50 protein-coding genes and 1 pseudogene are annotated in these 57,253 nt (G+C 63.3%); 16 read left to right on the top strand and 35 right to left on the bottom strand.

Going from position 1 to position 57,253, the window contains the following annotated elements; genetic code table 11:
- The 4 genes from CIC12_RS15780 to CIC12_RS15765 form a co-directional block, all read right to left on the bottom strand.
- The coding region (locus CIC12_RS15780) for a serine hydrolase domain-containing protein (protein WP_168665012.1) at window positions 1-733 on the bottom strand (733 nt) is incomplete at its 3' end.
- 109 nt (window positions 734-842) lie between these two features.
- Complete coding sequence (locus CIC12_RS15775) at window positions 843-1,046, bottom strand: hypothetical protein (protein ID WP_168665011.1); 204 nt, start codon at window positions 1,044-1,046, stop codon at window positions 843-845.
- Window positions 1,047-1,577: 531 nt separating this feature from the next.
- Window positions 1,578-1,838: a hypothetical protein gene (locus CIC12_RS15770; RefSeq protein ID WP_168665010.1), complete on the bottom strand. Its 261-nt coding sequence runs from the start codon at window positions 1,836-1,838 to the stop codon at window positions 1,578-1,580.
- A gap of 86 nt (window positions 1,839-1,924) precedes the next feature.
- Window positions 1,925-3,388 carry a sigma-54 interaction domain-containing protein gene (locus CIC12_RS15765; RefSeq protein ID WP_168665009.1) on the bottom strand — a complete coding sequence of 488 codons (1,464 nt, stop codon included), beginning with the start codon at window positions 3,386-3,388 and terminating at the stop codon, window positions 1,925-1,927.
- A 312-nt stretch (window positions 3,389-3,700) separates the two neighbouring features.
- Here CIC12_RS15765 and CIC12_RS15760 point away from each other — a divergent pair, with 312 nt between their 5' ends.
- From CIC12_RS15760 to CIC12_RS15720, 9 genes are all read left to right on the top strand, one after another.
- A complete protein-coding gene (locus CIC12_RS15760) occupies window positions 3,701-5,101 on the top strand; it encodes a GntP family permease (protein WP_168665008.1) in 1,401 nt (466 codons plus the stop codon).
- A gap of 126 nt (window positions 5,102-5,227) precedes the next feature.
- The gene (locus CIC12_RS15755) at window positions 5,228-5,629 is read left to right on the top strand and encodes a RidA family protein (protein WP_168665007.1); all 402 of its coding nucleotides are present in this window, start codon (window positions 5,228-5,230) and stop codon (window positions 5,627-5,629) included.
- Window positions 5,630-5,990: 361 nt separating this feature from the next.
- Window positions 5,991-7,673, top strand: coding sequence for a methyl-accepting chemotaxis protein (locus tag CIC12_RS15750; protein WP_168665006.1), 1,683 nt, complete (start codon window positions 5,991-5,993; stop codon window positions 7,671-7,673).
- Between the two features lie 375 nt (window positions 7,674-8,048).
- Entirely contained in the window at window positions 8,049-8,576 is a 528-nt protein-coding gene (locus tag CIC12_RS15745) for a DinB family protein (protein WP_168665015.1), read from the top strand.
- 283 nt (window positions 8,577-8,859) lie between these two features.
- Window positions 8,860-9,111 (top strand): hypothetical protein, encoded by a 252-nt coding sequence (locus CIC12_RS15740; RefSeq protein WP_121320058.1) that lies wholly within the window; start codon window positions 8,860-8,862, stop codon window positions 9,109-9,111.
- Between the two features lie 349 nt (window positions 9,112-9,460).
- Complete coding sequence (locus CIC12_RS15735) at window positions 9,461-10,453, top strand: DedA family protein/thiosulfate sulfurtransferase GlpE (RefSeq protein WP_168665005.1); 993 nt, start codon at window positions 9,461-9,463, stop codon at window positions 10,451-10,453.
- 64 nt (window positions 10,454-10,517) lie between these two features.
- Window positions 10,518-12,248, top strand: coding sequence for an FAD-dependent oxidoreductase (locus CIC12_RS15730; RefSeq protein ID WP_168665004.1), 1,731 nt, complete (start codon window positions 10,518-10,520; stop codon window positions 12,246-12,248).
- 169 nt (window positions 12,249-12,417) lie between these two features.
- Window positions 12,418-12,693 (top strand): hypothetical protein, encoded by a 276-nt coding sequence (locus CIC12_RS15725; protein ID WP_168665003.1) that lies wholly within the window; start codon window positions 12,418-12,420, stop codon window positions 12,691-12,693.
- Between the two features lie 128 nt (window positions 12,694-12,821).
- Window positions 12,822-14,045 (top strand): DNA glycosylase AlkZ-like family protein, encoded by a 1,224-nt coding sequence (locus CIC12_RS15720; protein WP_168665002.1) that lies wholly within the window; start codon window positions 12,822-12,824, stop codon window positions 14,043-14,045.
- 24 nt (window positions 14,046-14,069) lie between these two features.
- On the opposite strand, the gene CIC12_RS15715 is transcribed toward CIC12_RS15720, so the two are convergent.
- From CIC12_RS15715 to CIC12_RS15685, 7 genes are all read right to left on the bottom strand, one after another.
- Complete coding sequence (locus CIC12_RS15715) at window positions 14,070-14,666, bottom strand: LysE family translocator (RefSeq protein WP_168665001.1); 597 nt, start codon at window positions 14,664-14,666, stop codon at window positions 14,070-14,072.
- 128 nt (window positions 14,667-14,794) lie between these two features.
- Window positions 14,795-15,052 (bottom strand): hypothetical protein, encoded by a 258-nt coding sequence (locus tag CIC12_RS15710; protein ID WP_121320049.1) that lies wholly within the window; start codon window positions 15,050-15,052, stop codon window positions 14,795-14,797.
- 124 nt (window positions 15,053-15,176) lie between these two features.
- Entirely contained in the window at window positions 15,177-17,360 is a 2,184-nt protein-coding gene (locus tag CIC12_RS15705; RefSeq protein ID WP_168665000.1) for a hypothetical protein, read from the bottom strand.
- Window positions 17,361-17,770: 410 nt separating this feature from the next.
- Complete coding sequence (locus CIC12_RS15700; protein ID WP_168664999.1) at window positions 17,771-18,955, bottom strand: osmoprotectant ABC transporter ATP-binding protein OsmV; 1,185 nt, start codon at window positions 18,953-18,955, stop codon at window positions 17,771-17,773.
- Window positions 18,952-19,605 (bottom strand): ABC transporter permease, encoded by a 654-nt coding sequence (locus CIC12_RS15695; RefSeq protein ID WP_168664998.1) that lies wholly within the window; start codon window positions 19,603-19,605, stop codon window positions 18,952-18,954. The genes CIC12_RS15700 and CIC12_RS15695 overlap by 4 nt, the downstream gene beginning before the upstream one ends.
- Window positions 19,606-19,618: 13 nt before the next feature.
- Window positions 19,619-20,530 carry a glycine betaine ABC transporter substrate-binding protein gene (locus tag CIC12_RS15690; protein ID WP_168664997.1) on the bottom strand — a complete coding sequence of 304 codons (912 nt, stop codon included), beginning with the start codon at window positions 20,528-20,530 and terminating at the stop codon, window positions 19,619-19,621.
- Entirely contained in the window at window positions 20,527-21,243 is a 717-nt protein-coding gene (locus CIC12_RS15685; RefSeq protein ID WP_168664996.1) for an ABC transporter permease, read from the bottom strand. The genes CIC12_RS15690 and CIC12_RS15685 overlap by 4 nt, the downstream gene beginning before the upstream one ends.
- Before the next feature lie 578 nt (window positions 21,244-21,821).
- On the opposite strand from CIC12_RS15685, the pseudogene CIC12_RS33160 reads away from it, so the two are divergent.
- Window positions 21,822-21,920 (top strand): annotated as a pseudogene (locus CIC12_RS33160) (AraC family transcriptional regulator); the annotation flags it as partial.
- A gap of 14 nt (window positions 21,921-21,934) precedes the next feature.
- On the opposite strand, the gene CIC12_RS15680 reads toward CIC12_RS33160, so the two are convergent.
- The 4 genes from CIC12_RS15680 to CIC12_RS15665 all read right to left on the bottom strand — a co-directional run bounded on the left by CIC12_RS15680 (window position 21,935) and on the right by CIC12_RS15665 (window position 28,542).
- A complete protein-coding gene (locus CIC12_RS15680; RefSeq protein ID WP_168664995.1) occupies window positions 21,935-24,955 on the bottom strand; it encodes an FAD-binding and (Fe-S)-binding domain-containing protein in 3,021 nt (1,006 codons plus the stop codon).
- Window positions 24,956-25,005: 50 nt separating this feature from the next.
- Window positions 25,006-25,755, bottom strand: coding sequence for a 2-keto-4-pentenoate hydratase (locus CIC12_RS15675; RefSeq protein WP_168664994.1), 750 nt, complete (start codon window positions 25,753-25,755; stop codon window positions 25,006-25,008).
- 39 nt (window positions 25,756-25,794) lie between these two features.
- Window positions 25,795-27,081, bottom strand: coding sequence for an MFS transporter (locus CIC12_RS15670; RefSeq protein ID WP_168664993.1), 1,287 nt, complete (start codon window positions 27,079-27,081; stop codon window positions 25,795-25,797).
- A gap of 240 nt (window positions 27,082-27,321) precedes the next feature.
- The gene (locus CIC12_RS15665; RefSeq protein ID WP_168664992.1) at window positions 27,322-28,542 is read right to left on the bottom strand and encodes a pyridoxal-phosphate-dependent aminotransferase family protein; all 1,221 of its coding nucleotides are present in this window, start codon (window positions 28,540-28,542) and stop codon (window positions 27,322-27,324) included.
- Between the two features lie 161 nt (window positions 28,543-28,703).
- Here CIC12_RS15665 and CIC12_RS15660 point away from each other — a divergent pair, with 161 nt between their 5' ends.
- Window positions 28,704-29,429 carry a GntR family transcriptional regulator gene (locus CIC12_RS15660; protein WP_168664991.1) on the top strand — a complete coding sequence of 242 codons (726 nt, stop codon included), beginning with the start codon at window positions 28,704-28,706 and terminating at the stop codon, window positions 29,427-29,429.
- Between the two features lie 394 nt (window positions 29,430-29,823).
- Here CIC12_RS15660 and CIC12_RS15655 read toward each other — a convergent pair whose 3' ends face one another.
- From CIC12_RS15655 to CIC12_RS15610, 11 genes are all read right to left on the bottom strand, one after another.
- Window positions 29,824-30,099 carry a hypothetical protein gene (locus CIC12_RS15655; RefSeq protein ID WP_168664990.1) on the bottom strand — a complete coding sequence of 92 codons (276 nt, stop codon included), beginning with the start codon at window positions 30,097-30,099 and terminating at the stop codon, window positions 29,824-29,826.
- 174 nt (window positions 30,100-30,273) lie between these two features.
- Window positions 30,274-30,549 (bottom strand): hypothetical protein, encoded by a 276-nt coding sequence (locus CIC12_RS15650; RefSeq protein ID WP_168664989.1) that lies wholly within the window; start codon window positions 30,547-30,549, stop codon window positions 30,274-30,276.
- Between the two features lie 478 nt (window positions 30,550-31,027).
- Window positions 31,028-31,288, bottom strand: coding sequence for a hypothetical protein (locus CIC12_RS15645; protein WP_168664988.1), 261 nt, complete (start codon window positions 31,286-31,288; stop codon window positions 31,028-31,030).
- Window positions 31,289-31,571: 283 nt separating this feature from the next.
- Window positions 31,572-31,763, bottom strand: coding sequence for a DUF6531 domain-containing protein (locus tag CIC12_RS33875; protein WP_446728016.1), 192 nt, complete (start codon window positions 31,761-31,763; stop codon window positions 31,572-31,574).
- 538 nt (window positions 31,764-32,301) lie between these two features.
- Window positions 32,302-33,633, bottom strand: coding sequence for an MFS transporter (locus tag CIC12_RS15640; RefSeq protein WP_168664987.1), 1,332 nt, complete (start codon window positions 33,631-33,633; stop codon window positions 32,302-32,304).
- A gap of 77 nt (window positions 33,634-33,710) precedes the next feature.
- Window positions 33,711-34,664: a hydroxymethylglutaryl-CoA lyase gene (locus tag CIC12_RS15635; RefSeq protein ID WP_168664986.1), complete on the bottom strand. Its 954-nt coding sequence runs from the start codon at window positions 34,662-34,664 to the stop codon at window positions 33,711-33,713.
- Window positions 34,661-35,854: a CaiB/BaiF CoA transferase family protein gene (locus tag CIC12_RS15630; RefSeq protein ID WP_168664985.1), complete on the bottom strand. Its 1,194-nt coding sequence runs from the start codon at window positions 35,852-35,854 to the stop codon at window positions 34,661-34,663. The genes CIC12_RS15635 and CIC12_RS15630 overlap by 4 nt, the downstream gene beginning before the upstream one ends.
- A gap of 134 nt (window positions 35,855-35,988) precedes the next feature.
- On the bottom strand, window positions 35,989-36,966 hold the full coding sequence (locus CIC12_RS15625; protein WP_168664984.1) for a LysR family transcriptional regulator: 978 nt from the start codon (window positions 36,964-36,966) through the stop codon (window positions 35,989-35,991).
- A 21-nt stretch (window positions 36,967-36,987) separates the two neighbouring features.
- Window positions 36,988-37,296 (bottom strand): type II toxin-antitoxin system RelE/ParE family toxin, encoded by a 309-nt coding sequence (locus CIC12_RS15620; RefSeq protein ID WP_168664983.1) that lies wholly within the window; start codon window positions 37,294-37,296, stop codon window positions 36,988-36,990.
- Complete coding sequence (locus tag CIC12_RS15615; RefSeq protein WP_238812648.1) at window positions 37,293-37,610, bottom strand: YlcI/YnfO family protein; 318 nt, start codon at window positions 37,608-37,610, stop codon at window positions 37,293-37,295. Before CIC12_RS15615 ends, CIC12_RS15620 begins: the two co-directional genes overlap by 4 nt.
- Window positions 37,611-37,674: 64 nt before the next feature.
- Window positions 37,675-38,313 carry an HD domain-containing protein gene (locus tag CIC12_RS15610; protein ID WP_168664982.1) on the bottom strand — a complete coding sequence of 213 codons (639 nt, stop codon included), beginning with the start codon at window positions 38,311-38,313 and terminating at the stop codon, window positions 37,675-37,677.
- Between the two features lie 241 nt (window positions 38,314-38,554).
- Between CIC12_RS15610 and CIC12_RS15605 the strand changes: the two genes are divergently transcribed.
- From CIC12_RS15605 to CIC12_RS15595, 3 genes are all read left to right on the top strand, one after another.
- Window positions 38,555-39,517, top strand: coding sequence for a GlxA family transcriptional regulator (locus CIC12_RS15605; protein ID WP_168664981.1), 963 nt, complete (start codon window positions 38,555-38,557; stop codon window positions 39,515-39,517).
- A gap of 357 nt (window positions 39,518-39,874) precedes the next feature.
- Window positions 39,875-40,579 carry a phosphatase PAP2 family protein gene (locus CIC12_RS15600; protein ID WP_168664980.1) on the top strand — a complete coding sequence of 235 codons (705 nt, stop codon included), beginning with the start codon at window positions 39,875-39,877 and terminating at the stop codon, window positions 40,577-40,579.
- A 241-nt stretch (window positions 40,580-40,820) separates the two neighbouring features.
- Window positions 40,821-41,579: an SDR family oxidoreductase gene (locus CIC12_RS15595; RefSeq protein ID WP_168664979.1), complete on the top strand. Its 759-nt coding sequence runs from the start codon at window positions 40,821-40,823 to the stop codon at window positions 41,577-41,579.
- A 707-nt stretch (window positions 41,580-42,286) separates the two neighbouring features.
- Here CIC12_RS15595 and CIC12_RS15590 read toward each other — a convergent pair.
- The 9 genes from CIC12_RS15590 to CIC12_RS15550 all read right to left on the bottom strand — a co-directional run bounded on the left by CIC12_RS15590 (window position 42,287) and on the right by CIC12_RS15550 (window position 54,791).
- Complete coding sequence (locus CIC12_RS15590; protein WP_168664978.1) at window positions 42,287-43,144, bottom strand: class II glutamine amidotransferase; 858 nt, start codon at window positions 43,142-43,144, stop codon at window positions 42,287-42,289.
- A gap of 246 nt (window positions 43,145-43,390) precedes the next feature.
- Window positions 43,391-43,756 (bottom strand): response regulator, encoded by a 366-nt coding sequence (locus tag CIC12_RS15585; RefSeq protein ID WP_042326613.1) that lies wholly within the window; start codon window positions 43,754-43,756, stop codon window positions 43,391-43,393.
- Window positions 43,757-43,776: 20 nt separating this feature from the next.
- Window positions 43,777-44,748 (bottom strand): chemotaxis protein CheX, encoded by a 972-nt coding sequence (locus CIC12_RS15580; RefSeq protein WP_168664977.1) that lies wholly within the window; start codon window positions 44,746-44,748, stop codon window positions 43,777-43,779.
- A 37-nt stretch (window positions 44,749-44,785) separates the two neighbouring features.
- Window positions 44,786-45,325 carry a hypothetical protein gene (locus tag CIC12_RS15575; protein ID WP_168664976.1) on the bottom strand — a complete coding sequence of 180 codons (540 nt, stop codon included), beginning with the start codon at window positions 45,323-45,325 and terminating at the stop codon, window positions 44,786-44,788.
- Window positions 45,322-46,071: a methyl-accepting chemotaxis protein gene (locus CIC12_RS33640; RefSeq protein ID WP_274597558.1), complete on the bottom strand. Its 750-nt coding sequence runs from the start codon at window positions 46,069-46,071 to the stop codon at window positions 45,322-45,324. Before CIC12_RS33640 ends, CIC12_RS15575 begins: the two co-directional genes overlap by 4 nt.
- A gap of 26 nt (window positions 46,072-46,097) precedes the next feature.
- On the bottom strand, window positions 46,098-48,488 hold the full coding sequence (locus CIC12_RS15565; protein WP_168664975.1) for an ATP-binding protein: 2,391 nt from the start codon (window positions 48,486-48,488) through the stop codon (window positions 46,098-46,100).
- A gap of 383 nt (window positions 48,489-48,871) precedes the next feature.
- The gene (locus tag CIC12_RS15560) at window positions 48,872-50,353 is read right to left on the bottom strand and encodes an efflux transporter outer membrane subunit (RefSeq protein ID WP_168664974.1); all 1,482 of its coding nucleotides are present in this window, start codon (window positions 50,351-50,353) and stop codon (window positions 48,872-48,874) included.
- Window positions 50,350-53,556 carry an efflux RND transporter permease subunit gene (locus CIC12_RS15555; protein WP_168664973.1) on the bottom strand — a complete coding sequence of 1,069 codons (3,207 nt, stop codon included), beginning with the start codon at window positions 53,554-53,556 and terminating at the stop codon, window positions 50,350-50,352. The genes CIC12_RS15560 and CIC12_RS15555 overlap by 4 nt, the downstream gene beginning before the upstream one ends.
- 14 nt (window positions 53,557-53,570) lie before the next feature.
- Window positions 53,571-54,791: an efflux RND transporter periplasmic adaptor subunit gene (locus CIC12_RS15550; protein ID WP_168664972.1), complete on the bottom strand. Its 1,221-nt coding sequence runs from the start codon at window positions 54,789-54,791 to the stop codon at window positions 53,571-53,573.
- 346 nt (window positions 54,792-55,137) lie between these two features.
- Here CIC12_RS15550 and CIC12_RS15545 point away from each other — a divergent pair, with 346 nt between their 5' ends.
- Together CIC12_RS15545 and CIC12_RS15540 are read left to right on the top strand one after the other, a co-directional pair.
- Complete coding sequence (locus CIC12_RS15545) at window positions 55,138-55,875, top strand: response regulator (protein ID WP_168664971.1); 738 nt, start codon at window positions 55,138-55,140, stop codon at window positions 55,873-55,875.
- Window positions 55,859-57,106 (top strand): ATP-binding protein, encoded by a 1,248-nt coding sequence (locus CIC12_RS15540; RefSeq protein WP_168664970.1) that lies wholly within the window; start codon window positions 55,859-55,861, stop codon window positions 57,104-57,106. The genes CIC12_RS15545 and CIC12_RS15540 overlap by 17 nt, the downstream gene beginning before the upstream one ends.
- Window positions 57,107-57,253: the final 147 nt, after the last annotated feature.

The raw sequence follows: 57,253 nt of genomic DNA, 5'->3' as shown, positions 1-57,253 counted from the left end.
CGCGCCGCCGCGTACCCGGCTCGACGCCATAGGCGGCGGCCAGCCGCGTCAGTTGCGAGCCGGGCACCCAGAACGCGGTATCGCGCATGCCGAGCGGTTCGAAAATGCGGGTGCGAAAAAACTCGCCGAGCCGCATGCCGCTCACGCGTTCGATCAGCACGCCGAGCACGTCGGTCGCGAGGCCGTAGTGCCAGCGCGAGCCCGGCTGGAACATCAGCGGCAATGCGGCGATGCGGGCAAGCCAGGCACCGCTGTCCGCCTGAGCCTCGAAGCCGTTGAACGCGGCCGCGTACGCTTGCGCCAACGGCCCGGTCGCGGTGAAGTGGTACGCGAAGCCGGCGCGATGCGTCAGCAGATCGAGCACGGTGAGCGGCGCTCTGACCGGATCGGTTTCGTCGAGCGGCCCAGCGGGGTCGCGCAGCACGCGCGGCGCGGCCAGTTCGGGTAGCCACAGCGAAATCGGCGTGTCGAGTGCGAGCCGGTCTTCTTCGATCAGCATCAGAATGGCGGCGCTGGTGACCGGCTTGGTCATGGAGGCGATGCGAAACAGCGTGTCGCGTTCCATCGGCAGGCGCGCGGCTTCGTCCCGCCAACCGAGCGGCTCGAAATAACCGATCTCGCCGCGCCGCCACACCATCGACACCACGCCCGCCACCTCGCCGCGTTCTACATAACCTTGCAGCGCATTGGTCAAGGCCGTCAGACGGGTCGCGGAAAGTCCTGCTGGGTGCATGCTGGTCCTGGACGAATGGCGCGAAGTGTCGAGCCATGGCGTGCCGTTGTCCCCGCAGAAAACGTGACGGGCTTCAATGGGATACGCCGGCTATTCACTGCCGCGGGTATTAGGCTTTTTGCCGACCTTCCAATGCCGAAAGCGCATCGTTAAGCCGTTTGATTCGGCTCGCTTGCGCCGGCACACGGACCGCGTCGGAAACAGAATCGATCCGGTTGCGCCAATAGGACAGCGGGATCCGATCTTGCGCCGAAATATGCGAAATAACGTGTTCCAGATGTTCGATATCTTTTTCGAGTTGGTGATGATTCATTGCTTCCCCGTTTTCTATTCAATTAGTCTTAAAGCATGAATGCAAGCAGATTACGTGCCGCGCGGTGTCAAGCGAGCGAGCCTTGTTGTAAAACGGAAAATCCTTCCTGACGGTCTGCCGCGTCAAAAATTCGGAAAATTATGCTTCTTGGTTAAACCCCGAACCAATAAGAAAAGAATACTGCTCGCAAACCTGATGTTCCGTTAGGTTCCGCACCGACCCTTTGCAATAATCCTAATCGGACATTAATTCATATTCCGCGTTGGCGTGACGGAAACAATTCCCGAAGAGGACCGTGTTCGGCCGCTAAAACGCGTTACGCATAATAACCGCTGAACGGATTCATATTAAACACCGCTGTTTATGACGAGCATGTGCATTTTGCGATGAACGTGGCGCGAAGTAAGGAATGCTTCCGGCAGGTTCGAAGCGCGTGATGCCCGCGCGCATTGCCGAACTGCGAACCGAGGTCAGGGAATGCGGATCAGGCCAGACTCGCCGACTATGCGCCCAGCGTTGTGCGAATGCGCGTTACCTGGCGCGGCAGGCGTAGATCAGATTGAGCGTGCCGCTCGCGGTGGACTGGCGGACCACATCGAACGCGCCGCCGCAACTTGCGCTGGCTTGCTGCGAGCACGAATCGGAGCCGGCCGGGCATTGCACCAGCGTGGTGGCGCGACCATCCGGTAGAAACAACGGCGCGCTGCTGCTGCAACCGCTCAGCACGGCCATGCCGCCGACCGCCAGCGTGGCGTAGGCGCGACACGCGAAGGAGGAGAGATTGCGTTTCATTTGAAACCCCGGTCACGTCTTGTTTTTCGATCCCGCGATTGTGCCACGCGGCAATTGCGCTGCGTCATCCGGCGGCACGGGACTTTTCAAACTTCGATGCCGTATGACGCGATCTTTTTATAGAGCGTCGCGCGGCCCATCCCTATCTGGTTCGCGGTGTCGATTACGCGGCCGCCATTGGCGCGTAAGGCGTCGCTCAGGAAGCGCTTTTCGAATGCGGCCATCGCGTCGCTCCAGGAGACCAGCGCCTGCGGCTGCGTCGGCGCGCCCGCGCGGACAACCGCGTCGGGCTCGTTGTAACGCTGCTTCCCGGACGGGGCCGAGCCGACGAACGGCGCCAGTGTCCGTGCGTCGATCCGCTCGCTGTCGGATAGCATCACGGCCCGCTCCAGCGTGTTGCGCAATTCGCGCACGTTGCCTGGCCAGCCATACGAACACAGCACGCGCAACGCATCGTCCTGCAATTCGAAGTGGCTGCCGCCGCGTGTCTGCGTCGACAGGTCCTCGAGCATCGCGTAAGCCAGCGCTTCGATGTCGGACGCCCGCTCGCGCAAGGGCGGCGCATGGATAGTCAGCACGTTCAGCCGATAAAACAGGTCCGCGCGAAAGCGTCCCGACGCGACCAGCGCGGGCAAATCGGCCGAGGTGGCGGCGATGATGCGCACGTCGGCGCGCACGATCCGGTTCGAGCCGAGCGGCTCGCATTCCTTGTCCTGCAGCACCCGCAGCAGCTTGCCCTGCAGCGGCAACGGCATATCGCCGATTTCGTCGAGGAACAGCGTGCCGCCGTTCGCGAGCTCGAATTTGCCGACACGCCCCTTGCGGTCCACGCCGGTGTACGCGCCGGGCGCGGCGCCGAAAAATTCGACTTCGAGCAGGGTGTCGGGGATCGCCGCGACGTTGACCGTGACGAGCGGCTGATTCGCGCGCGCCGAGCCGCCGTGAATGGCATGCGCGAGCAGTTCCTTGCCGGTGCCGGTTTCGCCGAGCAGCAGCACCGGTGATTCGAGCTGCGCGGCGCGGCGCGCCTGGCGCTTGACTTCGAGACACGCCGCGCTCGTGCCGACGAAACTGCCGAACGAATAGCGCGCGCGACGCGCCTGTGCGAGCGACTGGCGCGTCGCGATCAGTTCTTCCTGGACGCGCGAGTAGTGCGAAAAGAGCGGCGTGAGCGCCTTCAACTCGTCGAAGAGCGCGAAGCCGACTGCACCGACCGTCGCGCCGGCGTCGTCCTTGAGCGGCAAGCGCGTCACGACGAGCGGTTCGCGGTCCGTCTCCATGATGTCGAGCAGGATCGGCTTGCCCGTGTGGACGACCTCGCGCATCAGGCTGTTGGGGATCACTGCTTCGCAATCACGGCCGATCGCCTGCTGCGGGTCCGAGAAACCGAAGCGCGCCGCATAACGCTTGTTGATCCAGACGACGCGCGCGTCGGCGTCGACGATGAAGGTGCCCTCGCTGAAATTTTCGAACGTGCGAAAGAGCGACTCCATCGCCCGGCGCAGGACGTCGCCGTAGATCGCAGGCAGGCCCGCCCAGTCATTCATCATGTTGTCGTTGTCTCCGGGTATCGTTCAATTGTCGATGTCTCGATTTTGAGACAATCCTATCTCATCGACGAGATGGCCGGTATGCCCGTTTTATAAGGGTTTAACCTCAGTTCGCCTGATCTTCGGTTGATTTACGTCCCGTTTTGTAGACGTTTGGGTACAATCGGCGCGCCATGCTTCCCGCATCGGCCTGCGCAAACCGACGCATCGGCCGGGGCCGTTGGCGTGGCACGGAACCTGCATTTCGCGGGCGCCGTGCCGACGCACCGTCAGGATGGCTTATAGGTAGAACAACCAAGCTTTGGAGACTCAATGTCCTTCGTTATCGTCCTCGCCGCGCTGGCGTTTCTGATGTTTGCCGCGTATCGCGGCTACAGCGTCATTCTGTTCGCCCCAATCGCCGCACTTGCCGCCGTTCTGGCGACCGAGCCCGCCGCCGTCGCGCCGGTTTTCACCGGCATCTTCATGGACAAGATGGTCGGCTTCGTGAAGCTGTACTTCCCGGTGTTCCTGCTTGGCGCCGTGTTCGGTAAGGTCATCGAACTGTCTGGGTTCTCGGAGTCGATCGTCGCGGCGGCGATCCGCTATATCGGCCGCTCGCGCGCCAATGCGGTAATCGTCGCGGTGTGCGCGCTGCTCACGTACGGCGGCGTCTCGCTGTTCGTGGTGGTGTTCGCCGTCTATCCGTTCGCAGCGGAGCTGTACCGCCAGAGCAATATTCCGAAGCGTCTGATGCCCGGCGCCATCGCACTCGGCGCGTTCTCGTTCACGATGGATTCGCTGCCGGGCACGCCGCAGATCCAGAACATCATCCCGACCACCTTCTTCAAGACCACCTCGTGGGCCGCGCCCACGCTCGGCGTGATCGGCTCGCTGTTCATCATCGTGGTCGGCCTCACGTATCTGGAATGGCGCCGCCGCGCCGCGATGGCGACCGGTGAAGGTTATGGCACGGAACTCGTCAACGAGCCGGAGCGCGTCGAATCGAAGGAACTGCCGCATCCGTTGCTGGCGGTCGCGCCGCTCGTGGTGGTGGGCGTGGCGAACTTCCTGCTGACCCGCTGGATTCCCACCTGGTACGGCCCGACCTTCACGATCACGCCGGAGGTCCTGCCGGGCCTTCATGCGCCGGTCGAAACCACGGTCAAGAGCCTGGTCGGCATCTGGGCGGTTCAGGGCGCGCTGCTGCTGGGCATCGTGATGGTCGTGGCGACGGCGTTCGGCCGCGTCAGTTCGCGCTTCGCCGTCGGCACCAAGGCCGCGGTGGCGGGCGCGTTGCTGGCGTCGTTGAACACGGCGTCGGAATACGGCTTCGGCGGCGTGATCGCGGCGTTGCCCGGCTTCATCGTGGTGAGCGACGCCTTGAAGAGCATCCCCAATCCGCTCGTCAACGCCGCGGTTTCGGTGAGCACGCTCGCGGGTATCACGGGCTCGGCGTCGGGCGGCATGAGCATCGCGCTCGCGGCCATGTCCGACGTGTTCATCAAGGGCGCGGAAGCCGCGCATATTCCGCTGGAAGTGCTGCACCGCGTGGTCGCGATGGCAAGCGGCGGCATGGACACGCTGCCGCACAACGGCGCGGTGATCACGCTGCTGGCGGTCACGGGACTCACGCACCGCCAGTCGTATCGCGACATCTTCGCGGTCACGGTGATCAAGACGCTGGCCGTGTTCTTCGTCATCGCGGTTTACTACGCCACCGGACTGGTTTGATGTGATGCGCGGCGCGGCGGGTGCCTGAGCCCTTGCGCTCAGCGATCCACGCGGCGCGCCACGGGGAGTTTTGGTCGGTTAGCGTAGCGTTTCGACAATCATCGATACGCCACATCGACCCTTCCCATGACCTCGAGCCCCACCTTCTGGATGATCCCGCAGGCCCCGACGCCCGTCGGGCCTTTCTCCCACGCCACCGAAACCGACGGCTGGGTGTTCGTCACCGGCCAGATGCCGACCTCGCCCACCGACGACGATGCGCCCTTGCCGGACGGCGTCGTCGCGCAAACGCGCCGCGTGATGGACAATCTCGTGCTGGTGCTGCAAGGCCTCGACCTCGGCTTGCAGCACGTGGTCGCCGCGCGCATCTTTCTGACCGAATTCAAACGCGATTACGCGTCGATGAACGCGATCTACCGCGCCTACTTTCCCGCCGACGCGCTGCCAGCCCGGACCTGCATCGGCGTCACCGCGCTCGCGCGCGATGCGCTGGTCGAGATCGACTTCATCGCGAAACGGCCGGGCTGAGCCCGATTCGCCGCGGCCGGGAATGTCATGCAGGCGGTCGCGGGCAACCGCGCCCGGCGACACCCGCTTCGCGTCCTACCGCGAAGCAGCGCTCGCGCGCCGGCCGGCCTTCAGCGCTGATCGTCCGCGCCCGCGCTGAAGGCCGGCTGCGAAACGCGCGCCAATCCCCGCCACGCCCCTTGCGCCGCCAATTTCGACAGCCACTTCACCCCTATCGAAGTAACCCTGTATTAACGGCTACATGCTCGATAAACCTGAGTGGATTAGTGGGAGACCCTCAAGCTCACGGGGTTAATTGCCGTTACTCCTTGCACTCATGTAAGCACCGCGCTCACGCGCGTCAGCATCAGCAAGGAAAGCCATGCGCAACAATCAGCCTGTCACTGGGCACGAGTACGAATTTCCGTCGTCCCACATGCTTGTCTCGGCGACCGACCTGGGCGGCCGCATCCAGTACTGCAATCCGGCCTTCATCGCCGTGTCCGGCTTTACGCGCGACGAGCTGATCGGCCAGCCGCACAATCTGATCCGCCATCCGGACATGCCGCGCGAAGCCTTCGCCGACATGTGGACGACGATCCGCGAAGGCCGTCCGTGGACCGCTCTCGTCAAGAACCGCCGGAAGAACGGCGATCACTACTGGGTGCGCGCCAACGTCACGCCGGTGGTCGAAAACGGCGCGGTGGTCGGCTACCTCAGCGTGCGCGTGAAGCCCGAGCGTGAAGCGGTGCGCGCCGCCGAAACCTTGTATGCACGCATGCGTTCGGGAGAAACACGCGGCGTGGCGTTACGCCGGGGCGTGGTGGTGCGCACCGGGCTCGCCGGGCGTTTGCAGGCGCTGATGCGTCTGCCGGTTGCGACCCGCGCGGCTGCCGGCTACGCGCTCACGCCGCTGGCGTTGCTGCTGACCGGTCTCGTCGCATGGCAGGGCACACCGCCCGCGCCCTTCTGGATCGCGTTCGGCGTCGCGACGGCGATCAGCGTCCTGTCCTGGCGCGTGCTGGCACGCCAGCTCGCCGCGCCGATCGACGACATGTCGGGCTTCGCGACCCGTCTTGCCGCAGGCGACCTGACCGCCGATCTGCAAATCGCGCGTCATGACGATCTCGGCGACGTGCTGCAGGCGTTGAACCAGCTAAAGGCCAACCTCGCGGCGATCGTCTACGATGTGCGCGCGCAGATTACCGGCATGCTCGACAACGCGCGCGAAATTTCCAGCGGCAACGTCGATCTCGCGCGCCGCACCGAGTTGCAGGCGGCGTCGCTCGAAGAAACCGCCGCCACCATGGACGAGCTGACCACCACCGTGCAAGCCAACGCCGACGCCAGTGGACGCGCGCTCGATCTGGCGCGCGACGCCCAGGCGGCGGCGGCCGAAGGCGGCAGGATCGCAGGTCAGGTCGAGCAGACCATGGCCGGCATCACCGATGCGTCGCGGCGCATCGCGGACATCACCGGCGTGATCGACGGCATCGCGTTCCAGACCAACATCCTCGCGCTGAACGCCGCCGTCGAAGCTGCGCGCGCGGGCGACGCGGGCCGCTCGTTCGCGGTCGTCGCGGGTGAAGTGCGGATGCTCGCGCAACGCTGTGCGGCGTCGTCGAAGGAAATCAAGTCAGTGGTCGAAGCGAGCGCGAGCGAAGTGGCCGCGGGCACGGAGCTGGTCGCACGCACCACCTCGCAGATGCGCGCGATCGACGAGGCAGTGGGCCGCGTGTCGTCGATCATCGTCGAAGTGGCCAACGCGAGCAGCGAACAGGCCGAGGGGATTCGCCAGGTCAATCAGGCAGTTTCGCATCTGGACGGCGCCACCCAGCAGAACGCCGCGCTCGTCGAGCAGGCGGCGGCGACCGCGCAACGTCTCGCGGAACAGGCCGACGTGCTCGATGAAGCGGTGCGGCTGTTCACGGTCGCCGAGGCCGCGCCCGCGCCGGGTGCGGCGGGCGGAACGCGCCGCGTGGTGCCCGGCGTCACGCGCCACGCCATGCCTGGCGCTCACGCAAACGCGCGCGACATCGAGCGCGAAGAAGCGACATTGGTCTGATAGATCGGCGTTACTCCCACCTCGACAGCCTACTATTGGCGCATGAGGATGACATCGTCAGCACCCATCGTTGCAAGGGCAGGCTGACCCGAGTAACAACGGCGTTTAATGGCCCGCCCCATTCCGGACGGGCTATTTTTTTTGCGCGGGTGGGTCGCCGGGACGCGTTGAAGCGTCTGCGATACGCTGTTGCCCGCCCGACGCGGCAACGCGGCGACTGAACAGTGAGGGAATACGGGAACCGCCGGGGACTTGCCGCGCGCCGATGCTCCGCTCACACTGGAGTTCGCCTTGGGACTTTTTCCGCCAGGGGAGACCGACGTGACTCCTTCCGACCCGACCCACGCCACTGCGCTCGCCGCGCATTTTGCCGCGATGGCGCGCAATAACGCGTGGTCGAATCTGCGCCTTTACCGCGCCTGCCTCGGCTTGACCGACGAAGCGTTTGCCGAGCGCAGGGTGAGCTTCTTTCCGTCGCTGCAACTCACGCTGAATCACATCCTGCTGGTGGACCGGTATTACTTCGACGCCCTGATCAACGGCGGCGAAGGGCTCGCCATTTTCGACAACGAATTGCCCTATCCGCGCGCAGCCGACTTGTCCGATGCACAAGCGCGGAGCGATCAGCGCCTGCTCGTCTTCTGCGAGTCGCTCGTCGACGGCGATCTGCAACGCGACGTGCGGATCGACCGCGGCCCATCGGTGGGCATCCAGCATGAAATCATCGGGGGCGTGCTGGCGCACCTGTTTGTTCATCAGATCCATCATCGCGGGCAAGTTCATGCGATGCTGAGCGGCACTTCGGTCGCACCGCCGCAACTCGACGAGTTTTTTCTCGCTGGCGACGCCCCGCTGCGCGCGGGCGAGCTGGACGAACTGGAGCGGCTTCGCGGGCCCCGCTAGCTCGCCGGTTTTAACCAGGTCGTGCGTCAGCAGCATGACAGTCAGGGACAACGGTCGCACCGCCGCGGGGCACGAAAAATGCATCCGTCGTAGCGGTGAGTCGCGTTAAACTGAACACTACGCTTGGCTGTCACGGCATGCGCTGTCCGGCGAACCGCGCCAGGCAACACGCTGCGGCATCCCGGCTAGCAGGTAGGCACGCAAGCGTGACCATCGCGCGACAGACGGCGCGCCACCCTGCCCGTACAATGGCTCGATCAACAACGGATTAAGGACAACCTCGATGCGCATCACCGGGTCCTCCGGGTCAATGGCCCTGCTCACCGAATACGACGACGCAACGGCTCGCGAACTCCGCTCGCTGCGCCTCGAATCGACAGAAGACGGCAAAGGCATTCTTCTGGTCGAGGTCGACGAGCGCAAACCGGGCATACACCGCGAAGTGCGCTACGAAATCACGCCGGCCGAGCTGATTGCCGCGATCCGCGCGCATGGCGCCGAATTGCCGGGCGAACAGCACAACCATCGTCAATGAATTGATCTGCGCGGCATGGCGCTCGCTCGCGCGTGCCGCGTGTTGTCCGTGGAAGCCGGTTCACCAACCGGAGTGAATACGGGAGTGCCGGGGGTCGAGACTCCCCACGTTCGGTGACACTGACTCGCGCCTTGGCATGCCGCGCGAGTCTCGCTCTTTTCTCATTGTTCCGCTCGTGCCGCTAATCCGCGCGCCCGGCCATCGGCGCGCCGCCCGGACGCAATTCACACGCGGATATCGGGCATATTTTCAAGCCGTTTGCACGTCTTCAAAATGCGTCCATAATCTTTGCATTCTCCTTTGCTTTCCTTTCCTGCGCCGCGCCCGCAAGGGCCGCGGATGTAAGTCGATGCTACATGATCTCGTCGAGCAATACGGGCCGGCGCTCGTCTTCGCCAACGTGCTGGCCGCCTCTCTTGGGCTGCCGGTGCCGGCAATGCCGTCGCTCGTGCTGTTCGGCGCAATGGCTGCGATGCATCCGGGCTCGGTGGGCACGCAATTGCTGCCGGTTCTGATTCTGTCGATATTCGCTACGCTGATCGGCGACAGCGCGTGGTATCTCGCCGGCCGCGTCTACGGCGGCAATACGCTGAAAACCATTTGCCGGCTGTCGCTGTCGCGTGATACTTGCGTAAAGAAGACCGAGCGCTTTTTCGGCCGCTGGGGCGTGCGCGTGCTGGCCGTGGCCAAGTTCGTGCCGGGCCTGTCGATCGTGTCGATTCCGATGGCCGGCGCAATGGGCACGCGCTACCGCACCTTTCTCACATACGACAGCATCGGCGCCGCGTTGTGGTCCGGCACGGGGCTGATCGTCGGCGCGCTGTTCGCGCGGCAGATCGACATGCTGTTCGTGGTCGCCGGGCGGCTCGGCCGCACGGCGGCACTCGTGGCCGTCGCGCTGCTGATGGCGTACGCGGCTTACCGGTGGATCCGGCGGCGCCAGCTGATTTCGAAGCTCGCGGCCGCGCGCATCGAAGTCGACGAACTCGCGAAACTGTTCGCGGCGGGCAAGATGCCGGTGCTGTTCGACATCCGTTCGCACGAAAAGCGCAAGCTCGACCCATTCATCATTCCGGGCTCGAAATTCGCGGATGAGCGGCAACTCGACGAGATCGTCGCAACCTATCCGCACGATCAGAAACTGGTGATCTACTGTTCCTGCCCGAACGAAATATCCGCGGCATGGATGGCGAAGCAACTCAACGAGGCCGGCTTCTCGGATGTGCTGCCGCTGCGCGGCGGCATGGAAGCCTGGCGCGATTCGGGCAAACCGGTCGAAGCGCTGCGCGACATGCCGCCACCCGAAGTGGCGATCGACGAGATCGAGCCGAAGGCCGTCTAGCCCGGCTCGACAGCGCCGCCGCGCTCCCGTTCGCTCTATCAATAAACACCGAAGGAGCGGTTCAATGCTTTCGATTCAGGACGTTCCGGCTCAAGACGTTGAAGGACAACAAGCGGTAGTCGCCGACGCGCCGTTTTCGTCGCTCTCGACGCGCATGCACCAGATGTTCCCCCAACTCACCTGCGCGGAAATCGACCGCCTGCGCCGGTTCGGCGAGATCGGCCACTGGGGGGCCGGCGAACTGATGTTCGAGACCGGCCACACCGGCCCCGGCATGTTCGTGCTGCTCGAAGGACGCGTGAAGGTCTATCAGCGCGACGGCATCGGGCGCGAAGTGGTGATCGGCGAACATGGTCCGGGGCATTTTCTTGCCGAGGTCGGTCAGTTGTCGGGGCGGCCCGCGCTGGTGAACGGCCTCGCGCTCGTTAGCGTCGAAGCGCTGCTGATTCCGCCTCAAGGGCTGCGTGCGCTACTCGTCGCCGAGGCCGAACTCGGCGAGCGCATCATGCGCGCGCTGATCCTGCGGCGCGTGTCGCTAATCGAAAAGGGCGCGGGCGGGCCGATCCTGATCGGCAATAGCAGCGACGCGCGGCTCGTCATGCTGCAAGGTTTTCTGTCGCGCAACGGCCATCCGCACTCGGTGATCGACGAACGCGATGAAGACGCGTTGCGCCTGATCGAGCAGTTTGCTGCGCAGCGGGAAGACATGCCCCTCGTGATCTGTCCGGACGGTTCGGTGCTGCGTCATCCGAGCATGCCGGAACTCGCCACTTGCCTCGGCCTGCTGCCCGACCTCGACGACTCGCATATCTACGATGTCGCCATCGTCGGCGCCGGGCCGGCGGGTTTGGCGACCGCGGTGTATGCGGCGTCGGAAGGCCTGTCGGTGATCGTGCTGGACAGTCGCGCGCCCGGGGGCCAGGCCGGCGCCAGCTCGCGGATCGAAAACTACCTGGGCTTTCCGACCGGCATCTCCGGCCAGGCGCTCGCGGGCCGTGCGTTCGTGCAGGCGCAGAAGTTCGGCGCGCATGTCGCAATTCCGGTCCACGTGAAGGCGCTCGATTGCGCGGAATCGCCGTATCGGCTGGAACTGAAGTGCGGCGGGCATATCACCGCGCGCGCGATCGTGATCGCGAGCGGCGCGGTGTATCGGCGGCCGGCGCTCGAAGGTCTCGACCGCTTCGACGGACGGGGCGTTTATTACTGGGCCTCGCCGGTCGAAGCCAAACTTTGCAAGCGCCAGGAAATCGTGCTGGTGGGCGGCGGCAATTCGGCCGGCCAGGCGATCGTCTATCTGGCGACGCACGCAGCCAAGGTCCACGTGCTGATCCGCCGAAGCGGTTTTGAAGCCACCATGTCGCGCTATCTGATCGATCGCATCCGCTCGCTGCCGAACGTGTTCGTGCATCCGAATTCGGAAATCGGCCGCCTCGAAGCGGACGAAAGCGGGCTGGCCTCGGTCGGCCTGAAAAAGCCGCTGCCCGACGGTGTCGATCACTTCGACACCCGGCATCTGTTCCTCTTCACGGGCGCCGATCCGAACACCGACTGGCTGCGCACCTGCGGCGTGCAACTCGACGCCAAGGGCTTCGTGCTGACCGGCGCCAGCGCGGACGGCGCGGCGACGACCTGCGATCTCGGCACCACGGTCGAGGGTGTGTACGCGATCGGCGACGCGCGCGCCGGCTCGACCAAGCGGGTCGCGGCGGCGGTCGGGGAAGGCGCGGCGGTGGTCGCGCAAATCCATCAACTGCTGGCGGTGACCGCCGCTGAAGCGGTCGCGCTGGGCGCCTGAGCGGCTTCAACCCGCCGAGCGTTCATGCCGTCAGGCGTGCGAAGCTGCGGCGGGTAACCTGCTGTTACATACGTCTTCAACTCGTTGCACCTGCGCGCCTCCCCATTTCGTAAGATGGATGTCAGCCGTTCGACAGCGAATGGCCGGCTCTTTCGATATGGAGATTCGCATGATCACACGCGCGATCGTATTCGCCGCCTTCGGCCTGAGCGCCGCCTGCGCATCGACTGCCGCGCTGGCGCGGGTGGACGTCGGCGTATTCGTCAATACGCCGGGCCCGGTGTATGCCGCGCCACCCGTCGTGTATGCACCGCCACCGGTCGTCTACGCGCCGCAGCCGGTCTACGGGTACGGCTACCGGGGCGATGACTATCGCGGCCGCGGCTGGCATCACGACCACGGCCGCCATCGTGGCTGGGAGCGGCATCACGGGCGCGGCTGGTAAGGTCGGCAGGCGCTGCGCGGTTCGCGCCCACTCCGATCCATCCTCCGTATTCACGCTACAGTAGCGGCTGCTCATCCACGCCGGGCCGCCTGCCCGCTCCCTTCGCCGTCACACTGACCGACGCCCGCGTGAAGACTCTGCCGCTCTCCGCAGCCCGCACCCTCCATCTGGCCGCGCAAGGTTTGCTAACGCCGCCACGTCGCAAGGCCGTCAAGGCCGATGTGCTCGACACGATTCGTCGCATGGCGCAATTGCAGATCGACACGATTCACGTGGTCGCGCGCAGCCCCTATCTCGTGCTGTTCAGCCGGCTCGGCGCGTATCCGCCGCAATGGCTCGACGCACATCTCGCCGAAGGCAAACTGTTCGAGTACTGGTCGCACGAGGCGTGTTTCGTGCCGATCGAAGATTACGGTCTGCTGCGTCATCGCATGCTCGATCCGAGCGGCATGGGCTGGAAATATGCCGCCGAATGGCACGAGCAACATCGCGAGGACATCGAAATGCTGCTCGCGCAGATCCGCGCGACGGGGCCGGTACGCTCGGCGGATTTCGTCCGCGAGAGTGGCACGAGTAACGGCTGGTGGGACTGGAAGCCGCAAAAGCGTCATCTGGAAGTGCTGTTCGCGATCGGCCAGCTGATGGTCGCGGAGCGCCGCAATTTTCATCGCGTCTATGACCTGACCGAGCGCGTCTTGCCCGGTTGGGACGACGCCCGCGATCTGCCGCCGGCGCACAGCGTCACCACGGAGGTGCTGCGCCGTACCTGCCGCGCGCTCGGCGTCGCGCGTGCCGATTGGGTCGCCGATTACTACCGGCTGCCGCGCCGTCCCTATCGTGACGAGTTGCATGCGCTCGCCGACGTGGGCGAACTGATCCCGGTGCAAGTGGAAAGCTGGAAACAGGATACGTTCGTGCATCGCGACTTCGCGCCGCTGCTCGACGACGCGGCGAGCGGCAAGCTCCTATCGACGGTCACGACAGTGCTGTCCCCGTTCGATCCGGTGGTGTGGGATCGCAAGCGCGCCGCCGCGCTGTTCGATTTCGACTATGTGATCGAATGCTATACGCCCGCCGCGAAGCGCAAATACGGCTACTTCGTGTTGCCGCTACTGAGCCGGGGCCGCCTGGTCGGCCGCGTGGATGCTAAGGCGCATCGAACTCAGGGCATTTTCGAACTGAAGTCGCTGCACATCGAACCGGGCGTGCGTCTGAGCGCCCGGCTTGCGGGCGATCTGCGCCGCGCGTTGCAACGTTGCGCCGAGTGGCACGGCACGCCACAACTCGCGATCACCTCGGCGCCGCCGGATTGGCTCGAAGCATTGAGCGCCGACAGCGATGCAAAAGCCTGAACCCACCACGGCGCGAACGCACGCTCAATGTAGCGCCGCCCACGCGAGCGATAGCGAAAACACGCCCAGCACGATCGATGCGCCGCGCTGCATGTTCACCGGATTGAGCCACAACTTACCGCTGCCGAGCGCCGCGCCGAATGCGATCCACGCGAGCGCGATCGGCACCGCGAGGCACGCGAACGTCAGCATCGCGAGAACATAGGCCGGCATGTGCGTGAAGGCGATGGACGGAAAGATCGTGCCGGCGAACAGCAAGGCCTTCGGATTGAGCAACGTCGCCACGAACAACGTGCGCATGCCGCTAGTGCGCAGCGTCGAATCGGGCAACGCAACCGCCGTACGCCACATGTCGATGGCGAGGTAAGCGATGTAGAGGCCAGCCGCCACGCGCAACAGCGACGGCAACCACGGCAGCGCATACGACGCGTGCGTGAGAAAGCGTCCCCATGCGGAAATCGACACGAGATAGCCCGCGAGTTCGCCGGCGATCAGCGGCAACGAACGTCGCACGCCCTGACGCAAACCGGCAGCGGCCAGCAGCGTGTTGGTGGGCCCCGGTGTGATCAGTACGACGATGATGCCGACGGTCAGCAGCGCGAATACACTCGCAGAAAACATGAGAAAGGCGCAATGGTGAAAACAGCGCACCGTTTTATCACAGGAGACTGGATTGCTTCGGGTAGCGGTGCAACGCGTGGACATGCCGCCGCCCGCCATCATCCCGTGCAACGGCGGCGCCCTCTGCTTCAGCGATCCAGCTTCGCGCGCAATTCGCGAGCGGCTTCCAGCAGCCCTTCGTAACCCGAACGCGCGTGCTCCGGCAGATCGGGATCGCCCACCAACGTGCCGAGCGTTTCGATCAGGCTGTACAGAATGCCTCTCGCCGCGCCCGAGGCAATGCCGCCGGACGATACCTGCTGATCCACGTGACTGAGCGCTGCATCGAGGCTGTCGAGGTCGGGCCGATTACCCGTGGGCGGCTCAGGCGAAGCGTCTTGAGTCATGATGGAACATCGCTCCTGTTGATGCGTCGATGAAGATGCGCCGGTGAACAAGCCATCCTTTCGTGTTGTTATATACCGATCGCGCGCCGCCGTCTATTCGTGATCGGGCCGAGCGCGATTCACGTCAAGGCGTCCAACGATACATCAGGATTTTCGCGCGGGCGTCGTCTTCCAGCAGGACCACGTACTCGCCGTTCTCGCGCTGCGCCGCGCTGATGCCGAGATAGACGTCCACCCAGCCACTCGTGTTGCCGACGCTCGCGCCCGGCGTCATGTAGCCGACCGCCTGGCCCGTGCGCGCGTCGTACACATCAACCTTCGCCGTGTACAGCTCCGCGACGAAGATGTAATTGCCCGCCACCGCGACGCCGACCGTGGTCGTCTGCGGATTGCTCTGGGTATTCCACGTCAGCGAGATCGCATACTGTTGCGTCGGCGTGCCGGAGCTCCAGTTGTCGTAGCGCGCGAGCACCGGGCCCGCTTCCTTCCAATGGGCGGCGTCCCACGGAATCGCACTCGTGAAACCGGACAGGTACATCGTGTCGGTTTCCGCGACATACACGAGCCGCGCAAGCCGCGTGAACGGCTGCGGCATCGCGAACATGTTCGATCTCGCGTAGGTGTAGATCGGATTACCGGCGGCGTCGAAGCCTTGCAACGTCATCTCGCGGATGCCGCTCAACGGCGTGGCGAGCCAGACGTTGCCCGGCGAATCGACCCACCAGAAGCCATTGCCGACCGCGCTGCCGGTCGATGGATTGCTGCTGATTTCGCTGGCGTCGACAGTGCCGTTGCCATTGCTGTCGCGCCACAGCCATTCGCCGTAAGCCGGCTGTCCGGCAGGCCACGAACCCGGCTGCGGATTCTGCGCGAGCAGGCCGGAGGGAATTGCCATTTCGCCATGCGCCGCATCGAAGCGATAGACGTTCAGATAATGCGCGCCAGGATCGAGCGTGTAGAGAAACGGCTTGCCGTTGATCCGGCGCACCATCGGCTCGCCACGCACCCCGCGTGGCTGGTGGAATGCGGGGTCGCCTGGATAGTCGAAACGGTCCAGCGTGAAGGCCGCATACGACCATTCGCGACCGGTGGGCTGGTTGTAGTCGAGCGTGAAGCGCTTCGAGCCCGTGTAGACGGAGTTCGGCGTGGCCGGATCGAACGCGGCGCTGTCGACGAACGTCAGTCCGTAGAGCCGCCAGTTGAATGCACGCGAACTGAACACGTAGCTTTCGAGCACCGCGCCTTGTCCGACCGACGCCGAGCCGATCGCGCGCGGCCCCTCGCCGTTCTGCGCGACGTAGAGATTGCCCGCCGGATCGACGCCGATACCCGTGATGCCGTTGAAACGCACGTTGCCCGGCACGCCCTTCATAGCGTGAAACAGGCCGTTGCGCGTGCCGATCGCCGCGCCGGCTTGCGGCTGACCGTTGGTGTCCTTGTTGAACACGAAAATCTGCTGCAACGGCCCGTTGTCAGCAACGAGAATCTGCCCCGATGGCGTCACCGTGATGTCGGCTGGCACCGTGCCGGCCGGCACCGTCAACGCGCTGGCGAGCGCGGCACCATTGGCCGTGTAGTGCAAGATAGTTAGGGTTCCGGACGAAACGCCGCTCAGCACCCAGAGCGTCGAGTCGGTGTCCACCGCGATGCGTCCCGGCGAAGGCACGCTCCACGAGCGCAAAGGCTGCATCGACGCCGCGTCGTACACCACGATCCGGTTGCCGTAGGTATCGGCCACGTACAGTTCTGTGTCGCTGGCGGCAAGGCCGCGGATGCTTGCGTCAGTGCCCGTCATCACCGTTTGCACCGGTAGGAAACTGTTCTTCGTCGCATTCGCGCTGTTGCCGATGCCGCCGCCGAACGGCGCGCCGGTCGCCAGATTCGCAAGCGTGCGGCGCGTGACGCCGTACCAGGTCTGGCTGGCCGGCGGATAGTCCGCGCCGACGAGCGTGTTGCTCTGGTTGCCGATCGACATCGCCGCATACAGGTAGGTGTGGTTCACCGCGACCGCGTCGCCGCCGGCCGCGCCCCAGCCGTGTGTCGAACCGGCTACCGCGAGTTTGTCGCCCGCGCGATAGGCGGCGATTTCACTGCCGCTCTCATCCCAGGGGGAATTGGTATAAACGGTGCCGTCGGCGCCGACGCTAATGGCCTGAATATCCTGCTGCATCCATTTGCCGTCGCCAAAACCGAAGCTATTGCCGATCCATGAAGTGGCGTAGTTGAGTTGCGATTGCGCAGACGCATTCAGGGGAATAAGGCTATGGATTAAGACGACAGCCACGCCCAGGCGAGAGAGGAGTTTCACGACGGCATTTCCTTGCGAGGCACGAAATGCGCACGGCAGGCACATGGCGCGGTTTCGCTGATATGCACAGCGACCGGCCAATGCGCATATGTCAATATTGACGTTTTATATTCTCATATAAAAATCGCTAACAAATCCTAAAAAAAATATCTTTAGAATTTTATCTGCATCAATTAATACGATTCGCATAGAATTACCTCGTAATAACTTGCTATACGAATTTCGCGTGCCAATGCATTCCGCGCATCGACCGCGGATGCGGCGGCAATTGCTTCGTGGTGTGGTGTGCGACGGGGTCGCCTGAAAAACCTGGACGAGCGCGGTGGCGCTTGAGGAAAAAGCGGGCCTTCGCTTCTTCGACGAAGCAAAAGGCCCGCGTACAGTGTTACTGCTTTACCGCGCGAGTTGCGTTACGAATGCGCGGCAGCCGCTTCCGCAGCGGCGACGGCAGGCGACACGATCGCCGGCTGTCCCGTCTGGCGACGCGACCGTCCGGAGCTCAGATAATCCGCGATCGAGTCTTGCGTCACTTCGCCGACATAGCGGCCGTCACCATCCAGCACCGGCATCCACGACGAGTTGAACTGATACATCTTCGACAGCACGATGCGCAGATGCTCATCGGCGCTGACCGTCGCCTTGAACGGCGTGAGATGATCGCCGCACACGCCTTGCCCCGCGCGCGCCGCGCGGCGCGTCACGTAGCCGAGCGCCTGCTGGTTGTCGTCGACAATGGTCAGATAGCGATTGTCGCTGTCATCCATTATCTGGAACGCTCGCGCCGCCGGCATATCGGCGCGAGCCGTTTCCGGTTGCGTGGCGGCATCGCCGGCCTTCACCAGCAACAGGCGCTTCAGCGTGCTGTCCTGCCCAACGAACGCGCCGACGAACTCATCACGCGGGTGCGCGAGCAGCGTATCCGGATGATCGTACTGCACCAGCTGCCCCCGGCGGAACACCGCGACACGATCGCCGAGCTTGATCGCTTCGTCGATGTCGTGGCTCACCATGATCACCGTCTTTTTCAATTGACGCTGCATCTGAAAGAACTCGTTCTGAATCGACTCGCGATTGATCGGGTCGACTGCGCCGAATGGCTCGTCCATCAGCAGCACCGGTGGATCGGCGGCCAGCGCGCGGATCACGCCGATGCGCTGCTGTTGCCCACCCGACAATTCACGCGGATAGCGCTTCAGATATTGCTTCGGATCGAGCGCGACCATCGACATCAGCTCGACGGCCCGCTCGCGGCAGCGCTTCTTGTCCCAGCCGAGCAGACGCGGCACGACCGTGATGTTCTCCTCGATCGTCATGTTCGGGAACAGGCCGATCTGCTGGATCACATAGCCGATGTGGCGGCGCAATTCGACTTCGTTCAGACCGGAAGTGTCTTCGCCGTTGATCAGCACGCGGCCCGAAGTCGGCGCGATCAGACGGTTGATCATCTTCAGCGTCGTGGTCTTGCCGCACCCCGACGGGCCGAGAAACACGCAGATTTCCCCTTCGCCGACCGTCAGGCTCACCGAGTCGACAGCCTTGACCTGCTGGCCGTCCTTCTGCGTAAACGTCTTTGTCAGTTTGTCGAGTTCGATCATGTCTTTTGCACTCCCTTCGGTGTCAGCAGGCGTTGCAGCGCTTGCAGCAGCAGGTCGGCGACGATCGCGAGCAAGCTCACGAGCACCGCGCCCACCAACAGTTTCATCATGTTGCTCTGGCCGATCGCGCGGATGATCAGCGTGCCGAGGCCACCCGCGCCGATCACCGCGGCGATCGTCATCACGCCGATGTTCATCACCACGGCCGTCCTCACGCCGCCGAGAATCACCGGCACCGCGAGCGGCAGATCGACGAGGCGCAACCGTTGCCACACGGTCATGCCGATACCGATGCCGGCTTCCTTGATGCCCGCGTCGACGTTGCGCAGCGCGAGGTAGGTGTTGCGCATGATCGGCAGCAGCGAATAGAGGAACACGGCGGTGATCGCCGGCACAGCGCCGATACCTTGGCCAAAGCGCGAAAACACCGGAATCATCAAACCGAACAGCGCGATCGACGGCAAGGTCAGCACCACGGTGGCAATGCTCAGCAACGGCGCGGCAAGCCACTCGTGCCAATTGATCAGGATCCCCAACGGAACCCCGACGACGATCGCGCAGCCCACCGCGATGCCCACCAGCCACACGTGTTGCGCGGTCAGTTGCAGCAGTTCAGGCCAATTGGCCGATAGATAGTCGAATACAGTCATAAAAGGTCTCCGCTCAGGGCAGCTTGTGCGTGCGCAGGAATTCCGCCGCGACTTCACGCACAGGCTTACCGTCGATGTCGACCTGCTTGTTCATCTCGAGCATGACGTCGTTGTTCAGCGCGTTGGACAGCGCGTTCAATTGTGTCGCGAGTTGCGGGTTCTGGTCGAGGATCGCTTTGCGCACCACGGGTGTCGCGTTGTACGCGGGGAAGTAGTGACGATCGTCTTCGAGCGGCATGATGTTGAAGCCCTTCACGCGGCCGTCCGTCGTGTAGATCAGGCCGATCGGCACCTGGTTGTTATGCAGCGCCGTGTAGACGAGGCCCGGGTCCATCTGGCGCGTTTCCGCGCGGCTGAACGCCATGCCGTAGGCCGCTTCGAGCGGCTTCAGCCCATCCGGACGATTGGCGAACTCCGCGTCCATCGCGAACACGTGCTTCTTTTTCGGCTCCGCCGCGAGCTTCGCGGCAAGTTGCGAAATCGTGCGGATGCCGGTTTGCCGAGCCAGTTCCTGCGGCAAGCCGAGCGCGTACGTGTTGTTCAGCGGCGAAGCATCGAGCCAGATCAGGCCGCGTTTCGCGTCGAGCTCTTTGACACGCTCGTACATCGTCTTCGGATCGAGCTTTTCGGTGATCTTGTTGTAGACGATGGCCGCCGTACCGGTGTATTCCCATACCACGTCGACCTGGCCGTTCTCCTGCGCACTGCGCAACAGCGTGCTGCCGAGCCCGGTGCGCGCATCGATCGTGTAGCCCTTCGATTGCAGGTATTGCGAGGTGATCTCGGTAAGAACGTACTGCTCGGTGAAATTTTTTCCACCGAGCACCAGCGTCGCCGCGCTCGCCTGAAGGCTCGCGAGGAACAGCGCGCCGGCTGCGATCCAGCGGCTGGATCGCCGGCCACTGCGTTTGAACAGATTGATCATGCCGCCACCCCACGTCGTGCGAGCAGATACCGGCTGCCGGCCGACACAATGCCGTCCAGCACCAGCGCGAGAATCGCGGTCGCCGCGGCGCCGAGCAAAAGCTGCTGCTGATTGTTCAGATAAATGCCGGGAAAAATCAGCGTACCGAGACTGTCCGCGCCAATCAGATACGCGAGCGGCGCGCTGCCCACGTTGATCGCGAGCGCCGTGCGCACACCGCCGATGATGATCGGCATCGCGTTCGGCAATTCGACGCGCACGAGCGACTGCCAACCGGTCATGCCGATGCCGCGCGCCGCCTCTCGCAGCGCGGGCGAAACGTTCTTCATGCCTTCGTACGCATTGCGCGTGATCGGCAGCAAGGAAGCGAGGAATAGCGCGACGAGCGCCGGAATATCGCCGATACCGAAGATGCCGAGCGCGATGGCCAGCACCGCCAACGACGGAATCGTGTTGCCGATGTTGAAGATCTGCATGAAGCGTTCAGCGTGACGCGCGAACGACGGACGGCTCAGCAAGATGCCGGCGGGTATGCCGACGAGCAAGGCGAGGGCCATCGAGTAGCCGACCAGTAGCAGGTGCCGTTTCGTGTAGTAGACGAGATCGGGCGCGTACTGATGCAGTGCGCCGGGGTCGATCGCACGGCACAGCAACACGACGACAATGCCGATGGCTACAAGACTGCCAATCAGTCTGGCAGGACGATGAATCATGACGATGCGCCTCCTTGTTCGGGCGACGCGCGCAAATAGCCGCGCCGCACAGGCGCCGTGACGACGCTGCGAATGGGAAGTTCGGGACGCGGCAGGTGCCGCGAATTGAACCGAGTGGTGCCGGGCGTGGGTTGGTTGCCCGGCGCGAGGGTGTTGGGCGGTGAACTGCTTGGTGACCCCGTTGGCTAGCCAGTAGCAAAACTGGCGCCAGATCCATCGATGAGGTGGGCGGCGGCGCTCAGCCGCTTGTCCCAAGGGCTGTGTACCCCTTTGGAAGACCGGTTTTTGACCGGTGCCGGGATGGATGCAATGTACCTCTAGTTGCATTCAACCCCTTCTAACTGAAGCTATTTAGCTGCGATTTCGCGGTTAGGGAGCGACGATTATACGGCGATTCGAGGGCTTCGTCTACCCATGTGATTAATTCGTGGGCAGCGCAGCGCTTTGCCAGACAGACAATCGCCTCCCGAAAAGGCTCACCAGCAAGCGTTTGAGGCGCCTTTTTGCCTCCCGAAAATACTCACCTGAAACTCTCCTCGCACGGTGGCCGGCGCGGCTGCCGGTCGAGAAACACCACCGAACAATGCGGCTACGCGAACGCCAGCCATTTCAGCCACCGCTTTCGCGAAAGCGTCGGCGTGGCGCCTACCATGTTCCGGCAGGCCGTCGGCGTTTGAACCAAGGGCCGGCGTTACTGCAACGCCATCGCCAGCACCCGCGCCACGTGAACCGCATCGACGCCCGCGCCGTCGTGAATCTGATGCCGGCAGCTCGTGCCGTCCGCGACCATCACCGTATTGCCGTCGATCTTGCGCACGGCGGGCAACAGCGACAATTCCGCCATTGCCTGCGACGTCGCATAGTGCTCGGCTTCGTAGCCGAAGCTGCCGGCCATGCCGCAGCACGACGACTCCACCGTCGATACCTTCAACTGCGGAATCCACTTGAGCACGGTCTGCACGGGCGTGAACGCATCGAAGGCCTTCTGATGGCAATGGCCATGCACCAGCGCCTGTTGCGCGGCCAACGGCTTCAATGCAAGCTGCAAGCGACCCGCCTTTTCCTCGCGCACGAGAAACTCTTCGAATAGAAACGCCTGCTGCGACAGCCGCTGCGCTTCCACGCCGAAACCGTAGTGCAGAAACTCGTCGCGCAACGAAAGCAGGCACGACGGCTCCAGCCCGATGATTGGCACGCCCCGCTCCACGAACGGCTTGAACAGATCGAGCATGCGCCGCGCTTCCTGCTTCGCTTCATCGACGAGCCCCGCCGCGAGGAACGTGCGGCCGCAGCACACCGGCCGCTCGCCCTGGCGCGTATTGAAATGCACCGTATAGCCGGCGGCCTCCAGCACTTGCTGCGCGGCGCGCGCGTTGTCCGGCTCCATGGTGTTGTTGAACGTGTCGACGAACAGCAGCACCTCTTTCAGGTCGCCGCTTCGAGCCGCTTTGCCCGGCACGGCATTCGACAGAAACGACTTCCTGAAGCGCGGCAAACTGCGTTCGGGCGCCAAGCCCACGGAACGCTTGAACCACGCCGACAACACTGGCACGTTATCGGCCAGCGCCATCAGACCCGGCATGCGGCTCGCGGTGGCCGCATAGCGCGGCATGAAGGCAACCAGCCTGTCACGCAGACGCAGCCCATGCCGCTTGACGCGCGCCGCGCGCGCCTCGATCTTGAACTTCGCCATGTCGACGCCGGTCGGGCAATCGCGTTTGCAGCCCTTACACGACACGCACAGATCGAGCGTGTCCTTGACGTCGTCGCTCGCGAGACCCGCTTCGCCGAGTTGACCCGAGATCGCGAGGCGCAACGTATTCGCGCGTCCGCGCGTGACGTGCTGCTCGTCCTTCGTCACGCGATAGCTCGGACACATCGTGCCCGCGTCGAACTTGCGGCAGTGGCCGTTGTTGTTGCACATCTCGACGGCCTTCGCGAGACCGCCGGACAGATCGTTGCCGCTGCCGGGCAAGGTCTGCGTGCCGGTCAGCGGATCGCGTTCGACGTTCCATGCCGACCAGTCGAGCGCCGTGTCGATGCGCTGTTCCTTGTAGCCCGGGGCGAAGCGGAAATGGCGCGCGTCGTCCATCTTCGGCGGACGCACGATCTTGTCGGGATTGAAGCGGTTGTCGGGATCGAACAGCGTCTTGATTTCGCTGAACGCCTGATTCAGCCGCGGCCCGTACTGCCACGCGACCCATTCGCCACGGCACAAACCGTCGCCATGTTCGCCCGAATACGCGCCCTTGTATTCGCGCACGAGTGCGGCCGCTTCGTCGGCGATCGCGCGCATCTTCACCGCGCCGTCGCGCCGCATGTCGAGAATCGGCCGCACGTGCAGCGTGCCGACGCTCGCGTGGGCATACCAGGTACCTTCCGTGCCGTGCCGATGAAACACCTCGGTCAGACGGCTCGTATAGTCGGCCAGATGTTCGAGCGGCACTGCGCAGTCTTCGATGAAGGAGACCGGCTTGCCGTCGCCCTTCATGCTCATCATGATGTTGAGCCCGGCCTTGCGGACTTCCCACAACGCTTTCTGTTCGTTCGCGTCCGGCATCTCGACGACCGAACCCGGCAGGCCCAGATCGGCCATCAGCTCCGAGAGCTGACTGAGCGATGCGAGCTGCGCGTCGCGATCCTCGCCCGCGAACTCCACGAGCAGGATCGCTTGCGGCTCATCGACGAGCGCCTTGCTGATCACCGGACGAAACGCAGGATTGCTCATCGCCAGATCGATCATCGTGCGATCGACCAGTTCCACCGCGACCGGCTTCAGCTTGACGATGTGCTGCGTCAACTCCATCGATTGCCGGAACGTCGGGAAATTGACCACGCCCAGCGTTTTATGCGCGGGCAACGGCGCGAGCTTCAGCGTCAATTGCCGACTGAAGGCGAGCGTGCCTTCCGAGCCGACCAGCAGATGCGCGAGATTCGCGAAGCCGTCATCGGTATAAGCGCGCGGGTTCTGGCAATCGAACAGGTCGATGTTGTAGCCCGCCACGCGCCGCAATACCTTCGGCACGCGTGCGACGATTTCGTCGTGCTCGCGCTGGGCGATGCGCGTCACGCCGTCGAGAATCTGCTGCAAACGCGCGCCTTGCGGCGTCTCGCGCAGCGAAGCGAAACGCGCTTCGCTGCCGTCGGCGAGAATCGCGTCGATCGCCTCGACGTTGTGCACCATGTTGCCGTATTCGATCGAGCGCGAGCCGCACGAGTTGTTGCCGGCCATCCCGCCAATCGTGCATTGCGCGGCCGTCGACACGTCCACCGGAAACCACAGCCCGTGCGGCTTGAGCCACGCGTTCAGATGATCGAGCACGACGCCGGGCTCGACGGTGACGGTGCGCGCTTGCGCATCGAACGCGACGATGTTGTTCAGCCACTTGCTCGTGTCGATCACCAACGCTTCGCCGACCGTCTGGCCGCATTGGCTCGTGCCCGCGCCGCGCGCGAGCAGCGGCACTTTCTCGCTGCGGGCGATCTCCAGCGCGACGCGCAGATCGTCCTGATCGCGCGGCACCACCACGCCGACCGGCGTGATCTGATAGATCGACGCATCGGTCGCGTAACGGCCGCGACTCGCCGCATCGAACAGCACGTCGCCACGCAGCGACTTGCGCAGAAGCTGGGCGAGCGGACTCGTCAGCCGCGCGGTGGAGGGAACCAGATGAATCGGCTTGACGAGTAAAGCGGAGGTGGGGTTCGTCATATCGTCGGCTCGTGGAAATGCAGGAGACTGGGAACGGGCGAAGCCGCCGCCTAGTACAACGTCACGCTGACCGGCGCGAGCCCTTCGATGCGCCCGCTCGCCGTGCCCGCGTGACGCGGGAAAAACATGCCGGTGTACGAACCGGCGGTCACGACCATCTCCGGCGTCACGGCAATGCCGCGCGAACTCGCGTGATTGACGAGCCACGTCAACAAGCGCCGCGGGTCGCCGGCCGGATTCGCAGGCGCCGTCTCGACCACATCGTGTCCGTCGAAACTGAAACGCAGCGACGGCGCGATAAAGGGAAAGTCCTCGCGATACGGCGTGAACTCGCCGACGATCAACGCGCCGTGATTCTGCAAATCCGCGAGTTGCGCGAGCTTGTCGACGTCGGGCCACGCGGCATACCGGCTCGCGACGATTTCGATAGTCGCGCCGATCGAACCGATGCCCGCCATCACCTCGTCTTCGCTATAAGGCGTGGGGGACGGCTCGAAGCGGCGGCCGAAGCGAAACGCGACTTCCAGTTCGAGCCCGAGCGGCGCAAAGCCTTCACGCGCCAAACGCGCGCCGTCGGCGTGCAGATCGGCAGCGGGCAGCGGCGCGCCCTGGATCGGACCGCTCGCGGACTTCGCGCCGATTTTCCAGCCGCCGATCCGCGCATCATGGATGCCCAGCATGTCGTGCTGGATCGCGTACGCCGCATCGGCGTCGGCGGGTATCTGCTGCGGCGGCAACGTGTCGAGCGTGAGCCGGTCGCGGCGTGCCTCGGCAAGACGCCGGCTGAGTGAGGTGGTCATGTCTTTCATCGCGAACTGAGCGTGGTGGGTGCTTTGTGCTTACGCGCCAATGCGGGTCGGGACATGCGAGTTGTCCGCCTGGTCGAGAGCGAATTTGCTTTCGGGCTGCATGCGGAACGCGAGCACGACGCCGAGGCCCATCAACAGCATGCTGCCGACGAACGGCAAGTTCCAGTTGCCGAAGTAGTCGATCAGAAAGCCGCCGACCACCGGCGAGATGATCGCGGCCAGTGCCGAGCCCGTGTTCATCATGCCGCTCGCGGTGCCCGCGAATTCCGGCGCGATGTCCATCGGAATCGCCCACATCGGGCCGATCGTCATTTCGGCGAAGAAGAAGCCCGACGCGAGACACGCAATCGACAGCATCAGGTTGTGCGTGAACATCAGCGGAATCAGCGAAAGCAGGCAGAACAGCATGCAGACCGACACCATCCAGCTGCGCGCGCGTTTCAGACTGCCCGTGCGCTTGAAGATCCAGTCAGTCACAAGGCCGCCGAGCGTATCGCCGAGCACACCGGCGAAGAACACCACGGAGGCGAAGATCGCCGACTTCTGCAATTGCAGATGGTGGTTGCGCAGGAAGTAAAGCGGAATCCAGCTCAGGAACAGCCACAGCGTCCAGCCATAGCAGAAGTACACGATCGTGACCGGCGCCATGCGGCGAAACAGCTTGCTCCACGGCACGCCGGCCGCTTTCGGCTTCGGCGCGGGTAGCACCGCGAGTTCTTCCGACGTGATGCGCGGATGATCCTTCGGATGTTCGGTGAAGGTGAGCGCCCACACGACGACCCACAGCAGGCTAAGCGCGCCGCAGATGTAGAACGATTCGCGCCATCCCCAGGTCGCCATCACCAGCACGATCAGCGCGGGCGCTACCGCATTGCCGACGCGCGACGCCGCGTGCGTGATGCCCTGCGCAAAGCCGCGCTTTTCCTTCGCGACCCAGCGCGACATCGCCGAGGTCGCGGCGGGAAACGTCGCGCCCTCGCCGAAACCAAGCAGCACGCGCGCGGCCAGCAACGAAGCCAGGCCGCCGGCGAAACCGGTCAGCAAGGTGGCGACGCCCCAGATCGCGCCGCAAAACAGCAGCGTACGTTTCGCGCCGAAGCGGTCGCTCACCCAGCCGCCGATCACCTGAAACAGCAGATACGGATACGCGAAGGCCGAGAATACGAGGCCGACCTGCGTATGCGAAAGCTGGAATTCCTTGCCGAAGCCCGCCGCTGCCGTGCTGACGTTCACGCGGTCAAGGTAAGTGATGAAGTACATGATGCATAGCATCACTAGAACGATACTGGTCGCACTGGTCACACGAAACCGCTTCATCGTCTCTCTCCATGGCATGTGTCGACGACGCGCCTGAGTGGCGCGCCACGTCGTTGACCGTCAGCCGCTCGCGCGGCCGCGGACGCATTGCATGTTGTTCGGGCCGCGTTCTATGCGCGGCTGGCCGAATTCTCGAAGGGGGGCTCCCTGCCCTCCCTTGCTGCCTTGCTTGCTTGTTATCTTTCAAGGCTGATGGGCCGGCGTCTTGTGCCGATGCCGGGCTGCGGCACAAGACGCAATTCAGGCCGCCGCTTTCAAACCCGCGGACGTGGCCGGCTGGCTCAACCACTCCATAGCGGCAGGCAGACCGCTTTCCTTGAGGGGCACACCCGCGAGCCGCAGACCCATCTCGCAGCCGGCCAGCGTCGCGAGCAGCATCAGGTCGTTGCAATCGCCGAGGTGGCCGATGCGGAACATGCGGCCTTTCATCTTGCCGAGACCCGTGCCGAGCGACATGTCGAAGCGTTCGTAGATGAGCTTGCGCACCGCGTCGGCGTCGATGCCCTCGGGCATCATCACGCCGGTCAGCACCGGGCTATATACGGCCGGGTCCGCGCACTGGATCTCCAGGCCCCACGCGCGCACCGCGCGGCGGGTCGCTTCGGCGAGACGCTCGTGACGCGCGAACACGTTGTCGAGCCCTTCGCCGAGAATCATTTCCAGCGCTTCGTGCAGGCCGTAGAGCAGATTCGTGTTAGGCGTGTACGGCCAGTAGCCGGTCTCGTTCATCTCGACGATTTCGCTCCAGTCCCAGAAGCTGCGCGGCAGTTTCGCGTGCTTGCTGGCGGCCAGCGCTTTCGGCGAGATCGCGTTGAAGCTGATGCCCGGCGGCAGCATCAAGCCCTTTTGCGAGCCCGACACGGTGACGTCGACGCCCCACTCGTCGTGGCGATAGTCGGCACAGGCGAGGCCCGAGATCGTGTCGACGAGCAGCAGTGCCGGATGGCCCGCCGCATCGATCGCGCGACGCACGGCGGCGATGTCGGATGTGACGCCGGTGGAAGTTTCGTTATGCACGACGCACACCGCCTTGATCGTGCGTTGCGTGTCGGCGCGCAGACGCTCCTCGATCATCTGCGGCTGAACCCCACGCCGCCAGCCTTCGATGCCCGGCAAGCCGAGGAACTCGGGCTTCAGCCCGAGCTTGTCCGCCATCTTTTTCCACAGCGTCGCGAAGTGGCCCGTCTCGAACATCAGCACGTGGTCGCCGGGACTCAGTGTGTTGGACAGCGCGGCTTCCCATGCGCCCGTGCCGGAGGCCGGATAGATCACAACGGGCTGCTGCGTCTTGAAGATCTTCTTGATGCCGTCGAGCACCTTCAGACCCAGCGCGCCGAACTCGGGGCCGCGATGGTCGATGGTCGGATAGCTCATCGCGCGGAGGATGCGGTCGGGCACCGGGCTCGGACCCGGAATCTGCAGAAAGTGACGTCCAGCGGGATGAAAGTCTAGCTTGAGCATGTAACTCCTCCGATTGAATTTTGCATTCAAAAAACTATATCAGACGAAGCCGGACGCTCCCAAGGCCAAATGTGCGAGTGAACGCCGGTGTTTACCCGCGCTATTAACTAATCTTTCCGCTTCCGATAAAATTCCCATTCATGCGAGATGAGGGTTTTTGTATGCAAAATTCGGATTTCATTGCGAGCGTGCCCGCCTCCCCGCTGATGCCGAAGGTCGAGCGCCAGCGCCTGCACGACACGGTGGTCGAGCACATTCGCCGCTTTATCGTCGAAGGGGTGCTGGAGCCGGGCAAGAAACTGAACGAGCGGGAGTTGTGCGAGACCCTCGGCATTTCGCGCACGCCGTTGCGCGAAGCGCTGAAAGTGCTGGCCGCCGAAGGGCTAATCGAGATTTCGCCGAATCGGGGCGCGTCGGTGTCGAAAATGTCGGAGGCGGAACTGCGTGAGACCTTCGAACTGATGAGCGGTCTCGAAGCGTTTTCCGGCGAACTGGCCGCGGAACGCATGACTGCTGCCGAGCTTGCCGAGATCAAGGCGCTGCATTACGCGATGCTCGCGTGCCGCACGCAAAACGATCTGCCCGGCTATTACAGCCGCAACCAGGCGATCCACGACAAGATCAACGAGGCAGCGAGAAATTCAGCGCTGCGGCAAACCTATATCGCGGTGAACCGGCGCTTGCAAGCACTCAGGTTCCGTTCGAACTTTCAGGTTCCGAAGTGGGACAGTGCGATTCACGATCACGATGAAATGCTGAAGGCGTTAGAAGCACGTGACGGCAAGAAGCTGAGCGCGATTCTGCGGCAGCATTTGCTCGACAAGCGCGATGCGGTTTTGCAGGTGCAATCGCAGGAAGCGGTGGCGGGGTCGTCGTCGAAGACTTGAGGCGCCTGAGGTTGGGTGCCTTTGGCGTCGTAATAGTTGGGAGCGTTTGAACGTCCGCGCCGAGAGCAAAAACTTGTCCACCTAAAATGTTGGCAAGCCTGTGGACAACCTTCTCATATCCCCGCCAAGTGCTTGATACAGCAGCAGGATCGGCGCGCGGTTCATGCGTAAGCATTGGTCGCCGGTACGCAGTCGGTGGTGCGGAAAGCTCGCTTGCGCAAGGTGGGCGTCGTAAATCACTTCCGGTGATTCTCAAGCGGTCGCCTAGGCCGCCTCCTCTGCAGGTGTCCACTTGATCGCCCTCCGCCCGTGCTTGCGCGCCGGCAAATAGTCGTAGTCCAGTCGCATGCGAAGCCGAAGATCGGCCCTCCTGCCACGCTTCACATCAGGTCACTTACTGTCCTGACGGCCTATTGACCGGGGGCAGCGTAAGCGTCATGTACTGCTTGATGTCAGGCTGACCCAGCGCTATCGCATTAAGCATTCCGACTCCAAGCCGTCGCGCGAATTCGTCGTCAAGCCTGAAATCGAAATCATCCAACAGGATTGGCACTTCGAACAATCCGGCCAGGAGCGGGGCCAGCTTGGCCGGCTCAACTAACTTCACCGTCAGCCGTTGCTGCTCCTCGTCGTAGTTCAGAACCACGGAACGCGGTGGATCAACTGCCATCAATATTCCCTGCACTAAAGAATGACAAGATCAAATCGTAGGGCAACAGGCGGCACCAAGGTCCCGCCGCCGCTGCAATAAAGTTCCCACTGTTGTTGCTATACCTGCAAACGTCAGACCATACCATCGCGATCATCGAGCATCGTTCTCTCAAGTTACCCGATCAATGCGCAATTACTTTTTTAACGGCCTGTCGATCGGCTCCTGTGTGACGGCGAGGTGTTGGTTGATGTCAGGTCGGCCCAACGCAATCACATTGAGCATTGCAACTCCAAGCTGTCGCGCCAGTTCGTCGTCAAACTTGAACTCCTCATCGTCCACAAAAAACGGCACTTCCATAATTCCGCTTTTGAGCGGAGCCAGCCTGGCTGAATCTACAGCTTGCATGATCAACTGCTGAGGATCTTCGGTGTAGGTCAGAACCACGGAATACGGCGGATGTTTAGCCATCAATAGCCCCACTGCCGATATCTGTCGAATGCATTCGCTGGACACAGCGCCCAGTGCTCGGTGCTCGATCAGCTGCGCGCCAGACGTCGCGCGCTAATGTCCTCTGATGCGCTGACGCCGCAATCTCGCGGCTCACAGTTGTTGCCGTTCCTGACAGCAATAAAATGACGCCCGCATGAGCAGGCGTACGGTACTGCGAATCTTCCGGTCATGACCGGCTCCAGCCTAGCGCGATCGATAGTCTGCAATGCAAACTCCTGGCGATCCTCCAGGTAGGTCAGAACAACACCGTACAGCGGATGATTAGCCATTAATAGCGGCGCTCATGTCTGGCTCGAAGGTCAGCGTCATTAATGACACCCCGCGAGTTTCCGGGAAGAAACGCCCGCGTGTGCGGGCGCTAAAACGAAAGCGGCAAAGGGGTATTCACAGCATTCAGAGACACCTCATTTGACTCGCTACCTTACTGTCCAGACGATCAGTCGATTGGGTCCAGCCTAAAGCTCGTATACTGTTTTATATCAGGTTGGCCCAGTGCAATCAGAGTGAGTATCCCTGATCCGAGTCGACGTGCAAACGCGTCGTCAAGCTTGAACTCATGCTCGTCAAGCAGGATTGGTATCTCTAATTCCCCGGCCACGATCGGTGCCAATCTGGCTCGATCAACAGCTTGCACTGCAATCTCCTGACGATCTTCGAAGTAGGTCACAACCACGGAATACGGCGGATGTTGAGCCATTAGTACCCTCTGCACTGTTGGTAGGTTTGGAATGCCCTCTGCTTACATAGAGCGACTGCCCGCACGCCGCCCATTGCCGGAGCAAACGACGAGCACAGAGTCATTTGAGCATTGTATTGAGCGAAGCATTCGTCCTCATGATCTTCCCTGGCACTGCACTTCACCATCCCACCGGTTGCGCTTCCTGCTCCAAAGACAGCACTGTAGAGCAGTGACCTCTTCGCAGAGGCCGTCACATCCGGCACGAGGGTCGGATAAGGAACCTGCGACTGATCACTCAGCATCAGTTCCGTTGTCTCGCCCCATAGGGCTTCGAAAGATAGACCCGCCTGAAGACGATTGGCGACACGCCGCCGCTTTGAAAATCGGCTTCGGAAAGCGCGACAATCCCCTTTGCTGGCAACACCGGGTCCGCCACCGGACAGGAGTCGTCCGGCGTAGAGTCGTCAGGCGGTGTTGGGGGGTGTTGCACCATTGATCTATCTGGGCAAGGTCATTGATGCAGGCGTAATTGCCGAGGCCACCCGGCGTGTTGCTGGTCACGGTAAGCTTGCAGCTCGGCGTACCAGGCGTTGCACCGGACTGTGCGTAAAGCGAAAAGCAGTCGGCCGCATTCGCTCCGAACGCGAACATGACAAGCATGAGTGCAGCCAGCAGGCGGGTTGCAATACATACCGCCTCGACGGTGGTTCCGTCTCTTTTCATAGTCGTCCCTACTAATCGCACCTGGTTGTTTTCCCAAGCACCTTATCGGGCACGCTCTATCCCAACTATCCGACAACTCCTAAAATTACAATTTGCCCCTGAATTCTCAAACAGTCCGATACACACGCTGACGCGTGAAAGTTATCCCCTGTTTTTGTTGGCAAGCCTGTGGACAACCTGCTCACAGGCCAGCCAAGTGATTGATGCGACAGGCCTCTCTGCCGCCGGTTCAGTCGCAGGCAGGCCGCCGGCTCATCATTTTGCGAGGCGCCGCGCCGACGGTCCATCCACACGCTCCACGCCCACTCTCACCGCGCCCCTTCCTTGCGCCGCAGCGACTCCGGCATCCCGTACAACATGATCAGCGCGCAGATCACGCTCATCGTGCCGATCACATACAACGCCGGCGTCGTGCTCCCGGTCAGATCCTTCACCCGGCCCACCATGATCGGGCTCACGATCCCGCCAAGCTGTCCGAGCGTATTGATCAACGCAATCCCGCCTGCCGCACCGGCGCCTGTGAGCAGCTTGGGCGGCAGCGCCCAGAACGCCGGAATCGACGCCACCACGCCCGCGCCCATCACCGCCAGCGCGATCACCAGCAAGGTGGTCTGCTTGTCGAAGAAGCCTGCGGCAAAGAAGCCGATTGCCGACATCACCAGTAAGCCGAACACGAACTTGCGCCGCTCGCCGGTCGCGTCGGACAAACGGCCCACCACCACCATGCAGATCGCGCCGCAGACATAAGGCACGGCCGTCAGCAAGCCGATCATGGTCGGGTTGTTGGTGCCCGCGACGTGGATCAGGTGCGGCGTCCAGAAATTCAATCCGTACGACGCCACCTGAATCAGGAAGTAGACCAGCCCCAGCGTCAGAAAGCCCGGCGTTTTGAGCGCGCCCATCAGTGAATGGCCGGTGCTCGGATGACGGCTCTGCTGCGCAATCTGCCCCGACAGCAGCGTCTTCTCCGACGGCGACAGCCAGCCCGCGTCCTCGATGCGATCCTTAAGCAGTTTCAACACCATGATCCCGAGCACGACGCATGGCAGCCCGCCGAGCAGGAACAGCCAGTGCCACCCGGCCATGCCCAGCACCCCGTTCATGTGTCCGATCACCAGCCCCGCGAGCGGCGCGCCCACCAGCCCCGAGAACGCGGACGCCAGAAACAGCATCGACGTGATACGCCCGCGATAGCTCGGCGGAAACCATAGCGTCAGGTAGTACAGCACGCCGGGTGCAAAGCCCGCTTCCATCGCGCCGATCACGAAGCGCAGCCCATAAAACTGCCATTCGTTGTTGACGAACACCATCGCCGCCGTCGCGAGTCCCCACGAAATCATGATCCGCGCAATCCAGCGCCGCGCGCCGACCTTGTACAGAAACAGATTGCTGGGGACTTCGAACAATACATAGCCGATCACGAACAGACTCGCGCCGAGGCCGTACGCGGTATCGGACAGACCGAGATCGCTCTGCAACTGGAACTTTGCGAAGCTGATGTTGATGCGGTCGAAGAACGCGAACAGATAGCAGATCATGATCAACGGCATCAACCGCCACGCGACTTTGCGGATGACGGCCACGAGGTCGTCCGCGCTATCCTGACGGCCGCCGCTTGCAACTGCGCCCAGGTCACTCATGCTTGTCTCCAATGCCGGATTCGGCGAGGCCGTCCGGTCGTTTAGTCGGTTAATCGATCAGTCGGTTTTGGGGGAAATCAGATTTGCAGAACGTATTCGGGCACCGGATGCACGTCGCAATTGCGGCCCGCCTTCGCGAGTTGCCCAGGCACGTCGTGGCCGAGCAACGCAGGCAAACCACGCGACAGCGCAAGCAGCTTCGGCAGATCGACGCCAGTGGGAATGCCCATCTCGTCGCACATGTTCACGAGGTCTTCCGTGCAAATGTTGCCGGAAGCGCCCGGCGCGAACGGGCAGCCACCGAGGCCACCGAGCGCGGCATCGAAGCGGCGGGCGCCGACTTCGTATGCGGCCAGCACATTGGCGAGACCCAGCCCGCGCGTGTTGTGAAAATGCAGCGTGAGCGCGGCGGCCGGCAGCCGTTTGAGCACGCGTGCGACCAGTCGTTTCACCTGGCGCGGGTTCGCCATGCCGGTCGTGTCAGCGAGCGTGATGCCCTCGATGCCCATCTCGCGATACGTATCGACGATGCCGACCACTCGGTCTTCGTCGATCCGTCCTTCGAAGGGGCAGCCGAAGGCAGTCGCCACCGTCGCGTTCAGCAGCACACCGGCGCCCTGCACGTGCCGCACGATGTCGTCGAAGGCCATCAGTGACGACTCGCAACTCATGCGCATGTTGGCGCGGTTGTGCGTCTGACTCGCGGACATCACGAGGTTCAGTTCGTCGGCGTGCGCGGCAAGCGCACGCTCGGCCCCCTTCAGGTTCGGCACCAGCGCGACGTAGATCACACCGGGATGCCGTTCGATCTGCTGGAACACGGCGTCGCCGTCGCGCAATGCCGGAATCGCTTTCGGCGACACGAACGAGCCGGCTTCGATACGCGTGAACCCCGCGGTCGATAGCGAATCGATCAGTTCGATCTTGTCGACGGTCTCGACCCACGTGGGCTCGATCTGCAAGCCGTCGCGCGGAGAGACTTCCTGCACGATCAGCTTGTCGAAATGGGCGTCGTTGTCGGCGGCGTTCATTGCACGGCTCCTTCGCGGCGCAGCCGCTCGATGTCTTCCTTGTCAAATCCAAGTTCGCCGAGAACGCTGCCGGTATGTTCGCCGAGCGTCGGCCCTTGCCAGCGCACCTCGCCCGGCGTGTCCGACAGCTTCGGCACGATCCCCGGCATCTTCACCGACGCGCCGCCCGGCAATTGCGCTTGCAGCAACATGTCACGCGCCTGGTAGTGCGGATCCGCGACGATGTCGGCCACCGAATAGATGCGGCCCGACGGTACTTCAGCGCGTTCGAGCGCGGCCAGCACGTCGTCGGTCGCGTGGCGCGAGGTCCACGCGGTGATCGCCTGATCGAGCATCGCCGATTGTTTCGCCCGGCCATCGTTGTGCGCGAGCGCCGGATCGTCGGCGAGATCGGGGCGGCCGATCAATTGCATGAGGCGCTTGAAGATCGGATCGCTGTTGCCGGCGATCACGACGTAGCCATCGTCCTCGGTGCGATACGTGTTCGACGGTGCGATGCCCGGCAACGCGCCGCCGCTGCGCTCGCGCACGTGGCCGAGCAGGTCGTATTCCGGCACGAGGCTTTCCATCAGATTGAACACACTCTCGACCAGCGACACGTCGACCACCTGGCCTTCGCCCTGTCCAGTCTTCACGCGCAGCAGCGACATCAGCGCGCCAATCACGCCGTGCAGCGACGCGAGCGAATCGCCGAGACTCACGCCGACGCGCGCCGGCGCGCCGTCCACTTCGCCGGTCGTATAGCGAATCCCGCCCATCGCTTCGCCGATCGCGCCGAAGCCCGGCCGGTCGCGATACGGGCCGGACTGGCCGTAACCGGAGATGCGGACCATCGTCAGTTTCGGGTTGATCGCGTGCAGCACGTCCCAGCCGAGGCCGAGCTTTTCGAGCGCGCCAGGCCGCAGGTTTTCGATCACGACATCGGCATCGGCGGCGAGCCGTTTGACGATCTCGACGCCGTCCGCCGACTTCAGGTTCACGCAGACCGACTTCTTGTTGCGCGACTGCAGATACCACCAGAGCGAGGTGCCTTCGTGCAGCTTGCGCCATTTGCGAAGGGGGTCGCCGGTCTCGGGGGCTTCGATCTTGATGACGTCGGCGCCGAACTCGGCCATGAGGCGCGCGGCGAACGGCGCGGCGATGAGGGTTCCGATCTCGACGACGCGGATACCCTGAAGGGGTCCACCCATAGTGCTGTCTCCGAAGCTGGTTTCGTATTGGAAGACAGCTTAGGAGCGGCGTGGCGGCGGCGTCCAACCGCAATTCGCCAACGACCGTTCGCGAACGGCGAACGCTCGGTGTTTGACGGCGGCGGGTGGGGGCGTCAGTGGCGTGGGTTGGCTTGGCCGGCCTCGGCTGCTTCTGCGGTCCCGGTTGCTTTCGCTGCTTCGGTTGCTTCGATCGAGCGCAAGTGGTCGAACAGCAAACGGCTCACCGGCGAAAGCGCGTCGACGTCGCGCACCACCAGCACGAGGCTGCGTTCGGACCAGTCGTCCTCCAGCGGCGTGCCGACGAGGCCGAGCGGCGCGCCCATCAGTTGATAGACCTTGCGCGGCAGCACCCCGACGCCCATACCGGCTTGCACCATCCGGCACACCGCGTCGAAGCCCGGCACGTGAATGCGCAGGCGCAGCGGCTTGCCCGCCTGGCGCGCGGCCAGATGCGTGCGGGCGTTGATCGAACTCGCGGCGTGCAGGCCGACGTGATCACCATCGAGCGTTTCGGCAAACGCCACGCTCGCGCGCGCCGCCAGCGGATGATCGTCGCGCATGACGAGCACGAGCGAATCGCGCCGATAGTGCTCGACATGCAGGTCGTGCGTGTCGGCGTCGCCGGAACAGATGCCAAGATCGACGAGGCTGTCGTCCACGGCTTGGACCACGCCGCCGCTCGGCCGCTCTTCGAGATCGAGCTTGACGCGCTCGTGCTGCAACTGGAACGCTCGCAAATCTTCGGGAAGAAACTCGACGATCGCCGACAGATTGGCCATCATCCGCACGTAGCCGCGCACGCCGCTCGCGTGGCCGGCCAGTTCGATGCCGATGTTTTCGATGTCGCGCATGACGCGGCGCGCGTGATGCAGCAGCGTTTCGCCCGCCGGCGTCAGCGTCATGCCGCGCGCGGTGCGCTGAAACAGCGTCGCGCCGACCGCCTGTTCGAGTTCGAGCAAACGCCTGCTCGCGGCGGAAACGGCGATTGCCTCGCGCTCAGCGGCACGCGTGAGCGTGCCTTCTTCATAGACGGCGAGAAAGAGTTGAAGCGTCGTGAGGTCGAGCCTTCGGAGAAGGTTTTTGATTACCATGGCGGTGCGCCGGAAGTTCGGTCAGTGGTAATCATCCTCTAGCTGATGGCGTACCGCCAGCACGGTCACTGTCTGACTGTCCTCGATTTCGAACAGGGCGAGATAGCCTGACCGGCCAAACGTGATCAGCAGTTCACGCAGGAACGGCGTATCCCGCTGCGCCTTGCGGCAGGTGAACGGCGACGTGCGAAGCGTGGCGATACCATCACGGATCGCTTGCAACGCGCGTTCGGCAAGCCGGAAATCCGCCTCGTCCCGTTCGAGGATGAAGTCGTACAGTCTTTCAAGGTCGGCCACGGCCGCGCGCGTGAAACGAACCTGATACGTCATCGATTCTTCTTTGCTCTGGCCTTGGCTTTCGCTTTCACAAGCCGTGTCTCGAGGCCGGCGAGCACGTCGTCAGCGAGCGCGTAGTCGTCGCTTTGCTTTGCCTCTTCGCGCGACTCGAGCCCGCGCACGACAAACTCACGAAGATTCAAGCGCCGCGTGATGTTGTCGCGGATAGCCTGCTCCACGAAATTGGAGAGGCTTTCGCCTTCCTGTAGCACCTCCTCGGCCGCAGCCCGCAATTCGGGCTCGACACGCACTGACGGAAAAGTAGCGCTTTTCATTCGTTCGCTCCATGCATCGCATTTGCGATGCATTATCGCGCTATCCGGTTTCCGGTGCAAGCTAGCCAGGTGCGGCCACAGCCGTCAAATCCTCGGCTCAATCCTTCCACGCCGACCCGAGAATCATCGTGCAGAAATTCTCGCGATGATAATGCGGGTCTTTCAACGCCAGCACGTCCGCCTTCACGTTGCCGAAGGTCGTCTCCGGCTTGTGGATCGTGCCATGCGCGAACGCGTCGATGATGCCTTCCTTGAAGTGCGCGCCGCGCGGGTGCGCGTGAATCACCTCGTGACGCTGATGCTCGGTGAACTCGTCGTAAGCGAGACCCAGCACGTCCATCTCGACGCCTGCCGTGACCAGTGCGACCACCGGCTTCATATGCTGCGGAATGCCTGGCGTCGTGTGCAACGCAATCGAATTCCACACCTGCTCGATGTCGTCCTCGCCGATGCCGTGACGCCGCAGAAAATCACGCGCCGCATTGGCGCCGTCCACTTCGAAGCGGTCATGCTCGCTGCTATACGGCGCAACGAGTCCCATGTCGTGAAACATCGCGCCGATGTACAGCAACTCGGGATCGTACTTCAACTGCTTGCGCGCGCCGGCCAGCGAGCCGAACAGGAAGACGCGCCGCGAATGGTGATAGAGGAGTTCGGTTTCGGTATCGCGCACGAGTTGCGTGGCTTCGCGCGCCATCATGCTGTCGGGAATCTGGATGCCTGCGATCGTGGTCATGTGATGTACTCCGTGTCGGATTCGAATGAACGGGACGCGCTGTCCTCGCGACGTCAAAGCGCGTTTGGTATGCTGGTCCGCGGCGCTTTTTCGTGCGCTTCGAACTGCGCATCCGATGAAGCCCAGTATTGGCCAACGCGCCGCCCCGGACAATCGCCGTGGACCGTTGAACACTGCCAAACGCACCGCGTTGACTGCCGCGGGCTGCGGATTTTTGTCCATCGTCAAAGGAAGTCTTTCGATGCCAACCGTCGCGATCGCGATCTTCCCCGGCGTGCAGGCGCTCGATGTCGCCGGCCCCGTCGATGTGTTTTCCGAAGCCAATGGGTTCCTCGCGCCTGCCGATCGCTATGAGGTCAAACTGATCGCGGCGGAGTCCACGCCGCTGCGCGCGTCGAACAGCATGACGCTGGTGGCCGATGCCACGTTCGACGACGCGCGCGAGCCGTTCGATCTCGCGCTGGTCGCGGGCGGCCCCGCGCTGCCGAACAACGAGAGCCCCGACACGCGCCTGCTCGACTGGTTGACGAACGTCGCCGCACGTTGCCGCCGCTACGGCTCGATCTGCACCGGCGCGTTCGTGCTCGGGCATGCCGGCTTGCTCGACGCGCGCAACGTCACGACGCACTGGCAGCATGCGGCGCAACTGGCCGCGCAGTTTCCGCAGGCCCGTGTCGATTTCGACCGCATCTATCTGCGCGACGGGCCGCTCGTGACATCGGCAGGCGTGACGGCCGGTATCGATCTGTCATTGGCTTTGGTGGCCGAGGACCATGGTCCGCATACCGCGCTCGCCGTCGCCAAGCGGCTGGTCGTGTTCGCGCAGCGGCAAGGCGGGCAGTCGCAATTCAGTCCCTATCTGACTGCGCCCGCCGACGACACGTCGCCAGTCGCCAAGGTGCAGGCGCACGTGATGGAGCGGATTAGCGAGAGCTTCACGGTGAAGCAACTGGCGGAAGTCGCGGGTATGAGCGCGCGCAACTTCGCGCGCGTGTTCGTACAGGAGACCGGGGTGACGCCGCATGAGTTCGTCGAGCGGGCTCGCGTGGATGCGGCGCGCAAGCTGCTGGAGAGTAGGGGTGCGGCGCTCAAGGCGATTGCTTATGACTGTGGGTTTGGGACTGCCGACCGGATGCGGATTGTGTTTATGAAGCGGATTGGGGTGACGCCGATGGGGTATCGGGAGAGGTTTCGGGCGGGGTGAGAGTGGAGCGTTTCGGGTTCCACGGAGTGAGCAGCTTGTGGCTGCTTGCCGGAACTCGGGTCATGTGGCTTTCGGGTGTGGCGAGTTCATGCTGACAGGCATTAGTCGCCGGCTGCGGCTATTGCGCTGCGGCATTGCTGGTGTGCCGATATACCGGTCGTTCCCGAAAGTTCAGAGCGAAACTTGACGCACCTGAAGCAAAGTTCGCGAATGACCATTTTATGAACGGATGTACGTTCGCAAACATATTAACGATATGCGAAGTGCAAGCATACCGTTTAGCTCGCGCTCCGTAGCAAGGCGCGCCACCATCCATAGGTAGGCAATTCGCAATCAACGCCCCGCCAAAACCAAATCATGAATAGCTTCGACTCGTCAATGCTGGCTATCGTGACACGCGATACGATGCACTCGGAGACTTTCAGCCACGCAGTCAGGCTCGTTGCGGACTTCTATCTGTTCAAAGGCGTTCTGCCACTGGCCATGCTGTGTGCCCTCTGGTTCGACACAGGGGAGCGCCGGCAGTGGCAACGGGAAATGGTGGTGGCCACCATCCTGAGCGGTTTTCTGGCACTCTTCATCGGCAGAGTGCTCGCCTGCTGGTTGCCCTTCCGCCAGCGACCGCTCTACGACCCGAGCCTGCACCTGACGTTTCCGATAGCGGCCACTCCAGAAGCAGTGCTTCGAACCTGGAGTTCGTTTCCTAGCGACCACGCCATGATTTGGGCGGCCGTCGCGATGGGCATTTTTCTCGTCTCCAGATGGATGGGCGTGCTCGCGCTACTGCACTGCGTCTTTCTTATTTGTATTCCGCGCGTTTATCTGGGCTTGCACTATCCGACCGACGTTCTGGCAGGCATGATCCTCGGCATTGGCGTTACCTGCCTTGTCACGCGAAAACCGATCATGGAGCGATTTGCTCCAGTCATCGTGCGATTCATCGACAAGTATCCGAAAGTGTCGTATGCCTTCCTGTTTGTCATGTTGTTTGAACTGGCGACCATGTTCGATGAGCCACGGCAGCTTGCGGAAGGTATCTTTCGACATGTTCTACGCAATTGATGTTCGACCTCCATTTTTACGTCGCCTGATGGACTTACGTCACCCGGTTACTGCGTTCGGCGGGCGATGCCACGCACGTCACGCATGCGGAATTGACTGACCACAACACCTCGGAAGCCGTTGTTCGCGTTGCACTTTCGCCAATGGCACATAACAGATCCCATCCCCCGCCCACCCGCAAAGCCTCGCAAAAAACCCTGTGAAAATGGCCCCTTGCCAGCCACCGCTCACAAGGAACCCCATGCCTTCCACGTCTCCGACCCGCGCAATCGTCACCGGCCACACTCGCGGCCTCGGCGCGGCGCTCGCCGAACAGCTGATCGCACGCAACGTCACCGTGCTGGGTCTGTCCCGCTCGCGTCATGCGAGTCTGAAGACCCGTTTCCCAACACAGCTCGAAGAAATCGAACTCGAACTCGCCGACCCCACGCGCGTCGCGCAATGGCTCGCGACCGATGCACTGCGCGCGTTCGTCAGCGGCGCGCAAACGGTTCTGTTGATCAACAACGCGGGCATGGTGCAACCCATCGGCCCAGTCGAAGGGCAGGACGCGGCGGCTATCGCCAGCGCGGTGAGCCTCAACGTGGCCACGCCACTGATGCTGGCCAGCGCGCTCGCCGCAGCAGCCGTCGATGCGAGCGACCGGCGCATCGTGCACATTTCCAGCGGCGCGGCCCGCAATGCGTATTCCGGATGGAGCATCTATTGCGCGACCAAGGCCGCGCTCGATCATCACGCGCGCGCCGTCACGCTCGATGCAAACCGCGCGCTGCGCATTTGCAGCCTCGCGCCGGGCGTCATCGATACGGACATGCAGGCGGAGATTCGCGGCAGTGGCGAAGAACAGTTCCCGATGCGCCCGAAGTTCGAAGACCTCAAACGCAACGGCCAACTGTCGACGCCAGATCAATGTGCCGCGCAATTGGTCGACTACGCGCTGGGCGATGCATTCGGGCAAACGCCGGTGGCCGACATCCGCGAGATCGCCAAACCGGCGTAACGCACGGCAACGACGCCTCCCGAAAAATCTCACCTTTGACACGCAACGGTGCGGGTTCGGCTTGAGGCGTCGCTCGAATAGCTCCCGAAAACGCTCACCTTTCGAGCTCGGGGACAGGGCGCAAAGGCATGCTGGGCGTGCTGCCATGGGTTCGAACCAGGCTACTCCCGCAAACCCTCACCTTTAGCGCGATACGGAGCGATCTACGCGCCGATCCAGGACCCGTGAGCGACAACGCGTGGCGCGCGGCATTGCGCGAAACATTTCACGGCTCCTGCAGCAACGGAGTATGGATATCCCAACGCGGATCGCACTAACGACTCATCCGCTGATACAGCACGCACTATCCCTCACGCTGAGCGCGACAATGTGCAGTCGTGGAGTGCGTCGTCAGGCCAACACCATCACCGAATCGTTCGGCGAACGTTGCCGGAGCCGGTCATTGCAATTAGCGAAGAGTGAGGCAAACCGAGGCGCACAGACTCACGTATCGTCCAAGGCCTTCGGCTCCCGAATGTTCTCACCTTAGCGCCGCCAGGAGCATAGTGAAGCCAGGCCGTTCGAAGACAACCGATCAATTCACCCATGCAATCAGCGCGTGCGATGGCGCCCGGCAACCATCGGTGCCCGGCGGGTAACGCCTTGGTTCGAGCCGAAAAGCGCCCGCGCTCAGCGTCATTCCTTCGCAGGACACGCGCGGTGGGAAATCACGCCGCGATCGCAGCGGATAGCTCGGAGGGGGCGTACTTCGAGGTTGCGAGGACTTCGGCGGGAACGGCAACATAGGCGCGCCGCAACAGCGCGCCACGGCGAAACATCAACAGATCACCAGGCGTGCAGGCGGTCCAGACTTCATCGGTCAACGGCGTCGTGGCGATCACCGCCGTCCGGTCGGCCGGCGTGCCGCGCTCGGCAAAGTTCACCGTCAGATCATCGTCCACCAGACGCGCGCTCGAAAACGGCCAATGGCGTATCACGTACGACAGACGCGTCGAGCAATACGCAAACTGCGCCTTGCCGTTCGAAAGCACGAAGTTAAAAATGCCGAAGACGTTGAGCGTGCGCGTCGCGTGCTCGATGACGTCGAACAACGCGTCGACGTTATCCGGGTCTGCATCCGCATGCGTGGCGAAATGCGCGTGCAGGCGGTTCATGATGAAGCAGAACGCCGCTTCGCTATCCGTCGAGCCGACTGGTGTGAACGGCCCCGGCTCCTGCTCACCGAGCCGCTGCAGGTCGCCGTTGTGCGCGAACACCCATTGCTGACCACGCAACTCGCGCATGAAAGGATGGCAGTTCTCGACCCGCGCGCCGCCTTGGGTCGCCTTGCGAATGTGCGCGACGACATTGCGCGACCTGATCGGATAGCTTTTCAGAAACTCTGCCACGGGCGATTGATACGCCGGCCTTTCATCGACGAAGACGCGGCACGCGCGGTCCTCATAGAACGCCACGCCCCAGCCGTCGACGTGGTGGTCGGTCAGGCCGCCGCGCGCGGCGAAGCCCGTCAGCGAGAAACTGACGTCGGTGGGCTCCGCGCAACTGAGGGCGAGCAATTGGCACATGTGCGGCTTCGTCCTAAGCCCATTGCGCGAGGACACGCGCGCCCGCCGTCACCGCCTTCGCAGTGATGGTACTCACGCGCCCAGAAGGTTTCGCCGCCATTGCAAGTCACCCGGTGTCGTTCATATTCACTGGGAGACTAGCGCGTTTCAACAGCTGCCGTTATAGCGAATCATGCTTTGCAAATCATCGGTTTTGCAGCTCCCGAAAACCCTCACCTTTCGCGTGCCGCGCGGCTGCCGAGCCGCTTAGCCCGCCAGCTTGCGGAACGTTTCCAGCACCGCATCGCCCTTGAACGGCTTGACGATCCAGCCTTTGACGCCGGCCGCCTTGCCGCGCTCCTTCATCGCCGGGCTGCTTTCCGTGGTCAGCATGATGACGTTCACGGTCGTGTTCGCGAGTTCGCCGCGAATCTTCTCGACCATCGTCAGGCCGTCCATGTTCGGCATGTTGACGTCGCTGATCACGAGCTTGATGCCGGGGCTGGCCTTCAACCTGGCGAGGCCATCCTTGCCGTCCACCGCCGTGTCGACGTCCAGACCGTTCTTCTTCAGAAAGCCGGCCACTTCGTCGCGCACCGTGCTCGAGTCATCCACCACCAGAATTTTCGACATGTTGTTTCCTTTAACACTACTCAGAACAGATCCAGTTCGCCTGCTTCGACCATTGCGCCGACATCGCCGGAGACTTCCCGGAAATCTTCCGGCGACCAGTTCAGGCTGAACACGAAACGTTGATGCAACCTGACCGCGCGGCCCGATTGCGGCTCACGCAGCCAGTACATGAAGCACAGTTGCGGATTGCCGCTGCCGAACGAGATGTACTTGTGCTTGTGATTCACCAGCAGCGGCACTTGCACGTCGCTGCGCCGCGATGCATCCGCGTCGCCCACATAGCGGTTCTTGAACGAGCCCCATACGAGGTTCGTCACTTCACCGAGCACGCTGTTCAGATCGCGGAAATCCGCCTCGCCGTCGGGCGCGTTGTCGATCATCCGGTAACGGTCGAGCAAGTCGAGAATCGGCGTCTCTTCGGCCTGCATCATCATGTAGCCGCGGCACCACGCGCTTTCCAGCGGAATCAGGCTGAACACTTCGCCGAAGATGATGCGGTCGCGCACGATGTACGGCGTATCGCACGTAATGGTCAGGTCCTTGAACACGTCGCCAAGAATCGCCTGGGTCATCTCGGCGATGCCGCGCACCAGCGCGTTCGGATAGTCGAGACTGAAAATGTATTCGTCGATCACGCGGCGCAGCGGCGCCATATCGTGCGCGACGTAAGCGGCGCAGACCACGCGGCGCAAGCTCTCGGGCAAGCTCTCCGTGCCCGGGTCGCGCTCGCGCCGCATGATGATCGGCAACTCGGGACGCACCGCGTTGATCCGGATCGCGAGTTCGGCGCTGGCCTCGGGCGAGCCGCCGTAGTTTTCGGCGAACAGTACCGCGCCAAGATCGATGTTCGAGCGCAGTACCGACTGCAAACGGTTCTTGCCCACTTTCACGCCGACCAGGTTGTTCTCGTCGCAAAAGCGCTTGAGCGCCTCTTTGTGCGCGGCGCAATCGTCCAGCACCAGCACCTTGCTGACCGGTTCGTTGAAATTCATTTCACTTTCCTGAGAGCGGCGACGCATGCTGTCATGGTCAAAACAATTCCAGTTCGCCGCTGGTTTCTTCGATGGCGCTCGTGTCCGCGACGAAGTCGAGCGGCGCATGCGCGCACACGCACACGGTCGCGGCGAGCCGCACGTCGCCGTTGAGCACAACCGAATACGACGACAGCAGAGCCGGCTTCAATTCATGCAGATGCGGCAGGCAACGCGCTTTCAGCACATACGGCGTCGACATGCCGAGGTCCGGAAAGTAGCGCAACAGTTCCTGGTTCATCGCGCCGCAGCACAGGTTGCAGATTTCCAGAAACACTTCCTGGAACGGCCGTTCGTCGGTATCGTTCAGGTAATAGCCGCGCGTGCTGTCGTCTTCGTCGAAATGCAGGATCAGCAGCAGCCTGAATACGATCGACGAAATGGTCAGCAAGACCACCTGCGTGTCCTTCGTTGCACCCGCGCCGGCGTCGGCAAGCGGTGCGATCTCGCAGAGGTCGTCCGCATTGACGGGCAGGCGCGTTTGCGCCGCCTTGCGGAAGATACGTTCGAAGCTGTCACGGGCCTGGGCCGAAATCACATCGGCACCTCATCGAGCTGCGCATGAAAGCGGTTGGCGAGCGACTCGACACTGGCAAGCGACGCCGCGATCATCTTGCCGCCCGCCTGGATATCCTGGAACGTGGACGTCGTGGTCAGGTCGTTGCGATGCAGGCTGTCGCGATAGCTCTTCGACAACTCCTCGGAACGCGCGGCGAGCGAGCGCACTTCGCTCGCCACCACCGCGAAGCCCCGGCCGGCCGGCCCCGCGCGCGCCGCTTCGATCGACGCGTTCAGCGACACGATCACCACATGCCGCACGATCGACGACAACTCCTGATTCTTCGCGTGCATGTCGTGGTTCTGCGTCATCAGCGAGATCATCTGCTCGTGCCAGCGCTCGAACGTCGCGCCAAGGCCTTTCAGACGCGCAGCCTCACCGGCGATCTGGCGCGCCTGGTTGGTCCACTGCTCCGTGTGGCCGTGCGCGGCGTCGAGTGACGCGCGCAATTCATCGGCGCGGGCTGACTGCTGCCTCAACTCGTCACGCAACTGTTCGGTCAACGCATGTAAGGCCTGCTCGGCCCGCTCGCGGTCGATCAGCGCTTCGCGATGCGCCGCGTGCGCGGCTTCGAGCGCGTCGATGCGCGCTTGCGCTTCACCGCGCAGCCGCGCCGCCAGCTTCGCGCTGTGCAGCTTGTGAGCGGCCCATGCGGGCAGCGCGATCAACGCGCCGCCCCCCAGCGCAGCGAATAGATACTCTTGATACTGTTGAATCACAGCCAATCCTTGCGAAGTCCGTCGGTCGGCGCTTAGCCCGCCACTGCGTCGAGGTGCAGCTCGCCGGTCTGGCCGCGCGCCTGAACGCCGAGCGTATCGACCGCGACGCTGTCCGGCAGACAGACGATCGTCTGGAACTGACGGAACGGCGCGCCCGTGTGGTCATCGGTGAAGCGCAGTTCGATACTGCCGTTCTCGCGTCGCAAGAAGTCGCGCACGGCGTCCATGCCGACGCCACGGCCCGACACTTCGGTGACCGTCTCCGCCGTCGAGAAGCCGGGCCGGAAAATGAAGTCCGCCACCGCTTCGTCGCTCAGCGCGTCGTCATTGCCGATCCAGCCGCGCTCCCGCGCGATGCCGCGAATCCGTTCGAGCGCGAGACCACGGCCATCGTCGCTGAGCGTGATCTGCAACGCGCCGCTGTCCACGCCCACTTCGATGTCGATCGTGCCGGCCGGGGTTTTGCCTTGCGCACCGCGAACCTCGGCGGTTTCGATGCCGTGGTCGATCGAATTGCGCAGCAGATGCATGAACACGTTGCTCAGCGTGCCGCCCGCCTGGCCGCGCAAACGATAACCGTTGTCGTCGATCCGCACGGCCGGGGCGGGCTTGCCCAACTCGCTCGCGAGCGACGGCAGCGAATCCAGCACGCCGGACAGCGCGTCGCGTACGCTCTGGCTGCCCAGTGCGCGCAGCGTGCGGCGCAGCGCATCGCGCATCGACTGCAATGCGTGAAGCTCGGCGGCGTCGGTGCGCTCCAGCATATTGAGGGTCTGCTGGATGTCGTCCTTGTGGACCATCACGTAGCGGCCCGCGTTGCCCGCGTCGTTTGCCTGGCCTTTGCTCTTGCGCCCGAGGCTCTGCTCGTTGATCTTCGCGTAGCTTTCGATCGCCTCGCGCACCCGCGTCAACTCGCGCATCAGATGCTCCTGATCCCACGAGCGATCCGCGTCCGGCTGGCGCAGCTCGTGATAGCTGCGCTCGGTTTCGTGCACGACGTTGGTCAGATGCTGCAGGTTGTAGGTCCGCGCATTGCCCTTGATGGTATGCATGTTGCGGAACAGCTCGGCGATCGCCGCATGATCCGCTTCGGAATGCTTGCGAATGATGCGCTCGTTCTCGCTGACAAAGCCCGCCGAACTCTCGATGAAATGATGGAACTTCTCCTCGCTGACCGCAAGAATCTCGCCGATCATGTCGAGGCGGCGGCGCTGTTCGCTTGCTTCGGCCGCGAGCTTGCGCAGTTCGGTGACGTCACGCACACACAGCATCAGGCGTACGACGGTGTCGCTTTCGTCGGTGATCGCCGACCAGCTGAGGTCGAGTATCTTCACGCGGCCATCGGGCATGCGCTTCGAAATCTCGCCCACCAGCAGGTGCTGATTGAATGCGAAATTGATGCAGTCTTCGCCGAGGCACGCATGCGTCGCCGCGTCGATTTGCGACAGCGCGTCGGCGCCGAGTTCGGTATCCGCGAAAACGAGGTCCATCAGCGCGCGCCCGGCGATGTCCTTCGTCTCGAAGATGTCTTCCAGATACGCCGAGTACTCCGCATGAATCTTCGCCCCGTCGACCACCGTCAGAATGCCCTGCTGCATGTTCTGCAGCATCGCCTGGATGTCGGCCGTTTTCTGTTTGAGTTGCGCGGAGCTTTCCTGAATCTTCTCGATCATGCCGTTGAACGCGACGATCGAGCGGCCTATCTCGTCGAGCCGTCCCACCGGCACGCGGCGCGTGAAGTCCTGGCTCGACGCGATCTCGCTCATCATGGCCTGCATGTGACTGAGCGGGCGGGTGATCTGGCGATAGAGCAGCGCGCCGATCGAAGTCAGCAGAATGATCGCGAGGCCAGTGACGGATGCAATAGCCGTGGTCGTCGTGGCGAGCGTGGCGTTGAGCGCCGTAATCGCGTCGTCTTTCTCGCGATTCTTCTCGACGCGCAAGGTCTCGACGATGCCTTCGAGTTCGTCGCGATACTGCGCGACATTAGCGAACAGATATGCCTGCGCGAGTTCGTTCTTGCCGTCGGCTTTCATTTTCGCCGTGTCGGCAATCGCGGAGAAGTAGTTCTCGAGGCTGTCCTTCGCCTGCACGACGAGACCCTGCTGCGCGTGGCTTGCGGCCTCCTTGGCCTGCAGCGCGAGCGCCTGTTGCAGCGAGGCTTTTTTCTTCTTCAGTTCGTCCTGGGCCTGGGCGACCATGTTGGCGTCGGGCGCGTAGACGAGCGTCATCGTGGCGAGCTGCACGTCCTTGACTTGCGACACGAGGTCGGCGGATGCGAGTGCGCTAGGCACCACGCCTTCGGTCACCTTGCGTACTTCGGCGGCGCTGCCGCGCGTCTGGTAGACGGCATAGCCGCCGATCGCCGACAAGGCGACGAACATCAGAACAACCAATAGCGTGATGCGATGACGGATCGTCATTTGAACCCCCCGGGGTCTGGCCTGCGCGCCAGCCCTCGATCGGGGCAGCGCGTTTTTGTGCGAAATATGGTCTGACTTGCAGCGCTGCCGAGTATTGCCGACGCATATTACTCAGCGATGACTACATCGCTTTTTTCGCAACCGGAGGGGTTAAATTCCGTTCTAAAGTTTTCGTGGAAAAGGCCGTTATTTATCGGCCGTTCTATTGCGATGCAATTGCTTTGCTGGAAAAAACGCTCGATGTGCACGACTTCACGCGCATCCTATCGAGCCGCACGCATTCCCTTGCGCTCCCGAATTCCCTCACCTTTGAAGCTAAAGTGCGCCGACAGGTGCGCATATTCTCACCTCGCCGGCTCCCGAATCTTCTCACCTGTTCGCTGTCAGCCATGCTCCCATCCACCACCCAGCACCTTGTATAGCGTCACGAGATTCGCCTGGCGCGACAGGCTATCCGTCGCAAGCTGCTGTTGCGCGGTAAACAGCGTGCGTTGCGCGTCGAGAAAGGTGAGGAAGCTGTCCGTGCCCGCCTTGTAGCGCGCTTCGGCAAGCGTGTAGTAGCGCTGCGCGGAGGCCACGTAGTCGCGATCGGCCTGCACCTGATCGACGTAAGTGGCGCGCGCCGTCAGTGCGTTCGACACTTCCTTGAACGCGGTCTGAATCGCGCTTTCGTAGTCGGCCACCTCGATCTGCTTTTCGATTTTGGCGACATCGAGTGATGCCTTGTTGCTGCCGTAGTCGAAGATCGGCACCGACACGCTCGGCGCAAACGCCCAGGCACCCGTGCCCGCCTTGAACAGATTCGAGAGCGTCGAGCTCGACGTGCCGGCCGACGCGGTCAACTCGATCTTTGGAAAGAACGCCGCGCGCGCGGCGCCGATGTTGGCGTTCGCCGCCTTCAACGCATGCTCCGCCTGCACGATATCCGGACGGCGGGTGAGCAGCAGCGACGGCACGCCCGCACCGATGTCGGCGAACATCGATTCGTCGTCGAACGCGCGGGGGGGCGGCAGGTCGTCGGGAATCGGCGCGCCGAGCACGGCCACCAGATTGTTGCGGTCCTGCGCGACCGCGCGGCGGTAGGACGCGAGGCTGGCCCGCGCGCTCGCGAGCGAGTTCTGCGCCTGCTGCACGTCGAGCAGCGAAGAATTGCCCAGCTCCTGGACGCGCTTCGTCACGTCGAACGTGGATTGATTCGCCTTGACCGTGTCTTCGGTCAACTGCAACAGGCGTTCGTCGGCCAGCAAGGTCAGATAGTCGGTCGCCACCGTGGCGATCAGGCTGATCTGTGTGCTTTGCCGCGACGCGTCGGTTGCGAGATAAGTCTCCAGCGCCTGGCGCTTGAGGCTGCGCAGGCGTCCAAAGAAGTCGATCTCCCACGACGTGGTGCCGACGCTCAGATTGCTGACGCTGCTTGTCACGCCTTCGGTGCGTTCGCGGGTGAGGCTGCCGCTCGCGCTGATCGACGGGGCAAGCGCTGCGCGTGCGAGGCGGTATTGCGCTTCGTATTCGGCCACGTTCAAGGCAGCCACGCGCAGGTCGCGATTGTTGGCGAGCGCAATGTCGATCAGACGTTGCAAGCGCTCGTCGCGGAAGAAGGCGCGCCATGCGGTGTCAGTGGCTAGCGGGGCAGGGGTGGCGCTGGCGGCCGTGGTCGTTGCGCCACTGCCGCTCGCCGCTTCTGCGGTGGCGGTTACCGTTGCTTTTGCGTGTACGGCGGCGCTCGTGCTTTCATACGCATCGCCTTGCGGATACGTCGCCGCGACCGGAGCCGCGGGCCGTTCATAGTGCGGGTCGAGCGTGCATCCCGCCAGCATGGCGAAGGCGAACGCGGCCATGCACGCACCCGGTTTGAGTCTCATCATTCGACACCTTCCTGTTGCTTGGCGTCGCCGTGCTCACCGAACAGACGGCGCACGACGACAAAAAACACCGGCACGAAAAAGATCGCGAGAATGGTGGCGGCGATCATGCCGCCCATCACGCCGGTGCCGATCGCGTGCCGGCTCGCCGAACCCGCGCCGGTGCTGATGACGAGCGGCAGCACGCCGAAGATGAAGGCGAGCGAGGTCATCAGGATCGGCCGCAGGCGCAGCCGCGCGGCTTCAACGGTGGCGTCGAGCAGGCCGCGTCCCTCGGCCTGCAGGTCCTTGGCGAACTCGACGATCAGGATCGCGTTCTTGGTGGACAGCCCGATCGTCGCGAGCAGACCGACCTTGAAGTAGATATCGTCGGACAGCCCGCGAAGATGCGCGCCCAGCACCGCGCCGAGCACGCCGAGCGGCACGACCAGAATCACCGCGAGCGGAATCGACCAGCTTTCATACAGGCCGGCGAGGCACAGGAACACGACGACTAGCGAGATCGCGTACAGATAGATAGCCTGCGAACCGGCCACGCGCTCCTGGTACGATTGCCCGGTCCAGTCGATGCCATAGCCGGCGGGCAGTTTCTTCACGAGCGCATCGACGGCGGCCATCGCCTGGCCGGTGCTGGTGTTCGCGCCGGTTTGCGCGGTGATTTCCATCGCCAGCGTGCGGTTGAATCGCTCGATCTGCGGTGGCCCGAAGGTCCACTTGCCGGTGGCGAACGCGGAGAACGGCACCATCTGGCCGTCGTAGCCGCTGGTGGTGCTTGTGGTGCTCGTGCTGCTCGTCGTGGCCGAGCTACTGCTGGAACTGCTGCTTGCGCTGCTCGTCGTACTCGCCCTCACGTACCACCGCCCAATGTCGGACGGCATCATCCGGTACGGCGCATCGGCCTGTACGTAGACCTTCTGAATGCGTCCCGTATCGACATAGTTGTTCACATACGACGAACCGAACGCGGTCTGCAACGTGTCGTTCACATCGGCGATGGACAGCCCCAGCGCGCTCGCCTTCTCGCGATCGATATCGACATGAAACTGCGGCGTATCGTCGAGTCCGCCGGCGCGCATGCCGGACAAGGCGCTGTCCCTGGCGGCGAGTGCGATCAACTGCTGGCGCGCGGCCATCAGCTTGTCGTGGCCCTGACCCATGCGGTCTTCCAGTTCGAAGTCGAGCCCGCTTTGCGTGCCGAGTTCCTGAATCGCCGGTGGGTTGAGCGCGAAAATCTGCGCGTCGCGCTCGGCGGCAAAGTGCTGGTTCGCATGCTGGATCAGCGCCGCCGCCGAGCCGTCGCTGCCGCGCCGCTTGCTCCAGTCCTTGAGGCTGACGAAGGCGAGCGCGTTGTTCTGGCCCGAGCCGTTGAAGCTGAAACCCGTCAGCGTGATGATCTTGTCCACCTGCGGAAGTCCGAGGTAATACGCCTCGACCTTCTTCACGACTTCCAGGGTCTGCGCGGCGGGCGTGCCCGCAGGCGCGGAAATCGATGTGATGATGGTGCCCTGGTCCTCGTCGGGCAAATACGACGACGGCAGCTTCACGAAGAGCAGCGCCACGACACCGCCGATCAACACGTAGATCACCATGTAGCGCATCGGATTGCCAAGCACGCGCGAGACCGCCGAATCATAGCGATCGGTGCCGCGTGCGAGCACGCGATTGAACCAGCCAAGCATGCCGCGCTTCGGATGATGCGCGACGTCCGCGCCCCGCAGCAGCGTCGCGCACAGCGCAGGCGTGAGTGTCAGCGCGAGGAACACGGAGAGCAGCATCGCCGCGACGATCGTCACCGAGAACTGCCGGTAAATCGCGCCCGTCGATCCCGTGAAGAACGCCATCGGAATGAACACGGCGATCAGCACCGTCGTGATGCCGACCAGCGCGCCGGTGATCTGCTTCATCGCCTTGCGGGTCGCTTCGAGCGGCGACAGCCCCTCTTGCGCGATCAGCCGCTCGACGTTTTCGACGACCACGATCGCATCGTCCACCAGCAGGCCGATCGCCAGCACGAGCCCGAACATCGACAGCACGTTGATCGAGAAGCCGACCACCGACATCACCGCGAACGTGCCGAGCAACGCGACCGGCACGACGATGGTCGGAATCAGCGTCGCGCGCAGGTTCTGCAGGAACACGTACATCACGACGAACACCAGCATCACCGCTTCGATCAGCGTCTTCACCACCTCTTCGATCGAAATCTTCACGAAGGGCGTGGTGTCGTACGGATAATCGACCACGACGTTGCGTGGCAATTGCGCGCTCAGTTCGGTGAGCTTCGCGCGCACGGCCTTCGCGACGCTCATCGCATTCGCGCCACTCGCGAGCTTGACCGCGAGCGAGGCAGCCGGCTTGCCGTTCAGGCGCGAGTCGGTGCTGTAGTCGTCGCCGCCCACCTCGATGCGCGCGACGTCCTTGAGCATCACCTTCGAGCCGTCGCTATTCACGCGCAGCAGAATGTCGCCGAACTGCGCGGTCGTGGTGAGCAGGCTCGACGCCGAAATCGTCGCGTTGAGCGCCTGGGTTTTCGTCGACGGCGAGCCGCCGATCTGTCCCACCGACAACTGCACGTTCTGATTCGTGATCGCGGTGGTGACGTCGCTGGTGGTGAGGCCGAGCGCTTGCAGCTTGACCGGATCGAGCCAGATGCGCATGGCGTGCTGGGCGCCGAACAGCGTCACGTCGCCGACGCCGTCGACCTGGGTGAGCGGGTCTTCGATCTGCGTCGCGATGATATTGCCGAGATCGATGGAATTCGTGCTGCCATCGGTCGACGACAACGACACGATCATCAGAAACGAGTTCGCGGCCTTCGCGACCTGCACGCCCTGTTGCTGAACCGTCTCCGGCAGCGACGAGCTGGCCTGCTCGACCTTGTTTTGCACCTGCACCTGCGCGATGTCCGCGTCCGTCCCCTGCTGGAACGTCAGCGTGATGCGCGCCTGGCCCGCTGAACTGCTGGTGGACGACATGTAGAGCAGATGGTCGATGCCGCTCAGCTTCTGCTCGATCACCTGGGTGACGGTGGTCGCGATGGTCTCGGCGGACGCGCCAGGATAAGTCGCCGTGACCTGCACGGACACCGGCGCCACGCTCGGATATTGTTCGACCGGCAACGTCCCGACGGAAGCGCCGCCCACCATCATGATGACGATGGCGATGACCCATGCAAGGATCGGTCGGTTGATGAAGAAACCTGCCATTGAAGAGTCTCGCTTTAGCTGTGGGCGGCCGACGCGGCAACGGCGTTGTCCGCGGTGGCGGGCGTGCTGCCCGCTTCGACCGGCTTGACGAGTGCGCCCGTGCGCGCCCTCTGCGCGCCCGCGACGATCACGCGATCGCCCGCTTTGAGACCGCGGGTGATGAGCCAGTCGGCGCCCGACGCGATATCGGCGGTGACGGGCGTCTGCGCGACCTTGTTGTCGGCGCCGACCGTGAGCACGCTCGCGGAGCCGTCGGCCGCGCGCGACACCGCGAGTTGCGGCACCGTGATCGCCTGCTGGTTCACACCTTCTTCGAGCCGGGCGCGCACGAACATGCCGGGCAACAAGGTGCCGTCCGGATTGGGAAACACGCAACGCAGCGTCACGGAACCGGTGGTGGGGTCGACGGTGATGTCGGAGAACAGCAGCCTGCCCGGCTGCGCATAGGCGCTGCCGTCTTCCATCACCAGATGCACGAGCGCGCCGTCGCTGCCCGCCTGCTGCAACTGGCCGCTCGCGAACTCCTTCTGCAGACGCAGCCAGTCTGCCGACGAGCGCGTGACGTCGAGGTACATCTCGCCGGTCGCCTGGACCGTCGCGAGCGCGGTGGTCTGCTCGGCGGTGACGAGCGCGCCTTCGGTGACGCTCGATTTGCCGATGCGCCCGGCGATCGGCGCGACCACTTTGGTGTAGCCGAGGTTGATCGACGCGGTCTTCAATGCGGCGCGGTCGGCGAGCACGTCGGCCTTCGCTTCGTCGAGCGCGGCGACGGCGTCGTCGTAGTCCTGGCGGCTCACGCCCTGGATCTTCGACAATTCGGCGTAACGCGCCGCCTTGGTCTGCGCGGCGTTGGCGGTCGCCACCGCTTTGGCGAGCGTGCCGACGGCCTGGTCGTACGTGGCCTGGTAGCTGGACGCGTCGATCTGATAGAGCACGGCACCGGCCGCGACCAGCGAACCTTCGGTGAAAAGGCGCCGCCTGACGATGCCTTCGACTTGCGGCCTGACTTCGGCGACGCGAATCGCCGACAGACGCCCCGATAGTTCGGTACTCGAAACAACGGCGTGCGGCGTGATCGTTTCGACGCCGACTTCGGGAACCGTCGCTTGCGGTTCTGGCGACGCCTGTTCGCCGCAACCGCTCAGCATGAACGTGGCGGCCGCGACAGCGGTGGCCAGCAGCGTGAAGCACGGCGCGCGTCGTGACGGCTCGGCGGCGATGGAGGGAATGGGCATGCTATGGGCATCCTTCGACTGGAAACGACAAAGGGCCGTCCGGCATGCGTCGTTCGTTCGCGGAGGAAAGCCACGCAACGCGATGCCAGCGGCAAGATATGGCCGCAGCATAGTGAGCAGCGTCTTACGTTGGCTTAGGGGGGGATTACGAGGTGTAACGCTCGGCGTGGATCGAAGCGAAGACTCGCGCTTGCCACTCGAACTGGCGGCGCTGCCGTAATAAACTGTAAGGCGGGACAAGAACCCGAAACCGCCGCCAGCGCGCAATTCGCTATATTGCGGCGTAAGACAAACGGGCGGCGGCGCTGTCCGTTCATCAATCGTCCTCATCGATCAGGGCCCAGCCATGTCCGACACGCCCATCCAGGTTTTACTGGTCGACGACGACGCCGACCTTCGCGACCTGCTGCGCACATTCTTTCAGCAGCGCGGCATCGAGATGTCCGTGCTGCACGACGCCAATAATCTGGCACGCCGGCTCGAACGCGAGCGGCCCTCGATCATCGTGCTCGATCTGATGATGCCGGGCATAGACGGCCTCAGCGCGCTCAGGCAATTGCGCGCGAACGGCGACACGATTCCGGTGATCATGCTGACCGCGCGCGCCGACGGCGTGGATCGCGTGATCGGTCTCGAACTCGGCGCCGACGACTATCTCGGCAAGCCGTTCATGCCGCAGGAATTGCTCGCGCGCATTCATGCGGTGCTGCGCCGGCATGCCGGACCCGTGGCCGTGTCGACGCCGCCCGAGAAGCGCGAGGCGCTGCGCTTCGGCCGCTTCCGGCTCGAATTCGCCACCCGTACACTGTTTCGCGACGACGAACCGCTCAAGCTGACGGGCAGCGAATATGCGCTGCTCGAAGTGCTCGCCCAACATCCGATGGAAACGCTGTCGCGCTCGAAGCTCGTCGACCTGCTGCACGGGCCACACTCCGATGTGACCGAGCGGGGCATCGACGTGCCGGTGTGGCGCCTGCGCCGTCTGCTCGAAGACGATCCGGCCAACCCGCGCCGCATCCAGACCATACGCGGCACCGGCTATATGTTCGTGCCCGGCGGCGGTGACGATGAAGAATCCCTTTAACACGCTGTTCGGGCGGCTCTCGTTGATGACGGTGGGCCTGATCGTGCTGGTGCACGTCACCTCGATGGTGTTGGTGGACCGCGAGCGCGGGCAGATCGACACCGGCCATGCGCAGCGTGCGGCGCTGCTCGCGGTTGAGGCCGAACACGAAGGGTCGCTGACGCCTGTACAGATATCGAAGACGCTCGGGATTGCCAGGGTCGGCGCAAACGACGCGATTCCGTATGGCTGCCCCGCGCCTTGCGAAAACACCTCAGGTCCCTTCGAAACCGACTTGCGCGCGAAGTTGCCCGCCGGCAGCGCGGTGGTGGCCGACCCCGACAGCGGTACGGTCTGGGTGCGCTATGCGGGTCATCCAAGCTGGCTCGTGCTGCAGAATTCGATGCTGCCGGCGCGCCGCTTCCTCGGGGCGTCCGCGACGATGCTAGTGTTCGCGGTGATCGTCGCGTTGTTTGGCGCGTGGCATTTGCAGCGGCCCTTGCATCGGCTCGCGCTCGCGGCGCGCGAGTTTCGCGTCGGCCATCGCGCACCGGTCGTCGAGGCGAGCGGGCCGCGTGAGCTAAAGGAGCTGATCGGCGACTTCAACCAGATGGTGCACGAACTCGCGCAAGCCGAGCAGGAACGCGCGGTGATGCTCGCAGGCGTCGCGCATGATCTGCGCGCGCCGATCACGCGCATGCAGGTGCGCGCGGACCTGCTGCCCGATGAAGCGAACCGCCGCGGCTTTCTGCGCGATGCGGAATCGCTGTCGCGCATTGTCACGCAGTTTCTGGATTTCGCACGCGAGACGGCGGACGCGTCGCCTACCACGAGCGTCGATGCGCATTGCCGCCGGCATTACGGTGACAGTCTCGCGGATGACGCGCTCGTACGTCTCGATCTGCAAGCGGGCGATGGCTTCGGGCTGCCGCTCGTCGACCTCGACCGCATTCTGACGAACCTGATCGAGAACGCACTGACCTATGGCGATCCGCCCGTCGAAATCTCGACGTCGCGGGACAACGGCCACTACACGTTGCGGGTGCGCGATCACGGCAGCGGCATTCCGGCCGATCAACTCGATCGTGCATTGCAACCGTTCGTGCGGCTCGACGAAGCGCGCAGCGGCGATGCGCATTGCGGGTTGGGGCTCGCGATCGTGCGACGGCTCGTGCGCTACAACGGCGGTACTTTCCATGCGGATAACGCCGTCGATGGCGGTTTTGTGGTGTCGCTGACTTTTCCGGTTTAGGTTGCCGGTCCGGTGTTCGCTGTGGGTTGTCCGCTCAGGTTGTTTGATCAGGCTGTCTGAGCGGTTCGCTGTTTGGATTGCCGCGCGGTTGCGGCATCATTGCCGCATGGTTTCCGCGCGGTTCATGCGATGTGTGTCGTTCAACCC

The organism is Paraburkholderia sp. SG-MS1 (assembly GCF_012275575.1).
Lineage (GTDB): Bacteria > Pseudomonadota > Gammaproteobacteria > Burkholderiales > Burkholderiaceae > Paraburkholderia.
This window is presented reverse-complemented; position numbering and strand designations above follow the sequence as displayed.

Excerpts from the sequence above, each read along its gene's own strand:
- CIC12_RS15550 (WP_168664972.1), bottom strand. The coding sequence starts at position 54,791 with ATGCCCATTCCCTCCATCGCCGCCGAGCCGTCACGACGCGCGCCGTGC.
- CIC12_RS15625 (WP_168664984.1), bottom strand. The coding sequence starts at position 36,966 with ATGGTAATCAAAAACCTTCTCCGAAGGCTCGACCTCACGACGCTTCAA.
- CIC12_RS15610 (WP_168664982.1), bottom strand. The coding sequence starts at position 38,313 with ATGACCACGATCGCAGGCATCCAGATTCCCGACAGCATGATGGCGCGC.
- CIC12_RS15745 (WP_168665015.1), top strand. The coding sequence starts at position 8,049 with ATGGCGCGCAATAACGCGTGGTCGAATCTGCGCCTTTACCGCGCCTGC.
- CIC12_RS15675 (WP_168664994.1), bottom strand. The coding sequence starts at position 25,755 with ATGACCACCTCACTCAGCCGGCGTCTTGCCGAGGCACGCCGCGACCGG.
- CIC12_RS15555 (WP_168664973.1), bottom strand. The coding sequence starts at position 53,556 with ATGGCAGGTTTCTTCATCAACCGACCGATCCTTGCATGGGTCATCGCC.
- CIC12_RS15730 (WP_168665004.1), top strand. The coding sequence starts at position 10,518 with ATGCTTTCGATTCAGGACGTTCCGGCTCAAGACGTTGAAGGACAACAA.
- CIC12_RS15635 (WP_168664986.1), bottom strand. The coding sequence starts at position 34,664 with ATGAACGCCGCCGACAACGACGCCCATTTCGACAAGCTGATCGTGCAG.
- CIC12_RS15755 (WP_168665007.1), top strand. The coding sequence starts at position 5,228 with ATGACCTCGAGCCCCACCTTCTGGATGATCCCGCAGGCCCCGACGCCC.
- CIC12_RS15655 (WP_168664990.1), bottom strand. The coding sequence starts at position 30,099 with ATGGCAGTTGATCCACCGCGTTCCGTGGTTCTGAACTACGACGAGGAG.
- CIC12_RS15630 (WP_168664985.1), bottom strand. The coding sequence starts at position 35,854 with ATGGGTGGACCCCTTCAGGGTATCCGCGTCGTCGAGATCGGAACCCTC.
- CIC12_RS15565 (WP_168664975.1), bottom strand. The coding sequence starts at position 48,488 with ATGACGATCCGTCATCGCATCACGCTATTGGTTGTTCTGATGTTCGTC.
- CIC12_RS15560 (WP_168664974.1), bottom strand. The coding sequence starts at position 50,353 with ATGATGAGACTCAAACCGGGTGCGTGCATGGCCGCGTTCGCCTTCGCC.
- CIC12_RS15715 (WP_168665001.1), bottom strand. The coding sequence starts at position 14,666 with ATGTTTTCTGCGAGTGTATTCGCGCTGCTGACCGTCGGCATCATCGTC.
- CIC12_RS15600 (WP_168664980.1), top strand. The coding sequence starts at position 39,875 with ATGAATAGCTTCGACTCGTCAATGCTGGCTATCGTGACACGCGATACG.
- CIC12_RS15770 (WP_168665010.1), bottom strand. The coding sequence starts at position 1,838 with ATGAAACGCAATCTCTCCTCCTTCGCGTGTCGCGCCTACGCCACGCTG.
- CIC12_RS15775 (WP_168665011.1), bottom strand. The coding sequence starts at position 1,046 with ATGAATCATCACCAACTCGAAAAAGATATCGAACATCTGGAACACGTT.
- CIC12_RS15700 (WP_168664999.1), bottom strand. The coding sequence starts at position 18,955 with ATGATCGAACTCGACAAACTGACAAAGACGTTTACGCAGAAGGACGGC.
- CIC12_RS15615 (WP_238812648.1), bottom strand. The coding sequence starts at position 37,610 with ATGCATCGCAAATGCGATGCATGGAGCGAACGAATGAAAAGCGCTACT.
- CIC12_RS15650 (WP_168664989.1), bottom strand. The coding sequence starts at position 30,549 with ATGGCTAAACATCCGCCGTATTCCGTGGTTCTGACCTACACCGAAGAT.
- CIC12_RS15645 (WP_168664988.1), bottom strand. The coding sequence starts at position 31,288 with ATGGCTCAACATCCGCCGTATTCCGTGGTTGTGACCTACTTCGAAGAT.
- CIC12_RS15660 (WP_168664991.1), top strand. The coding sequence starts at position 28,704 with ATGCAAAATTCGGATTTCATTGCGAGCGTGCCCGCCTCCCCGCTGATG.
- CIC12_RS15670 (WP_168664993.1), bottom strand. The coding sequence starts at position 27,081 with ATGAAGCGGTTTCGTGTGACCAGTGCGACCAGTATCGTTCTAGTGATG.
- CIC12_RS15585 (WP_042326613.1), bottom strand. The coding sequence starts at position 43,756 with ATGTCGAAAATTCTGGTGGTGGATGACTCGAGCACGGTGCGCGACGAA.
- CIC12_RS15620 (WP_168664983.1), bottom strand. The coding sequence starts at position 37,296 with ATGACGTATCAGGTTCGTTTCACGCGCGCGGCCGTGGCCGACCTTGAA.
- CIC12_RS15685 (WP_168664996.1), bottom strand. The coding sequence starts at position 21,243 with ATGATTCATCGTCCTGCCAGACTGATTGGCAGTCTTGTAGCCATCGGC.
- CIC12_RS15605 (WP_168664981.1), top strand. The coding sequence starts at position 38,555 with ATGCCAACCGTCGCGATCGCGATCTTCCCCGGCGTGCAGGCGCTCGAT.
- CIC12_RS15765 (WP_168665009.1), bottom strand. The coding sequence starts at position 3,388 with ATGATGAATGACTGGGCGGGCCTGCCTGCGATCTACGGCGACGTCCTG.
- CIC12_RS15735 (WP_168665005.1), top strand. The coding sequence starts at position 9,461 with ATGCTACATGATCTCGTCGAGCAATACGGGCCGGCGCTCGTCTTCGCC.
- CIC12_RS15545 (WP_168664971.1), top strand. The coding sequence starts at position 55,138 with ATGTCCGACACGCCCATCCAGGTTTTACTGGTCGACGACGACGCCGAC.
- CIC12_RS15750 (WP_168665006.1), top strand. The coding sequence starts at position 5,991 with ATGCGCAACAATCAGCCTGTCACTGGGCACGAGTACGAATTTCCGTCG.
- CIC12_RS15640 (WP_168664987.1), bottom strand. The coding sequence starts at position 33,633 with ATGAGTGACCTGGGCGCAGTTGCAAGCGGCGGCCGTCAGGATAGCGCG.
- CIC12_RS15595 (WP_168664979.1), top strand. The coding sequence starts at position 40,821 with ATGCCTTCCACGTCTCCGACCCGCGCAATCGTCACCGGCCACACTCGC.
- CIC12_RS15590 (WP_168664978.1), bottom strand. The coding sequence starts at position 43,144 with ATGTGCCAATTGCTCGCCCTCAGTTGCGCGGAGCCCACCGACGTCAGT.
- CIC12_RS15690 (WP_168664997.1), bottom strand. The coding sequence starts at position 20,530 with ATGATCAATCTGTTCAAACGCAGTGGCCGGCGATCCAGCCGCTGGATC.
- CIC12_RS15695 (WP_168664998.1), bottom strand. The coding sequence starts at position 19,605 with ATGACTGTATTCGACTATCTATCGGCCAATTGGCCTGAACTGCTGCAA.
- CIC12_RS15710 (WP_121320049.1), bottom strand. The coding sequence starts at position 15,052 with ATGACTCAAGACGCTTCGCCTGAGCCGCCCACGGGTAATCGGCCCGAC.
- CIC12_RS15540 (WP_168664970.1), top strand. The coding sequence starts at position 55,859 with ATGAAGAATCCCTTTAACACGCTGTTCGGGCGGCTCTCGTTGATGACG.
- CIC12_RS15665 (WP_168664992.1), bottom strand. The coding sequence starts at position 28,542 with ATGCTCAAGCTAGACTTTCATCCCGCTGGACGTCACTTTCTGCAGATT.
- CIC12_RS15760 (WP_168665008.1), top strand. The coding sequence starts at position 3,701 with ATGTCCTTCGTTATCGTCCTCGCCGCGCTGGCGTTTCTGATGTTTGCC.
- CIC12_RS15580 (WP_168664977.1), bottom strand. The coding sequence starts at position 44,748 with ATGAATTTCAACGAACCGGTCAGCAAGGTGCTGGTGCTGGACGATTGC.
- CIC12_RS15725 (WP_168665003.1), top strand. The coding sequence starts at position 12,418 with ATGATCACACGCGCGATCGTATTCGCCGCCTTCGGCCTGAGCGCCGCC.
- CIC12_RS15740 (WP_121320058.1), top strand. The coding sequence starts at position 8,860 with ATGCGCATCACCGGGTCCTCCGGGTCAATGGCCCTGCTCACCGAATAC.
- CIC12_RS15680 (WP_168664995.1), bottom strand. The coding sequence starts at position 24,955 with ATGACGAACCCCACCTCCGCTTTACTCGTCAAGCCGATTCATCTGGTT.
- CIC12_RS33875 (WP_446728016.1), bottom strand. The coding sequence starts at position 31,763 with ATGGTGCAACACCCCCCAACACCGCCTGACGACTCTACGCCGGACGAC.